The 56,459-nt window shown below is 60.0% G+C and carries 51 protein-coding genes and 1 pseudogene (1 of these 52 running past the window's edge); 25 read left to right on the forward strand and 27 right to left on the reverse strand.

Going from position 1 to position 56,459, the window contains the following annotated elements; all coding sequences use genetic code 11:
- Together fabI and ACIGDJ_RS22990 are read left to right on the forward strand one after the other, a co-directional pair.
- A pseudogene (gene fabI / locus ACIGDJ_RS22985) lies at positions 1-422 on the forward strand (enoyl-ACP reductase FabI); the annotation flags it as partial.
- Positions 423-570: 148 nt separating this feature from the next.
- Positions 571-3,693 (forward strand): hypothetical protein, encoded by a 3,123-nt coding sequence (locus ACIGDJ_RS22990; protein ID WP_397479648.1) that lies wholly within the window; start codon positions 571-573, stop codon positions 3,691-3,693.
- Positions 3,694-3,856: 163 nt separating this feature from the next.
- Here ACIGDJ_RS22990 and ACIGDJ_RS22995 read toward each other — a convergent pair whose 3' ends face one another.
- The 5 genes from ACIGDJ_RS22995 to ACIGDJ_RS23015 all read right to left on the reverse strand — a co-directional run bounded on the left by ACIGDJ_RS22995 (position 3,857) and on the right by ACIGDJ_RS23015 (position 8,914).
- Positions 3,857-4,819 carry a sensor domain-containing diguanylate cyclase gene (locus ACIGDJ_RS22995; RefSeq protein ID WP_101159061.1) on the reverse strand — a complete coding sequence of 321 codons (963 nt, stop codon included), beginning with the start codon at positions 4,817-4,819 and terminating at the stop codon, positions 3,857-3,859.
- A 54-nt stretch (positions 4,820-4,873) separates the two neighbouring features.
- A complete protein-coding gene (locus ACIGDJ_RS23000) occupies positions 4,874-5,452 on the reverse strand; it encodes a hypothetical protein (RefSeq protein ID WP_397479647.1) in 579 nt (192 codons plus the stop codon).
- A 1-nt stretch (position 5,453) separates the two neighbouring features.
- The gene (locus tag ACIGDJ_RS23005; RefSeq protein ID WP_397479646.1) at positions 5,454-7,616 is read right to left on the reverse strand and encodes a molybdopterin cofactor-binding domain-containing protein; all 2,163 of its coding nucleotides are present in this window, start codon (positions 7,614-7,616) and stop codon (positions 5,454-5,456) included.
- Between the two features lie 21 nt (positions 7,617-7,637).
- On the reverse strand, positions 7,638-8,093 hold the full coding sequence (locus tag ACIGDJ_RS23010; RefSeq protein ID WP_101159063.1) for a (2Fe-2S)-binding protein: 456 nt from the start codon (positions 8,091-8,093) through the stop codon (positions 7,638-7,640).
- 428 nt (positions 8,094-8,521) lie between these two features.
- Positions 8,522-8,914: a GFA family protein gene (locus tag ACIGDJ_RS23015; RefSeq protein ID WP_313002618.1), complete on the reverse strand. Its 393-nt coding sequence runs from the start codon at positions 8,912-8,914 to the stop codon at positions 8,522-8,524.
- A 199-nt stretch (positions 8,915-9,113) separates the two neighbouring features.
- On the opposite strand from ACIGDJ_RS23015, the gene ACIGDJ_RS23020 reads away from it, so the two are divergent.
- Positions 9,114-9,617, forward strand: coding sequence for a VOC family protein (locus ACIGDJ_RS23020; RefSeq protein ID WP_397479645.1), 504 nt, complete (start codon positions 9,114-9,116; stop codon positions 9,615-9,617).
- Between the two features lie 34 nt (positions 9,618-9,651).
- A complete protein-coding gene (locus ACIGDJ_RS23025) occupies positions 9,652-10,485 on the forward strand; it encodes a helix-turn-helix domain-containing protein (RefSeq protein WP_397479644.1) in 834 nt (277 codons plus the stop codon).
- A gap of 127 nt (positions 10,486-10,612) precedes the next feature.
- Here the strand turns inward: ACIGDJ_RS23025 and ACIGDJ_RS23030 are convergent, their stop codons facing one another.
- From ACIGDJ_RS23030 to ACIGDJ_RS23050, 5 genes are all read right to left on the reverse strand, one after another.
- Positions 10,613-11,200: a LysE family translocator gene (locus tag ACIGDJ_RS23030; RefSeq protein ID WP_101159066.1), complete on the reverse strand. Its 588-nt coding sequence runs from the start codon at positions 11,198-11,200 to the stop codon at positions 10,613-10,615.
- Between the two features lie 191 nt (positions 11,201-11,391).
- Entirely contained in the window at positions 11,392-13,629 is a 2,238-nt protein-coding gene (locus tag ACIGDJ_RS23035) for an ATP-binding protein (protein WP_101159067.1), read from the reverse strand.
- Positions 13,626-14,231, reverse strand: coding sequence for a biliverdin-producing heme oxygenase (locus ACIGDJ_RS23040; protein WP_101159068.1), 606 nt, complete (start codon positions 14,229-14,231; stop codon positions 13,626-13,628). Before ACIGDJ_RS23040 ends, ACIGDJ_RS23035 begins: the two co-directional genes overlap by 4 nt.
- 184 nt (positions 14,232-14,415) lie before the next feature.
- On the reverse strand, positions 14,416-16,065 hold the full coding sequence (gene mqo / locus ACIGDJ_RS23045; RefSeq protein WP_397479643.1) for a malate dehydrogenase (quinone): 1,650 nt from the start codon (positions 16,063-16,065) through the stop codon (positions 14,416-14,418).
- A gap of 37 nt (positions 16,066-16,102) precedes the next feature.
- A complete protein-coding gene (locus ACIGDJ_RS23050; RefSeq protein ID WP_101159070.1) occupies positions 16,103-16,378 on the reverse strand; it encodes a hypothetical protein in 276 nt (91 codons plus the stop codon).
- A gap of 159 nt (positions 16,379-16,537) precedes the next feature.
- Here ACIGDJ_RS23050 and ACIGDJ_RS23055 point away from each other — a divergent pair, with 159 nt between their 5' ends.
- A complete protein-coding gene (locus ACIGDJ_RS23055; protein WP_101159212.1) occupies positions 16,538-17,656 on the forward strand; it encodes a carboxylate-amine ligase in 1,119 nt (372 codons plus the stop codon).
- On the opposite strand, the gene ACIGDJ_RS23060 is transcribed toward ACIGDJ_RS23055, so the two are convergent.
- Complete coding sequence (locus tag ACIGDJ_RS23060) at positions 17,653-18,069, reverse strand: VOC family protein (RefSeq protein WP_101159071.1); 417 nt, start codon at positions 18,067-18,069, stop codon at positions 17,653-17,655. The genes ACIGDJ_RS23055 and ACIGDJ_RS23060 overlap by 4 nt on opposite strands.
- 109 nt (positions 18,070-18,178) lie before the next feature.
- Here ACIGDJ_RS23060 and ACIGDJ_RS23065 point away from each other — a divergent pair, with 109 nt between their 5' ends.
- From ACIGDJ_RS23065 to ACIGDJ_RS23075, 3 genes are all read left to right on the forward strand, one after another.
- On the forward strand, positions 18,179-19,261 hold the full coding sequence (locus tag ACIGDJ_RS23065) for a trifunctional transcriptional activator/DNA repair protein Ada/methylated-DNA--[protein]-cysteine S-methyltransferase (RefSeq protein WP_313002561.1): 1,083 nt from the start codon (positions 18,179-18,181) through the stop codon (positions 19,259-19,261).
- A gap of 57 nt (positions 19,262-19,318) precedes the next feature.
- Complete coding sequence (locus tag ACIGDJ_RS23070) at positions 19,319-19,936, forward strand: DNA-3-methyladenine glycosylase family protein (RefSeq protein WP_397479642.1); 618 nt, start codon at positions 19,319-19,321, stop codon at positions 19,934-19,936.
- A gap of 673 nt (positions 19,937-20,609) precedes the next feature.
- Positions 20,610-21,074 (forward strand): REP-associated tyrosine transposase, encoded by a 465-nt coding sequence (locus ACIGDJ_RS23075; protein ID WP_101159074.1) that lies wholly within the window; start codon positions 20,610-20,612, stop codon positions 21,072-21,074.
- Between the two features lie 458 nt (positions 21,075-21,532).
- On the opposite strand, the gene ACIGDJ_RS23080 is transcribed toward ACIGDJ_RS23075, so the two are convergent.
- Positions 21,533-23,149 carry a murein L,D-transpeptidase gene (locus ACIGDJ_RS23080; protein WP_397479641.1) on the reverse strand — a complete coding sequence of 539 codons (1,617 nt, stop codon included), beginning with the start codon at positions 23,147-23,149 and terminating at the stop codon, positions 21,533-21,535.
- A 151-nt stretch (positions 23,150-23,300) separates the two neighbouring features.
- Here ACIGDJ_RS23080 and ACIGDJ_RS23085 point away from each other — a divergent pair, with 151 nt between their 5' ends.
- Entirely contained in the window at positions 23,301-24,014 is a 714-nt protein-coding gene (locus tag ACIGDJ_RS23085) for a murein L,D-transpeptidase catalytic domain family protein (RefSeq protein WP_397479640.1), read from the forward strand.
- Here the strand turns inward: ACIGDJ_RS23085 and ACIGDJ_RS23090 are convergent.
- On the reverse strand, positions 24,011-24,631 hold the full coding sequence (locus ACIGDJ_RS23090) for a cell wall hydrolase (RefSeq protein WP_101159078.1): 621 nt from the start codon (positions 24,629-24,631) through the stop codon (positions 24,011-24,013). The two genes, ACIGDJ_RS23085 and ACIGDJ_RS23090, sit on opposite strands and share 4 nt — an antisense overlap.
- A gap of 198 nt (positions 24,632-24,829) precedes the next feature.
- On the opposite strand from ACIGDJ_RS23090, the gene ACIGDJ_RS23095 reads away from it, so the two are divergent.
- From ACIGDJ_RS23095 to ACIGDJ_RS23115, 5 genes are all read left to right on the forward strand, one after another.
- Positions 24,830-25,681, forward strand: a complete 852-nt coding sequence (locus tag ACIGDJ_RS23095) for a CAP domain-containing protein (RefSeq protein WP_397479639.1) — start codon at positions 24,830-24,832, stop codon at positions 25,679-25,681.
- A gap of 118 nt (positions 25,682-25,799) precedes the next feature.
- Positions 25,800-26,798 (forward strand): GTP 3',8-cyclase MoaA, encoded by a 999-nt coding sequence (gene moaA / locus ACIGDJ_RS23100; protein ID WP_101159080.1) that lies wholly within the window; start codon positions 25,800-25,802, stop codon positions 26,796-26,798.
- A 25-nt stretch (positions 26,799-26,823) separates the two neighbouring features.
- On the forward strand, positions 26,824-27,723 hold the full coding sequence (locus ACIGDJ_RS23105) for a bestrophin family protein (RefSeq protein ID WP_313002520.1): 900 nt from the start codon (positions 26,824-26,826) through the stop codon (positions 27,721-27,723).
- Between the two features lie 424 nt (positions 27,724-28,147).
- Positions 28,148-29,512 (forward strand): glutamine synthetase family protein, encoded by a 1,365-nt coding sequence (locus tag ACIGDJ_RS23110; protein WP_397479638.1) that lies wholly within the window; start codon positions 28,148-28,150, stop codon positions 29,510-29,512.
- A gap of 152 nt (positions 29,513-29,664) precedes the next feature.
- The gene (locus ACIGDJ_RS23115; RefSeq protein WP_397479651.1) at positions 29,665-30,948 is read left to right on the forward strand and encodes an NAD(P)/FAD-dependent oxidoreductase; all 1,284 of its coding nucleotides are present in this window, start codon (positions 29,665-29,667) and stop codon (positions 30,946-30,948) included.
- A 164-nt stretch (positions 30,949-31,112) separates the two neighbouring features.
- Here the strand turns inward: ACIGDJ_RS23115 and ACIGDJ_RS23120 are convergent, their stop codons facing one another.
- On the reverse strand, positions 31,113-31,898 hold the full coding sequence (locus ACIGDJ_RS23120; protein ID WP_101159083.1) for a DeoR/GlpR family DNA-binding transcription regulator: 786 nt from the start codon (positions 31,896-31,898) through the stop codon (positions 31,113-31,115).
- An 83-nt stretch (positions 31,899-31,981) separates the two neighbouring features.
- Between ACIGDJ_RS23120 and ACIGDJ_RS23125 the strand changes: the two genes are divergently transcribed.
- Positions 31,982-32,146, forward strand: coding sequence for a hypothetical protein (locus ACIGDJ_RS23125; RefSeq protein WP_178081192.1), 165 nt, complete (start codon positions 31,982-31,984; stop codon positions 32,144-32,146).
- A 278-nt stretch (positions 32,147-32,424) separates the two neighbouring features.
- Here ACIGDJ_RS23125 and ACIGDJ_RS23130 read toward each other — a convergent pair whose 3' ends face one another.
- A complete protein-coding gene (locus ACIGDJ_RS23130; protein ID WP_101159085.1) occupies positions 32,425-32,847 on the reverse strand; it encodes an HD domain-containing protein in 423 nt (140 codons plus the stop codon).
- A gap of 159 nt (positions 32,848-33,006) precedes the next feature.
- On the opposite strand from ACIGDJ_RS23130, the gene ACIGDJ_RS23135 reads away from it, so the two are divergent.
- Entirely contained in the window at positions 33,007-33,438 is a 432-nt protein-coding gene (locus ACIGDJ_RS23135; RefSeq protein ID WP_101159086.1) for a hypothetical protein, read from the forward strand.
- A 68-nt stretch (positions 33,439-33,506) separates the two neighbouring features.
- Here ACIGDJ_RS23135 and ACIGDJ_RS23140 read toward each other — a convergent pair whose 3' ends face one another.
- Entirely contained in the window at positions 33,507-33,791 is a 285-nt protein-coding gene (locus ACIGDJ_RS23140; protein ID WP_397479637.1) for a hypothetical protein, read from the reverse strand.
- Between the two features lie 346 nt (positions 33,792-34,137).
- Here ACIGDJ_RS23140 and ACIGDJ_RS23145 point away from each other — a divergent pair, with 346 nt between their 5' ends.
- Positions 34,138-34,638, forward strand: a complete 501-nt coding sequence (locus ACIGDJ_RS23145; RefSeq protein ID WP_397479636.1) for an Hcp family type VI secretion system effector — start codon at positions 34,138-34,140, stop codon at positions 34,636-34,638.
- A complete protein-coding gene (locus ACIGDJ_RS23150) occupies positions 34,625-35,389 on the forward strand; it encodes a DUF4225 domain-containing protein (protein ID WP_397479635.1) in 765 nt (254 codons plus the stop codon). Before ACIGDJ_RS23145 ends, ACIGDJ_RS23150 begins: the two co-directional genes overlap by 14 nt.
- A gap of 638 nt (positions 35,390-36,027) precedes the next feature.
- Here the strand turns inward: ACIGDJ_RS23150 and ACIGDJ_RS23155 are convergent.
- From ACIGDJ_RS23155 to ACIGDJ_RS23170, 4 genes are all read right to left on the reverse strand, one after another.
- Positions 36,028-36,576 carry a cupin domain-containing protein gene (locus ACIGDJ_RS23155; RefSeq protein WP_042558757.1) on the reverse strand — a complete coding sequence of 183 codons (549 nt, stop codon included), beginning with the start codon at positions 36,574-36,576 and terminating at the stop codon, positions 36,028-36,030.
- 527 nt (positions 36,577-37,103) lie between these two features.
- Complete coding sequence (locus ACIGDJ_RS23160; protein WP_397479634.1) at positions 37,104-38,387, reverse strand: NAD(P)/FAD-dependent oxidoreductase; 1,284 nt, start codon at positions 38,385-38,387, stop codon at positions 37,104-37,106.
- A gap of 49 nt (positions 38,388-38,436) precedes the next feature.
- Positions 38,437-39,927 (reverse strand): aldehyde dehydrogenase, encoded by a 1,491-nt coding sequence (locus ACIGDJ_RS23165; protein ID WP_313002449.1) that lies wholly within the window; start codon positions 39,925-39,927, stop codon positions 38,437-38,439.
- 175 nt (positions 39,928-40,102) lie between these two features.
- On the reverse strand, positions 40,103-41,479 hold the full coding sequence (locus ACIGDJ_RS23170) for a glutamine synthetase family protein (protein ID WP_007918694.1): 1,377 nt from the start codon (positions 41,477-41,479) through the stop codon (positions 40,103-40,105).
- Positions 41,480-41,761: 282 nt separating this feature from the next.
- Between ACIGDJ_RS23170 and ACIGDJ_RS23175 the strand changes: the two genes are divergently transcribed.
- From ACIGDJ_RS23175 to ACIGDJ_RS23195, 5 genes are all read left to right on the forward strand, one after another.
- Entirely contained in the window at positions 41,762-42,523 is a 762-nt protein-coding gene (locus ACIGDJ_RS23175; protein ID WP_397479633.1) for a gamma-glutamyl-gamma-aminobutyrate hydrolase family protein, read from the forward strand.
- A 366-nt stretch (positions 42,524-42,889) separates the two neighbouring features.
- The gene (locus ACIGDJ_RS23180; RefSeq protein WP_039763289.1) at positions 42,890-44,032 is read left to right on the forward strand and encodes an ABC transporter ATP-binding protein; all 1,143 of its coding nucleotides are present in this window, start codon (positions 42,890-42,892) and stop codon (positions 44,030-44,032) included.
- Positions 44,029-44,943, forward strand: a complete 915-nt coding sequence (locus ACIGDJ_RS23185) for an ABC transporter permease subunit (protein ID WP_101159094.1) — start codon at positions 44,029-44,031, stop codon at positions 44,941-44,943. Before ACIGDJ_RS23180 ends, ACIGDJ_RS23185 begins: the two co-directional genes overlap by 4 nt.
- Positions 44,940-45,815, forward strand: a complete 876-nt coding sequence (locus ACIGDJ_RS23190; RefSeq protein ID WP_101159095.1) for an ABC transporter permease subunit — start codon at positions 44,940-44,942, stop codon at positions 45,813-45,815. Before ACIGDJ_RS23185 ends, ACIGDJ_RS23190 begins: the two co-directional genes overlap by 4 nt.
- Before the next feature lie 136 nt (positions 45,816-45,951).
- Positions 45,952-47,049 (forward strand): polyamine ABC transporter substrate-binding protein, encoded by a 1,098-nt coding sequence (locus tag ACIGDJ_RS23195; protein WP_313002416.1) that lies wholly within the window; start codon positions 45,952-45,954, stop codon positions 47,047-47,049.
- A 238-nt stretch (positions 47,050-47,287) separates the two neighbouring features.
- On the opposite strand, the gene thpR is transcribed toward ACIGDJ_RS23195, so the two are convergent.
- Positions 47,288-47,827 carry an RNA 2',3'-cyclic phosphodiesterase gene (gene thpR, locus ACIGDJ_RS23200; protein WP_397479650.1) on the reverse strand — a complete coding sequence of 180 codons (540 nt, stop codon included), beginning with the start codon at positions 47,825-47,827 and terminating at the stop codon, positions 47,288-47,290.
- Positions 47,828-47,936: 109 nt separating this feature from the next.
- Between thpR and ACIGDJ_RS23205 the strand changes: the two genes are divergently transcribed.
- Positions 47,937-48,131 carry a hypothetical protein gene (locus tag ACIGDJ_RS23205; RefSeq protein WP_039763294.1) on the forward strand — a complete coding sequence of 65 codons (195 nt, stop codon included), beginning with the start codon at positions 47,937-47,939 and terminating at the stop codon, positions 48,129-48,131.
- Positions 48,132-48,174: 43 nt separating this feature from the next.
- On the opposite strand, the gene cysG is transcribed toward ACIGDJ_RS23205, so the two are convergent.
- The 6 genes from cysG to ftsK all read right to left on the reverse strand — a co-directional run bounded on the left by cysG (position 48,175) and on the right by ftsK (position 55,811).
- Positions 48,175-49,569: a siroheme synthase CysG gene (cysG, locus tag ACIGDJ_RS23210; RefSeq protein ID WP_101159097.1), complete on the reverse strand. Its 1,395-nt coding sequence runs from the start codon at positions 49,567-49,569 to the stop codon at positions 48,175-48,177.
- Positions 49,570-50,850, reverse strand: a complete 1,281-nt coding sequence (gene serS / locus ACIGDJ_RS23215) for a serine--tRNA ligase (RefSeq protein WP_065616030.1) — start codon at positions 50,848-50,850, stop codon at positions 49,570-49,572.
- Positions 50,851-50,865: 15 nt separating this feature from the next.
- A complete protein-coding gene (gene crcB / locus ACIGDJ_RS23220) occupies positions 50,866-51,240 on the reverse strand; it encodes a fluoride efflux transporter CrcB (RefSeq protein WP_016775261.1) in 375 nt (124 codons plus the stop codon).
- Positions 51,240-52,562 (reverse strand): replication-associated recombination protein A, encoded by a 1,323-nt coding sequence (locus ACIGDJ_RS23225; RefSeq protein WP_042609225.1) that lies wholly within the window; start codon positions 52,560-52,562, stop codon positions 51,240-51,242. Before ACIGDJ_RS23225 ends, crcB begins: the two co-directional genes overlap by 1 nt.
- Before the next feature lie 152 nt (positions 52,563-52,714).
- Positions 52,715-53,335 (reverse strand): outer membrane lipoprotein chaperone LolA, encoded by a 621-nt coding sequence (gene lolA, locus ACIGDJ_RS23230; RefSeq protein WP_056788905.1) that lies wholly within the window; start codon positions 53,333-53,335, stop codon positions 52,715-52,717.
- 67 nt (positions 53,336-53,402) lie between these two features.
- Complete coding sequence (ftsK, locus tag ACIGDJ_RS23235) at positions 53,403-55,811, reverse strand: DNA translocase FtsK (protein ID WP_313002386.1); 2,409 nt, start codon at positions 55,809-55,811, stop codon at positions 53,403-53,405.
- A 522-nt stretch (positions 55,812-56,333) separates the two neighbouring features.
- Here ftsK and aat point away from each other — a divergent pair.
- Positions 56,334-56,459, forward strand: the 5' end (the start) of a protein-coding gene (gene aat, locus ACIGDJ_RS23240) for a leucyl/phenylalanyl-tRNA--protein transferase (RefSeq protein ID WP_101159099.1). It continues 555 nt past the right edge of the window; only the first 126 of its 681 coding nucleotides appear in the window; the start codon lies at positions 56,334-56,336; its stop codon lies beyond the right edge, outside the window.

Below are 56,459 nucleotides of genomic sequence, written 5' to 3' on the forward strand. Positions count from 1 at the left end.
GCTTCGTGGCCCTGGCCAAAGCCGGTCGCGAAATGATGAAAGGCCGCAACGGCAGCCTGCTGACCCTGTCGTACCTGGGCGCCGAGCGCACCATGCCGAACTACAACGTAATGGGCATGGCCAAGGCTTCGCTGGAAGCTGGCGTGCGTTACCTGGCCGGTTCCCTGGGCCCGGACGGCACCCGCGTCAACTGCGTATCGGCCGGCCCGATCCGCACCCTGGCAGCCTCGGGCATCAAGAACTTCCGCAAGATGCTGGCCGCCAACGAAGCGCAAACCCCGCTGCGCCGCAACGTCACCATCGACGAAGTCGGCAACGCCGGCGCCTTCCTGTGCTCCGACCTGGCATCGGGCATCAGCGGTGAAATCATGTACGTGGACGGCGGCTTCAACACCACCGCCATGGGCAACATCGAAGAGTAATCTTCGCTGGCCAGAAAAAACCCGTCGAATGACGGGTTTTTTTGTGTCCGCAGGAATGGCCCCGCGCATTACATAACTACCGCCCGCCCCGCCCTCCACCGCTCGACAATCGGCGCTTGATGCCTGTCAGCCGCCATGGAGAGCGCAAATGAACGACACAGTGCAACCCGCGTCACCGCAACAGACCTTGCTGCAAAACCTGATCGATGAGTTGATCGCCGTCCCGGTCGTCAAGCCCGAGGACGCCGAACGTACACTGGAGGTTCCGCGCGGTTGTTTGCTGCGCGAATGGATGGAGTTGTACTGGGCGGCCCTCGAACGCCCGGAATTTCTCGATTGGGCCAGTCGCTTTCATATCGATCTGGATACGTTGCGCATCAAGGGCGCCACGCTGGAGGCGCGAGCCCAGACGAATGGCACCGCGAATGTACGCACCTTCGCTCTGAACGATGATTCCGGCTGGTGGCAGGTCGCACCGGCGCTGTTGTGGATTGCCCAGCGTATTGACCCCGGCGAAATGGGCCTGCCATATATTGGTGGCAAATCGGCCAACCCGTTGTACCGCTTTCCACGTCAGATCGCGCTGGCTTTCTATGGTTATCCCGAGCCGCAGAACGAAGCTCAGACGAAAGTGATTGTCGCTGAATTGAAGGCCAGCGGCCTCGCTGCGATTGATGAAAATGGTCACACCACCTCGGCCGTGATTAAGGAACGCAATGCCCAACTGGAGGACTTCCAGGTCATCGCCGACACCCTCGAAACCGTGTTGAAGACCCACGACCCCTTCGAACAACGCGGCATGGAGGACACCCCGGTGTCACTGACCTCCTCGTCGGTTTCGGCCAGTCGTGGCGGTCCGCGTTTCAAGCTTGGCCCGTTGCTTGAACGCTACGCCTTGCCAATCCCTGAGGATGCCGATCAAGCCAAAGCGCTGGTACAACGTCTGCGTAACCACCGATGGCCGGCGCTGCCGCATGTCAGCGAATACGTGCAGACTGGCAGCCCTATCCTCAGTTACCGGCATGGTTTCGCCAATGTTGAAGACGGTCGGTATATCCTGCGCCGACTGCAAGCGCTGTGCTGGAACAAGTCACCGATGGCGACAATCGACCTTGAGGAATTCAGCGAGCCCCATCCGGATTCGGCGCTGGTCGAGTGGATGGCGCTGGGTCAGCAGGAACTGCGCACATTCGGCGCCCGTCCGGCCTTTCAAGCCATTCTGAAAAAACACAGCCTGCCCGCTGATAGCCCCTTGTTGCTCAGCGCAACCGGTCACGTCGGTACGGCCAGCGACCACGGCTGGATAACCCTGACTGCGGAGGTGGAAAAACACGCCAGTCTGAAAATCTATCGCGATCGTCTCAAGGTCAAGGCTCGTGAAGCCGGGGGTGCCTTTCGTGCCAGCGGCAAGGTCACGCTTGGGCAAATGCTGCGTTTTTATAAGCTGCCTTTGCCGGGAACTGTCGAACAAGCCCTCGGCTTTGTGAAATGGGACCCGATCAACCTGCACATGCGCCCCGGCCACATGAATCATTGGTATCTGCTGGGCCAGCCCGGCAAACAAACCGAGCGTTTTACCGCTGAACAACGCCAGCAGGTCATCGACACCACTCAGGCATTTCTACCCAAGGACGCGGCGCCACTGATTGATTACCTGAGCGAAGGCGTCGATACCGATCTGCCTTTGGCCAGCCTCAGCGCCAACGCCGATTACCTGATCGGCCGCATCCTCATCACCCAACGCGCTCAGGCTTTGGGCAACCAGCTACTGGAGAAAATCGCGCGACCCGCCCAGCCCAAGGAGCTGCTGGCCACCAATCGCGATCGCTTGTTACTCGCAGCGCTGCTGCTCAGCCTTGATCCGAAAGCCGGCGAACAGTCAGAGCAAATCATCGGCCAAGCGGTAAATGACAGTTTTTACTGGGGCGAACGGTATGCCGAGGTTCGGCGTTTCCTCGACCAGCAATTCGGTCTCGCGCTGATAAAAAACAAATCGCTGGCGACCCATCTTTTGTTATCGGGCATCGCCCCTGAGTTTTTGATTCGCGATATCCCCGCTTCATTCCAGTACATGAGTTGCGTACGCTGGGTCCGGTTCAAGCAGGTGGTGCTGTATATCGAAGACCGCATACCCGGCGTCGCACGCCTGATGCCCTATGCGCAATTGATCAGCCTGACCCATGGCCCGGCCCCGGCGGACTTCTACCGTTTCTTGCGCAGTGACGTGTGTACTGCGGTCGTTCTTGATTGGGCGGTTGCCAGAGGCGTGGTCCAGCGAGACGAGGAGAATCCTGACAGCCACGCCGCGACGCTGAAGCGTGCCGAGAGTATCTTCCGCGACCATTGTCGGAGGATGCGCAGTTTCTCGCAGCGGGCTTTTCTGGCGAAATGTCCCACCCCATCGACCGTCGCACTCGCTGATCTGCGCAAGGTGTTTATCGATAATCCGCATCTGGAAGAGCAGGTTCTGTTCAACCCGGCGTCGGGTGACAAACACTTCTCGCTGAGCGAGTTGCATGTGGCCGGCAAGTTGACCGGCGATTTGCAGGGATGGCAATCGAACCATGCCGAACTGCAACTGCCGCCGGTCAAAGCGCCTCTGGCCCGGCTCAGCGTGGTGTCGAGTTTGTTTCGTGCGGCCCTGAGCGCGCGCCTGCGACAGATGAAAGACGCCCATGTCGCTTTCATCAAGGATGCTTTTTGCCGGTTGCCATTGGCGCAACGGCTGGATATCGAAGACAACGCCCTGGAGTTGTTTGCCCTGCAACTGCCAGCGCCGGCAAGCACCACCAAGACTTCGAAGCCGGACACCGAGACCGCGCCGTTTGCCATCATTGCCTTGCTGCGTGGATCGACGCCGAGGGTGTACGAAATCTTTACCCGCCGATCCGCTGTCTTCTTGCGGCGCGATATCGATATTGCGCGGCTCGCGCCCTCCACCCCCGATGCAAAGGCGCAATCGCTGCCCTTCGATGCCGAAGCCTATCGGCGCGGAACCCTGCCAGTCGCCAACAGCAAATGCGAAGCGCTGCTCACCCGCCTCGACATCGAAGGCGCGCCGCTGGCAGTGCAGTCGCGCAGCGACGTCCCCGATACATTTGCCTCCAACAAGGTCAACGCCATCGCCAGTACGGCTGTGCGACACCTGTTTGGCGCTCACGAACGCAAAGCGCTGCAAGAAGCACTGATCGCGCCTGCGCTAAAGGATATACAAGCCAATCAGGAGAAATGGCTGAATTTTTACGCGACGTTGAGCCCACCGAAAAGTTGATGCCTGCCGCATTGAGGACGCAGTGGGTCAGTTGATTCACAGGTTGACTGGCCACGGCGCTAGCGCCAGCAGGCTGGTTCGCACAGGGTTTTGGGGTAAGCCTTGGTTGGATGTCAAACGATAAACAGTGTGGGAGCCCAGCCTGCTGGCGATCAGGCCTTGATCAACAGCGCTTCAACGCCTGTTTGTGCGCATACATCGCCCCATCTGCATCGGCCAGCAACCGGTCTACGGTGTCGTGGCGCCTGGGATCGTATTCGATCTGGCCGACACTGAAGCGAATCGCATAACCGCGGTGCAGCGTTGCATTGCGCTCCTCAAGGATTTCCTTGAGCCGTGCCATGATTCGCGTGGTTTCGACGTGGCTGGAGCCGGTCAGCAACGCGACGAACTCATCGCCGCCCAGGCGCCCGACCACGTCGCTCTCGCGAAAGGCAATGCGCAACACATCGGCGAAAGTCTTGAGCGCGCTGTCACCCTCGGCATGCCCGTACAAATCGTTGATCTGCTTGAAGTCATTGAGGTCGAAAAACAGCAGCGTCGCCGGCCGGTTCAAACGTGCGCAGGCGTCCAGTGCATGCTGAGCCAGTTGCTTGAAACCGCGTCGATTGGACAGCAGCGTCAGTTCGTCCATGCTCGCCATCTGCACCGCCATCAGCTCTTGCTCAGCCATCTCTGCCAGGTCGCGCAACAAGGCGCGCTCTTCGTCATCAAGGTTGCGGGGTTGGGTGTCGATCAGGCACAACGTGCCCATTTTGTTACCGTCAGGCACGGTCAGCGGGTAACCGGCGTAAAAACGGATGTTCGGCGCGCCGGTGACCAGCGGGTTGTCATGAAAGCGCAGATCTTTCAGCGCGTCAGGCACCAGCATCAGCTCGTTCTGCAAAATTGCATGGCCGCAGAATGAGACATCGCGCGACGTCTCGGTAGCATCCAGCCCCACACAGGATTTGAACCACTGGCGATCCTTGTCGACCAGCGTGACCAGGGCGATCGGCACGTTGAACAAGCGCTTGGCCAAGCGTGTCAGACGATCGAAACGCTCTTCGGGGGCCGAGTCGAGATTGAGGCCGTGCAGCGCATCAATACGGGCAGCTTCGTTGGCAGGTTTTCCGGGCACCAGCATGCACACACTCCGTAGGCAGTCATGTGTTCAGCGTAGCGCTAAATCGATGAAGCTTCACATTTGCGCCACCGGACACGGCCCACCGGCATCGATCCACAGCTTGAACTGCGCGACGAAAATATCGTGCGGCACCGGTACCGGCGCGCGCCCCGCCCCGGGATTCCAGCCCCAGAGCACCAGCTTGTCTTCGCTGACATGTTTTAACAGCGCGGCAAAATCGCGATCGCCGTTGCTCGCGCGGTCCTTGATCATTGCGCACAGCTTGTCCGAGGGCAGGCCGATCCAGGCCATTTTGTGCGCCGCTGGCGGCAGGCTCCAGTGCGGCGCGCCCGGCGGCGCATGGGGGCCGTAACTGGCCGGCGGATTGCTTTCAGCGTGGCAGGTCGCGCAGGGCAAACCGGCAGCGCCCTTGCCGTCCATGCCGCGCACCACATTCATCGCGTGGGGGATGCCGGCGTCGAACTGCAGCGGCGAATCGCCGGGAATGTGGCAGTTTTGGCAGCGCGGGCTCTGAAAGACTTTCTGCACCGTGCCAAAGGCTTTCAGAGCTTCCTGATCTTCGGCAAACAGGTCCGAGGCATAGCCACCGAGACCGAGCAAAACGACGGTACCCAACACAAGATGTCGTTTCATCTCACACCCCTGCCAGTTGCAGTGGCAGTTCACGCAGGCGTTGCCCGGTCAGGGCGAACACCGCATTGGCCACGGCCGGCGCGGTTGGCGGTACGCCGGGCTCGCCGATGCCTCCGGGCTTTTCTGTGCTGGGGACGATATGCACTTCCACCGCCGGCATTTCGTTGAGCCGCAACACCTGATAATCGTGATAGTTGGACTGCATCACGCCGCCGTCCTTCACGGTGAGCTTGCTGTGCAGCGCCATGCCGAGGCCGAAGGTGATGCATGATTCCATCTGCGCGGTAATGCTCTGCGGGTTGACTGCAATGCCGCAGTCCACGGCGCAGACCACCCGATGCACACGGATCACCAGATTGTCCTGCGACACCTCGGCAACCTGAGCCACGTAGCTGCCGAACGACTCGTGCACCGCCACACCGAGGGCATGTCCGTCGGGTAGCGGTGCGCCCCAATTGGCCTTCTCCACCGCCAGATTGAGCACGCCGAGATGGCGCGGGTGCGCCTTGAGCAACGTTCGCCGGTACTCCACCGGATCCTTGCCCGCCGCCGTCGCCAGTTCATCGATCAGCGATTCCATGACGAAACCCGTGTGGGTGTGGCCGACCGAACGCAGCCACAACACATTGATGCCGGTCTGCGGCGAATGCAGGTCGACTTGATGATGAGGCAGATCCTTGATGTAGGGGCTGTCGGCCACGCCTTCGACCGAGGTGGCATCGATGCCGTTCTTGACCATCGCTGCCTCGAGCATCGTCCCGGCCATGATCGACTGCCCCACCAGCACATGCTGCCAGCTCATCGGCAAGCCGTCAGCGCCCAGCCCGACCTGGGCCTTGTGCAAGTACATCGAGCGGTAATAACCGCCGCGAATGTCATCTTCACGTGCCCACACGGTTTTTACCGGCAGGCCCGCTGCTTTTGCGACTTGCACGGCTTCGGCGACGAAGTCCGATGTCGGATTGGCACGGCGACCGAAGCCACCACCAAGGAATTCGGTGTGAATCTCGACCTGCTCGGGCTTGAGCCCGGTGATCTTGCTGGCGACCATTTGGTCCAGCGTCTGAAACTGCGTGCCGGTCCAGATCTCGCATTTGCCGGCACTGATCTTCACCGTGCAATTGAGCGGTTCCATCGGCGCGTGGGCCAGATACGGCACGCTGTACTCGACGTCGATCTTCTTCGTAGCCTTGGCGAAATTGGCTTTGGCGTCCCCAGCCTGAGTGGCAGAGGTGCCCGGCGTCGCCGCCAGTTTGCGGAAACTCTCCAGCAGTTTTTCACTGCTCATGTCGGCCAGCGGCCCGAGATCCCAATCGACCTTCAGAGCATCAAGCCCCAGTTTCGCTGCCCAGAAATGCTCGGCCACCACCGCTACTCCGCTGGGCACCTGCAGCACTTTGTGCACGCCGGGAATGGCCAGCGCTGCGGCGCCTTCAAAGGATTTGACCGTGGCGCCAAACACCGGCGCACGGGCGACCATGGCGGTCATCAAGCCTTCGAATTGCACATCCATGCCGAACTTGGCACGACCGGTGATTTTTTCCGGGGTGTCGAGGCGTTTGGTTGGTTTTCCGATGACTTTCCAATCCTTGGCTTCCTTGAAGGTGATGGTTTTTGGGTCTGGTACCGGCAGCTGCCCGGCGGCATCGGCCAGTTCGCCGTAAGTCGCGCGCTGGTCCCCGGCGATCACCACGCCGGATTCGGTGCGAATCGTCGACGGCGCGACGTCGAAGCGTTTCGCGGCAGCTTCCACCAGCATCTGCCGCGCCGTCGCCCCGGCCAGTCGATAACGGTCGAACTCCATCCAGGTCGACGTCGAGCCGCCGGTGATCTGCATGCCGCCAAACGCCGGCAAGCCGTAGTCGGCCGCCGAGGCTGGCGAGTGCTCGACGCGGATGTTCGACCAGTCGGCGTCCAGCTCTTCGGCAATGAGCATGGTCAGGCCGGTCCAGATGCCCTGGCCCATTTCCGAATGGCCGAGCAGCACGGTGACGCTGTTGTCCGCCGCGATGCGCAGGAACGCGTTGGGTGCGAACGTCTTGTTTTCGTTCTCTGCCGCTCTGGCAAAGCGATTGGCCCCAGGGACCACAAACGCCACCATCAGACCGCCGCCCACCACGGCGCTGCCTTTGAGAAAACCCCGACGCGTTAGCGGACTGTTCATCGCCTATCTCCCCCAGAAAAATCAGCCGATGTCGGCGGCGCGTTTGACCGCTGCGCGAATGCGCGGATAGGTGCCGCAGCGGCAAATGTTGCCGGAGAGCGCCTGATCGATATCGCTGTCGGTGGGGTTGGGGATTTTCGCCAGCAACGCGGCGGCGGACATGATCTGCCCGGACTGGCAGTAACCGCACTGCACCACATCGAGTTCGGCCCAGGCTTGCTGTACCGGGTGCGAGCCATCGGTGGACAAGCCTTCGATGGTAAGAATTTTCTGCCCGTGGGCGACGGCCGTGGCCGGGGTGATGCAGGAACGTAATGGCGCCCCGTCAATGTGCACGGTACAGGCGCCACACTGGGCCATGCCGCAGCCGAACTTCGTCCCGGTCAGGTGCGCTACATCGCGCAGAACCCAGAGCAGCGGCATGTCCGCGGGGACATCGAGCTCCTGATCCTTGCCATTGATATTCAGGGTCAGCATCGGGTGATTTCCTCAGACTCACGGTGTTGCGAAGGGGTGTCGCTGTGGTCACAAAACCTACGGACGCCCGCGCTTATCCCTTTCAGCAAAGCCTAAATTGCGCAGCAAGCGAGACGTTGTGACCAGCGGTCATGCAAAGGCCTCGCGTTGTCTGAAACGACGCCTTCGCGAGCAAGCCCGCTCCCACATGGTCCAGAGGTGGATGCAAGGACTGTGAACATCGGTGAAACCTGTGGGAGCGAGCAGAATTACTCCCACAAGAACTGACGGTCGACGCATGGATCGTGAACATCGGTGAAACCTGTGGGAGCGGGCTTGCTCGCGAAGGCGTCTGTTCAGTCAGCTCAGCTGTGACTGATACACCGCTTTCGCGAGCAGGATTACTCCTACCGGGACGCGTCGGGATGTTCAGGACCGCGATGAGTTTGCTAATCCTCTTGCCGCCCCTTACCTTCACGATCCCCCCGGTAATGCCCAGCCAGCGGAAAATCCGGCAGCCACGATTCGCGGCGTACCGTCCAACTCTCATAAGTCGGCTTCAACTGATCGGCCGCATCCAGCGCGCCGAGGTTCACCTCGACCTCGTCGCCACTACGGTTGAATACCGATGAGCCACAGCGTGGGCAAAAGTGCCGCCCTTGGTACTCATGGGTTTCGCCGCTGATTGTCAGCGCATCTTCAGGAAAAATCGCCGAGGCATGAAACAGCGCCCCATGGACTTTGCGGCAGTCGAGGCAATGGCAGACGCCGACTCGGTAAGGCTCGCCACTCGCTTGAAAACGGACATCGCCGCATAAACATCCGCCGGTAAATGTCGTCACGGTTTATCTCCTTTGCGATTTTGATAAACACAATCGCCAGATCGCGTTTAAAAACACCCTCAGTGCTACGCCACGCAGCCTACTGCAGCTTGCGATATTTCTTCGAGCAGACCTGTTCGGGCCGATCTACGGCACCGCAATCCATTCGCGGACTGACTACGCTGATCATCCAGCCTGCAACCTGCAGAGGATGATTGCCATGCAACGCATTCAGAAACTCACGCCGTGCCTGTGGTTCGATGATCAGGCCGAGGCCGCTGCGGCATTTTATTGTTCGATCTTCGACCATGCGAAAATCACCGCCCTGACCCACTACAGCAAGGTCGGGCAGGAATTTCACGGGCAGCCGGAGGGTACGGTGATGACCGTCAGTTTCGAGCTCGACGGCCAGTCGTTTACCGCCCTTAACGGAGGGCCGGTGTTCACCTTCAACGAGGCGATTTCGTTCCAGGTCAATTGCCAGAATCAGGAGGAAATCGACCACTTCTGGGGCAATCTGTCGGCCGGCGGCCCGGTCGAAGCGCAGCAATGCGGCTGGCTCAAGGACAAGTTCGGCGTGTCGTGGCAGATCGTCCATGTCGGCTTTCTGCAAATGCTGCAAGACCCGGACCCGCGCAAGTCGCAGCGGGCAATGCAGGCGATGTTTCAGATGAAAAAGCTCGATGTCGCTGCACTGCAACGGGCATTCGACGGCCAGAGCTAATACACTCGGGCGCTGACCTGCCGGGATGATCACGATGAAACACGCCGCTGCGAAAAACCCCGAGAAAGCCCCGCGCTTCTGGCGCGACGACGGCCTGCCCTTCATCGAAGCGCGGGCCATCGCTGACGGTCGCGAGGTCTGTTATGCGCGGCACTCCCACGCGCACTTTTCCATCGGTGCGATCACCGCCGGGCGCAGCACTTATGTGCATGAGCAAGCGCAGTATCAAGTGGCGTCCGGCACCGTGGTGCTGATGAATCCCGGCGATGTACATGCCTGCAACCCGATCGATGATCAGCCGTGGTCGTACGTGATGTTGTATGTCGAAACGCCGTGGCTGACAGATTTGCAGCATCAATTGGGGTTTGCGGCGGAGCTGGAATTTCGACGTTTTTCCGACACGCATCTGACCGATGCCGAGTTGTTCGCCAGGTTGATAGGGTTGTATGAGGTTCTGGTTGACGATCAGTTCGAGGTGCTGGCGAAACAGAGCGCGGCGGTGGAGTGTTTCAGTGATTTGCAGCTGCGTCTGAATCCCGCTGATCAGCCAATACGTGAACCGAATTTCAAGCTGCAACGCGCCGCTGATTTCATCCGTGAACATTGCACCGAGGTGCTGAGCCTCGAGGCAATCTGTGCGGCGGCGCAGCTGTCGCCGTCGTACCTGATTCGCGCATTCAAGCAGCGTTACGGGATGACGCCACATGCCTTCGTGGTCAACCAGCGCATCCAGTTCGCTCGCGAGCGCTTGCGCAACGGGCGGTTGATTGCCGATGTGGCGTTGGAGGCCGGGTTTGCCGATCAGGCGCATTTCCAGCGGGCATTCAAACAACATCTGGCGGCGACGCCGGGGCAGTATCGCGGCTGAGTTTTATCTCCCGTACATGCAACCCCCTGTAGGAGCTGACGAGTGCAACGAGGCTGCGATCTTTTGATCGTAAAAAGCAAAGTCAAAAGATCGCAGCCTCGTTGCACTCGTCAGCTCCTACAGAAAATCAGGTGATCAGCAGATAACCCGCACTCACCGCCAGCAGCAACGCCATTACCCGATTGAACCAGCGCATCCCCGCCGCGTTGCTCAGATAGCCGCGCAAAAACGTTCCGGCATAGGCCCAGCAGCCCACCGACAGATAGCAGATCACCAGATACACCGCCGCAAATTGCCAGACCAGCCGCGCCTCGCCGTCGGCGACAAACGCGCCCATGCCGGCTACGCACGCCAGCCAGGCCTTGGGATTGAGCCATTGCATCACCGCGCCGTAGAGCATCGACGGCGCGCGGCCGGACTCGCTGGCATGCAACTGGCCGTCATCGCTGGCCAGTTTCCAGGCCATGAACAGCAGGAACGCCACCCCGGCCCATTGCACCACGCGCGTCATGAACGGCCACAGTTGCAGCACTTCATGCAGGCCCAGGCCCATGAGCACCAGCAACAGCACAAACCCCAGCGTCGCCCCGGCCACGTGCCGTTGGCTGGCGCGAAAACCGTACTGCGCGCCGGAACTCAACGCGACGATATTGACCGGACCGGGGGTGATGGATGCGGCCAGGGCAAACGCCGCCATGGAAAGAATCAGACTCATTGCACACCTGCTTCAAACGAGGAACAAGGTGGCTACGGTAGCGAGCGGCGGGGTTGCGGTATTGAAGAAAATGCCCCTGAGGATGCGAATCCTCTGGCGAGAGCGAGCTTGCTCGCGAAAGCGGTGTGTCAATCAACCCGGTGTTGGCCGGGCTGACGTCTTCGCGAGCAAGCCCGCTCCCACAGAAGCACTCAGGCCAGACGCGGCACGGTGAAGCGGAATTCGCTGCCCTGCCCCGGCTCGCTCTCGGCGACGATCTGTCCGCCGTGAGCTTCGACGATACCTTGGGTGATGTACAAACCCAGGCCCGTACCGGTCGGGTTGCCTTCCTTCACGGTCCAGTAGCGATCGAACACATGCGGCAAGTGCTCTTTGGGAATGCCTTCGCCGCTGTCACGCACGATAAAGACAATTTCGTCGCCCACCGATTTGGCGTGCACGCCCACCGTGCCCATGCGCGGGGTGAATTTGATCGCGTTGCCGACCAGGTTCGACAGCACTTGAAACAGCCGCTCTGGGTCGGCGTGGATGCGCAAATCAGGATCAGCCTGGAATGAAATGCTGATGTCCTTGTCATGGGCCAGCGGCGACAGCAGCGACTGCGCCTCTTCGAAGATAAGCCCGACGTCCAGCGCTTGCGGGGTGATCGAATAGCGCCCGGCGTCGATTTTCGAGGTATCGAGCAGGTCTTCCAGCAGCGTGTTCATCCGCGTCGTGGCCTGTTGCATGGTGTCGATCGCCGTCGAAATGCGCCGCGAGGTGTGCGCGCCTTCGGAACTGAAGGCCTTCTGCATCATGCCGCAGAGCATCGAAATCACCGTCATCGGGTTGCGCAGATCATGGGAAACCACCGCCACCAGTTCGTCGCGCGCACGCACGGCCTCCTGCTCACGGCGCACCTGGCGGGCCAGGTCGTTTTCCAGCGCCGAACGACGCAGGTCGTTGGCGGCGAACAGATCACCGTGGCTCCACTTGGTGGAAATCCCGGCCATCTCGACTTTCCAGATCTCGAACGAGGTGCGCGGACGCAGGCGCAGGCCCGCGTCGGAGTTTTCCAGATCCAGCGGTTTGCGCGGGTCGCCGCTCCAGTTGATGTTTTCCTTCGCTTCCGGACGGAACCACAACACGCCGTTGTCCACCGGTTTGGGCAGGCTCATGGCGAGCACACCGCTGGCAACCGACTGGTAATGCGCGGCTGGCGGGTAGACGCTGGACAGGTGATGACTGGCAAACACCGGCTCGCCGCGCGCCTGCAGCCATTTGTGCAATGCACGGATCGCTTCCGGCTCGGGGCAGTTGCCGTAACGGTGCAATTGCTTGTCTTCGATGATCGCGATGCCGCCGGCATTGACCAGCGCCATCAGCGTCGCCGGCTGCTGAGCGAGGCCGTCGAACACGTTCTGCGGCGAATCGATCATCGCCTGATTGAGCAATGCCAGCGCCTCGACCTTTTCTTCGCGCTGACGGGTCAGCTCAAGGGTTTCCATCGCACTGATCTGCAGCGACAGCACCTGGCCGATGGTCTGGCAGGCCATGCGCAATTCATGCGGCACGTGCAGCGGCTGGCGGTTACCGCAGCTGATCAAGCCCCAGAGCTTGTCGCCCTTGAGCAGGGAAATGCTCATCGACGACAGCACGCCCATGTTCTTCATGTACTGGCAGTGAATCGGCGAGACGCTGCGCAGCGTGGCGAAACTCAAGTCCAGCGGAGTCTGCGTGTCGGGGCGCAATTTCGGCACCAGCGGCACCGGCTGATAGTCGGCGTTGGGGATGATCCGCAGCCAGTTGGTGCGATACAGCTCGCGCGCCTGCTCGGGGATGTCCGAGGCCGGAAAGAACAGGCCGTTGAACACTTCCATCGACGGATCGGACGCTTCGGCGATGACCTGACCGTGGCCCTCCTCCTCGAAGCGATAAATCAGCACCCGGTCGTAACCGGTCATTGCCTGGATTTCCTTGACACTGATGTCGTACAGGGCCTGCAGCGTGGTCGCCGCTTGCAGGCGCTGGAGCATGCGCCCCAGGTGGGTCTTGACCCCGGCGACATTGCGCGGCTCGAAATTTTTTACGTGGATCTCAAGCTCAAGAATCAGCACACCCTGATGCCGGTGGAGCAAACCTTCAAACGCGGTGCCGTTGAGTTCGAAACGCAGCGGCGCCGCCTCGGAGAACGTCGCCTGCTGCAGGGCTTCGAGCACTTGCGCGGTGTGTTCAACACCGATCAGGCTGTGCAGCGGCTGGCCGATCAGCGATTCGGGCGCGCGGGCCAGCAGGGTTTCGACATTGGCGCTGACCTGGATGATCTGCAACGCAGGCTCGGTCAGGGTCAGCAGCAAGCCATGTGGTTGAATCGCGCCGGGAAAGCGGATCGGCTCGTCGGCACAATTGGCCAGCAGTTCTTCAAAGGCTTGTTGGTCTTGCAGGTTCATGCCAGTACCTCCTGGCGTTCGAGCCACTGCTCGAAACAGCTGAATGTGGTTTGTGCAGCGCTGACCACGGCCGCGCGCTCGCTGACATCCATGGCCCGGTTGCTCAGGTATTCGATGAACTCGCGCCAGCGCCGCCCGGTGGCCGCGCCGTAGACATCAAGGAACGCGGCGCCGTTTTCGGCATCCAGATTCAGCCGCGCGGCGATCTCTCGGCGCAGAATCTGCCCGCCGAGGGTCGCGCCTTCAAGCACGTACAAGACCCCAAGGCTGGCGGCGCTGGAGTCGATTACCGGCAAGTCCTCGCACAGCGGCAAATCATTGGCGGTCGCGCCCAGCGCGCGCAGGTCGGCGTGCAAGGTTTCAGCCTTCAAGCGAGGCGTCAGATTGAAATCGTCCGGGACTACGCCGCTGGCCAGCAACGCCCGTTCCAGCGGCTGATAAAAACCATAATAGGCCGCCATCAAGCGCTCAAAAGCGAGGGTATCAAGGGTGTCGGAGAAAAAAGGAAGGCGTTTTTCCAGTGCGATGTGCAGTTCGGCTGTGCCGGCCCGCAGATCCTGCAGCACCGGTGGCACATAAACCTCACGGGCCTTTGCTTGCATGTAGATCGCTCTTGGTGGGACCCGGCAGGGGCCATTCTGGGTGGGCTCGACGTGGGGAGGAATTTATCACGACAGACAGCGTTTCTGCCTGCCGGGACGATTATTTCTGCCGAACCGCGACCCTATGACACGTTGAGAGTGGCGCCGGATCAAAAAAGTTCGACCCGCGCCACGTCTGCCAATCTCAGGGCTTGAGATCGGGATCGCTGTCCAGATTCTTCTGCTGCACGGCGTCGATATTGCCCGGCGGGTTTTGCGCCGGGGCCTGATTGATGCCCGGTGGCGGCGTGAGTTGCAGCACTTTGCTGGTGTAGCGCCACTCCTCCATGACCTTGTCCGGATGCTCGTTCAGGCGCGTGCCATAACTGGGCACGATCTGGCGCAGCTTGTCCTGCCACGGCGCCGAGGCCAGTTTGTCCTTGAACACCTTGCCCATCAGATCAAGCATGATCGGCGCGGCGGTCGAGGCCCCCGGCGAGGCGCCGAGCAGCCCGGCAATGCTGCCATCCCTGGATGCGACCACTTCGGTACCGAGCTTGAGCACTCCACCCTGCTGCTCATCCTTCTTGATGATCTGCACGCGCTGGCCGGCCTGCCACAGCCGCCACTCTTCTTTCTTCGCGTGCGGGAAGTAGGTGCGCAGCGCCTCGAAACGGTCGTCATCGGACTGCATCAACTGGCCGGCGAGGTATTGCACCAGATCGAACTCGCGCACACCGACCCGAACCATCGGCCAAAGGTTGTGCAATGTCGTACTGGCCGGCAGATCGAAATAGGAGCCTTCCTTGAGAAACTTGGTTGAGAACGTCGCGAACGGCCCAAACAGAATCACCCGTTTGCCATCGAGCACCCGCGTATCGAGGTGCGGCACCGACATCGGCGGCGCGCCGGTCGATGCGATGCCATACGCCTTGGCCATGTGCCGCTGCGCGACCTCGGGGTTGTCGGTGACCAGAAACGAACCGCCCACCGGGAACCCGGCGTAGTCTTTCGCTTCCTCGATACCGGACTTCTGCAGCAGCGGCAACGCCGCCCCGCCCGCGCCGATAAACAGGAATCTGGCGTCGGTGGCGGCCGTGGTGCCGTCCTTGAGGTTCTTGTACTCAACGTGCCACGAACCATCATCGTTGCGCGTAATGTCGCGCACTTCCGTGGACAGCTTGAGGTTGAAGTTATCGCGGCTTTGCAGATGGCTGACGAACTGCCGGGTGATCTCGCCGAAATTCACGTCGGTGCCGATCGGCGTCCAGGTGGCGGCGATTTTCTGCGCCGGGTCGCGCCCTTCCATCATCAGCGGCACCCATTGCCTGATCTGTTCCGGGTCTTCGGAATACTGCATCGGCCTGAACAACGGGCTGGCCTGCAGCGCCTCGTAGCGTTTCTTCAGGAAACGGATGTTGTCGTCACCCCAGACGAAACTCATGTGCGGCGTGGAGTTGATGAACGAGCGCGGATTCTTCAGCACCCCGGTTTTGACCTGCCAGGCGAGGAACTGCCGGGTGATCTGGAACGCCTCGTTGATCTCGACAGCCTTGGTGATGTCGACCTTACCGTCCTTTTCCGGTGTGTAGTTGAGTTCGGCGAGCGCCGAATGACCGGTGCCGGCGTTGTTCCAGCCGTTGGAGCTTTCCTCGGCGACCTGGTCAAGGCGTTCGACCATTTCCATCGACCAACCCGGCTCCAGCTCACTGAGCCACACCGCCAGTGTCGAACTCATGATGCCGCCGCCAACCAGCATCACGTCGACCCTTTGGGTTTGTTCGGTGTACGCCTGGCCAATGCCGACCGAGAGGGTCAAGGCGACCAGTGCGCATTTGCGCATCGGATGATTCATGAAGGCCTCCTTGGGCTCTGTCGGCGATGAAGCCATTTTAGTCGGCGCTGTCGTTCTGCACGGAAGGATCACCGTTGGCCGGCACGCTACTGTCGGGTACGGCTGGCGACGGGTTGCTTTTTTCGGCGCCGGGATATCCGGGCAGACCGCGGGTATCGTCGGGGGTCATGACATCTTCGTTGTCACGGCTGACGTCCCAATCGGTGGTGGCGTTCGGGTCTTCATCGCGCCCGGCAGTCCCGATGACGAAGCCGTCGTCGTTGGGATTGACGGTTTCGTTGAGCGACTTGTCGTTGCTGGACGGGTTGTTCATGTCTGCCTCCAGATCACGTTGTTGGGACTTTTTTGGAAAACCGCTGGCCTTTCAAGTGCGATGGAAAAGACCAACGGTGCATTCGCGACATTGGTCGCCTGGCGTGAACCACCGCTGCCCCGCGTGGTTCCCATGAGAAACAGTCGCTCGAGCAGCGCCATGACCAGCCCGCGATTTGGCATCGAGGAAGAGTTTTTCCTGACCGACCTGCAGACCCTGCGCATGGTCGGCAGCCCTTCGCTGCGGGCCATCGAGGCATGTCGAGCGGCGTTGGGCGCCTGGTTTGCTACGGAAATGTTTCAGGGACAGATCGAGGTGGCTTCGCCGGTGTTCAGTGACTTCGAGCATGCTAGCGATTTCTTGCGCGGCAGCCGTCAGGCCTTGCGCGCAACGCTTGAGCCATTTGGTCTGGGCGTGCTCAGCGCCGGTAGTCATCCATTGGCTGACTGGCGAGAACAGACTCCGACCGAGGAGGAACATTTCCAGCATTTATTCGAACGCTACGGCCACGTCGCGCGGCGCAGCGTACTGTCAGGTCTGCACGTGCATGTCGAAGTGGGCGAGCCGCTGGATCGCATAGCGGTGATGAATGAAGTGCTGCCGTGGACGCCGCTGCTGTTGGCGCTGAGCTGTTCGTCACCCCTCTGGGATGGCGTCGCCAGTGGTTTCATGAGTTATCGGCAGACGGCGTGTGACGAGTGGCCCCGCATGGGCATCCCGCCGCTGTTTGCCGATCAGCGCCATTACGATGAGCACTTGGCATTTCTCACGCACATCGGTGCGATCACGCAGCCCGCGGAGTGCTGGTGGGGCGTGCGTCCGGCGGCGCGTTTTCCGACGCTCGAACTGCGCATGACCGACGCTTGCCCTCGGGTCGCCGACGCGCTGACTCTGGCAGCATTTTTCCGTGTACTGGTGGCACACGCCAGTGCGCAGCGGCGTCCCGGATTGCTGTACGACCAGACTGCGCGCGCCATGCTGGAAGAAAATCGCTGGCGCGCCAAACGCTTGGGGATTCATGCGCGCTTTTTGGTCGAAGGCATCGACGGCGATTGTTCGATCACGCAGTGGCTGGAGCTGGCCGAGCAGCGTTTTGCCGATACTGCGCAGGCCTTGGGCGCGGCGCAGTTGTTCGAGTGTGCGCGGGCAATCATCGCCAGCGGCACCAGCGCCGACCGGCAATTGGCGCTGCTTGACCGCGCCTCTGAACGACCGCTGGACGGCCGTTCGGCGCTGGCACAAGTCTGCGAACTGTTGCTTCAGGAAACGGCCGGCTAACCACTCTCGGAAGAACCTTTGAGTTCAACCTGATTGCCGTCAGGATCGAAACAGTACAGCGACAAGCCGTAACCTTCAGCGCCGAAGCGTCTGGCGGCTTTCTCTACGGTCAAACCGAACGATTGCAGATGAGCAATCAGCGCGGCTTCGTTGAACGGCTCGATACGCAAGCAAAAGTGATCGACGTTGCGTTTGTGCGCCTCAGCCGCGCCGCCGCCCTTGCGCCCGAGTTCGCCCGCCAGGTCGACCAGATCGATCATCGACGTGCCGGCCCGCAGATGCACCAGCCCCAACGGCTGGTTATGCCTGACCACTTCGGCGCCGAACACCCTGGCGTAGAAATCGATGCTGCGTTGCAAGTCGGCGACGCGCAGGACGATATGGTCGATGCGCTGAATGGAAAACGGATGCATGGCTAGGCTTCCTTGAAAGCGGCGACCCGCTCATTGTGCTGCACAGGCGAAAAAATTCACTGTCGATTTTTCGGTGGAGCGATCGACAAAGCGGATTTACTCTCACCCCATGAACATACCAGCCGCTGTCCTGCCGCCCCACGCCGAAATGGTTCGCGCCATGCTCGAACGCGATACTGCCTATGAAGGCGTGTTCTTCACGGCCGTGAAAACCACCGGAATCTTCTGCCGCCCCAGTTGCACGGCGCGCAAGCCGAAACCGGAAAACGTCGAATTCTTCGCCCACGCCGACGAATGCCTGTGCGCCGGTTATCGCGCCTGCCTGCGCTGCAAACCGCTGGACGCGGCGGCCATCGCCCCGGACTGGGTGCAGCGCCTGCTCAACGCAGTAGACGCCGACCCCGAACAGCGCTGGAGCGATGCGCAATTGCTCGCCGAGGGCATAGAGCCGCTGAAGCTGCGACGCTGGTTCAAGCAGCACTTGGGCATGACGTTCCACGCTTGGCTGCGCACCCGTCGCCTCGGCATGGCGTTGGGCGGAATCAGGCAAGGCACGTCGATTGATCACGCCGCGTTCGATTCCGGCTATGAATCGCTGAGCGGTTTTCGCGACGCGTTTCAGAAGTCTTTCCACATCACCCCCGGCCGTGCGGCCAACAGTGAACCGTTGCTGTTTACCCGCCTGACCACGCCGCTGGGGCCGATGATCGCCATGGCCGAGGGGCGTGGGCTGGTGCTGCTGGAGTTTCTCGATCGCCCGGCGCTGACGCGTGAAGTCGAAGCCCTGCAGAACCGTTATGGCTATGCGGTCGCGCCGGGACACAATGCCCACTTGCAGCAGATCGAAGGGGAGCTGGCGGCTTACTTTGCCGGCAAACTCAGCCAATTCAACGTGGCGTTGCACCTGCCCGGCAGCGCGTTCGCCCGCGAGGTCTGGGCGGCGCTGCTGCAAATTCCCTATGGCCACACCAGCACGTACGGCGCCATCGCGGCGGGGCTGGGAAAACCCGGCGCCAGCCGCGCGGTCGGCCTCGCCAACGGGCACAATCGCCTGTCGATCGTGGTGCCTTGCCACCGGGTGATTGGCGCGGACGGCTCGCTGACCGGCTATGGTGGCGGACAACCGCGCAAGGCGTTTCTGCTCAGGCTGGAGAACGCCGCGCTGCAAACGACTCACCCATTGGCTTTTTGAAGCATGCAACCCATCAGGCAAAAGGGATCTGGATGAGTACGACCGATTCACGGCGGCATGGCTGACGGGTATGGCGTGGCCAGCACCTTTCTGGCCGCTATAGACCCTGACTGGCAGCGCCATATCCGCGCCGTTGGACCGTGCCTGCATCAGCCGCATCCGGCGCGCGATCCGTATGAATCGCTGGTGCGCGCGATTGCCTATCAGCAACTGCACGCCAAGGCTGGCGATGCGATTCTCGGGCGTTTGGTGGGGCTGTTTGCCGGGCAGACGTTTCCGCGCCCGGCGCAGATTCTCGCCATGGATGTCGAGCAATTGCGCGCTTGCGGGTTTTCAGCCAGCAAGATCGCAACGATTCAGGGGATCGCCCAGGCGACGCTGGACGGCGTGGTGCCGGATTACCTGACTGCGCGGGCGATGGACGATGAAACGCTGATCGAACGCCTCACCAGTTTGCGCGGCGTCGGGCGCTGGACAGTGGAAATGCTGCTGATCTACAGCCTCGAACGCATGGACATCCTCCCCGCCGATGACCTTGGCGTGCGCGAGGGTTATCGACGTTTGAAAGGCCTGGACATCCAGCCCACACGCAAACAAATGATCGAGATCGGCCGAGCCTGGAGCCCGTATCGCACCGTGGCGGCGTGGTATTTATGGCGGGCGGGCAAGGGATAGGCATCAAATGGACTGATGCTCAGCGATCTGCTCTGAATCCGCCTCCCTCTTCGTGAGCAAGCCCACTCCCACATTCAACGGGTGTCAGGCGCAAAATCTGCCAACACCATCAGTTCCCCTGTGGGAGCGGGCTTGCTCGCGAAAGCGTCAGGTCAGGCAACATCATGCTGAACGTACCGCCACCTTCGTGAGCAAGCCCACTCCCACATTCAACGGGCGCCAGACGCAAAATCTGCCAACACCACCAGTTCCCCTGTGGGAGCGGGCTTGCTCGCGAAAGCGTCAGGTCAGGCAACATCATTGCTGAACGTACCACCACCTTCGTGAGCAAGCCCAGCCCCACATTCAAAGGTGTCAGGCGCAAAATCTGCCGACACCATCAGTTCCCCTGTGCGAGCGGGCTTGCTCGCGAAAGCGTCAGGTCAGGCAACATCATTGCTGAACGTACCGCCACCTTCGTGAGCAAGCCCAGCCCCAGGCGCAAAATCTGCCGACACCATCAGTTCCCCTGTGGGAGCGGGCTTGCTCGCGAAAACGTCAGGTCAGGCAACATCATTGCTGAATCCCGTCGCAGCAATCTGATGCGCAGACACATCCTGCCAACAATCATCGCATCCGGTTCTGCCCGCTCAACTAGCCTTCCACTCAAATCAATCACGAACAAGGCAAAGGAATGCCCGAGCGATCTTCGTCTCACCGTCTCAGAATCGGCCGCTTCTGCGAAAGTAACCGCATTTACCTGCTCACCGCCAACACCTTGCACCGTGTACCGGTTTTCAAGAATCACGATCTCGGCAGATTAGTAGCTAACCAGTTCCAACAAGCGCAAGCAGACGGTTTGGCCGATACCTTGGCCTGGGTGGTCATGCCGGATCATTTCCATTGGTTGGTCCAGTTGCAGAAAGGAACGTTGGGAGAACTGATGTGCCAGACGAAGTCCCTGAGCACCCGAGCCATCAATAAGACGACCGATAGAACAGGCAGCCTGTGGCAACAGGGCTCTCATGATCGTGCGCTACGGCAAGAAGAGAATCTGGTGCAAATGGCCAGATATGTGGTGGCCAACCCCCTATGCGCGGGCTTGGTGCAAAAGCTTGATGATTACCCGCTCTGGGATGCGATCTGGGCCAGCCGCTGAAACTTTCGACATCATCAACACCCTGTGCGAGCGGGCTTGCTCGCGAAAGCGTCCATTCAGTCAACATCATCGCTGAATGCACTGCCCTCTTCGTGAGCAAGCCCACTCCCACATTCGAAGGGTGTCAGACGCAAAATTTTCCAGCACCACCACTCCCATATTCAACGGGCGCCAGATGCAAAATCTTCCAACACCTCCAAGACCCTGTCCGAGCGGCTTGCTCGCGAAAGCGTCCATTCAGTCAACATCATTGCTGAATGCACTGCCCTCTTTGTGAGCAAGCCCACTCCCACATTCGACGGGTGCCAGACGCAAAATTTCCCAGCACCACCACTCCCACATTCAACGGGCGCCAGATGCAAGATCCTCCAACACCTCCAAGACCCTGTGGGAGCGGGCTTGCTCGCGAAAGCGGTCGCGCGCGCAATGTCATTGCTGATGTATTACCCCGTAAGCCCTCAATGCGCCCGATCAAGCCCCACCAGTAATGCGCTGTCGCGGCTGTAGATATCCGGCGCATAGCGGATACGCCCGGTGCTGTCGACTTGCGCTGTCCAGTAGGTCATCAGGATCGGCACCGGTGCCGACAGACGAAATTCGTGGGTAGTACCGGTCGCCAGCAACGTGTCGGTGCGGTTTTTTTCTGCCGGTGACAGCAGCAGGTCACGTAGTTGCAGCGGGTGCTCGACGCGCACGCAGCCGGAGCTGAATGCCCGTGGGCCTTTGTCGAACAGCGCCTTGCTCGGCGTGTCGTGCAGGTACACCGAGAACGGGTTGGGGAAGCGGATCACCATCTGCCCCAGCGGATTACGCGGGCCAGCATCCTGGCGCAGGAGGATGTTACCGGGGTTGTCCCAGTCGATATCCGCCGCCGCCAGGGGCTGACCGTTGGCATCGAGCACTTGCAGGTTCTGGCGGCTGAGGAAGGTCTGATCCTTGCGGATCTGCGGCAGCTTGTCTTCTTTCCAGATGGTCGGCGGCACGGTCCAGGTCGGGTTCAGAGTCAACCGCGTGACACGGGATTTGAGCAGCGGTGTCTGGCGTTCGGCGCGGCCGACCTGAGTGCGGGTCTGCCACACGGGTTGACCGCCCTGATACAGCGTCAGCTCAGCGGCCGCGACGTTGACCACCAGACCACTGGGCTCCAGGTCTTGGGACATCCAGCGGAAACGTTCAAGGTTGACCCGCAGTTGATCGCGGCGCGTCACTGGGCTGATGTTCAGCTCGGCTATGGTGCCCGGCCCGACCACGCCGTCAGCCTGCAACGAGTGGCTGGCCTGGAAATGCTTCACTGCTTCCACCAGCACGTCGTCGTAGGCATTGTCCGGCGTTACCAGCGCGTGTGCCAGATAGCCTTCGTTATACAGACGCTGCGCCAATTGCGGCACGCGCTGATCTTCCATCGCCGGGCGCAGCAACGGGCCATTGCCGACCGGCTGCCATTGCGGCAAAGCCTGCAAGCGCTGCGCGGCATAGAGCTGACGCAGACTTTGGTACTGCGGCAGGTGCGGACGGGCCAGATCAAACGCTGCGGGAATGTTATTCATGCCGGGCACGGCGATGCTGAGCAATCGCGCCTGACGGTCGGTCGGCGGGCCGTCGACACGCCACAGCGGCTCGAAATGCGACTGCAACAGGCGACCGTAATGCAGATCCTGCAACGCCTGCAGGTAGTTGCGGCTGATATCGATGTCGGCACACAACTCGCCATCCTGCGGCGGCGTTGCTGCCACGGCATAACGATCCGGATTCAAACCATCATCGGCCAACAGCTGCAATTGTGCGTGCAATGTCGGCAAGCGTGCCGAATCACTCGCCCACACCGGCATCCAGTCCTGCTGTTCATAGAACGCCTGCAATTGGCTCAGCGCCGGGGCGTTGAGACGCGGGGCAATCGCCGGACATGACTGCGCCAGACTGATCAACACCGCTTGCAGCGGGCTGCGCGGCTCGACCGGCAATTGTGTTGCCGGCGTCGGCAGAGTCTCGAGCGGAGGCAGCGCTTCATCGGCGCAAGCGACAAACGGCGCAGCGAGCAAACAAATGCTCAAGTAGCATGCGTACTTTTTGAACAACTGCTTTACTCCAATCCATGGCCGTCCAGATGACGGTCAACCTTACATCAGGTGCGCTGAACAGTCAGGCTCGAACCGCGAGCCTGCGGGTATTGACTGGGAGTCAGGAGCCAAAGTGCCGTTTATGTAGCAAGTGAGGACACTTTATAAAATGTTGACGTTTTTGCGCCGACTTCTGTTGAGCACCGCGACCCTTGTCGCCGTGACCAGCCCAGTATTTGCCGCCGGCAAGCCATCGCCGGTTCTCTACAACAGCCTCGCCCACGCTGCGCCGGAACTCAATCCCCAAGCGCTCAAAGGTGCATTGAACGCCATGCAATGCGCGGTCAACAACGGCGCGAAAACCTCGCGGCATCTGGCGATCATCGATTATTCGCAACCGTCCACCGAGCGCCGCCTGTGGATCTTCGACCTGAATAAAAAGAAGCTGGTGTTGCGCGATCTGGTCGCCCACGGCTCCAACTCCGGGGAAAACTTCGCCACGCAGTTTTCCAATCGCGAAGGCAGTTACCAGTCCAGTCTCGGCCTGTTCCGGACTCAGGAAAGCTACGAAGGCACCCACGGCTATTCCCTGCGAATGGACGGTCTGGAGCCCGGTTTCAATGATCTGGCCCGTGATCGCGCGATCGTGATTCATGCCGCCAGTTATGTGAACCCGCTGTGGAGCAAGCGCCAGGGACGCATCGGCCGCAGTCAGGGTTGCCCCGCCGTGCGGCCGCAGGTCGCCAAACAGGTGATCGATCGCCTGAAGAACGGCCAGTTCATGTTTTCCTGGTACCCGGATCAGCGCTGGCTGCAAAAGTCACCGTACCTGAACTGCCAGCCGCAGCAGGTGGCGAGCATTCTCAACACCCACGCCAGCTAACGCGCGTCGCCGCCGGCGGGTTTGTAGAACAGGAACCTGCCGGTCTGCGCGGTGTTGCGATAGGCCTTGGCCCAGCTCGGGTGCACGCCGCGATCGTGGAAATACAAGGCGCCGCGCGTACGATCCTTGAGCTGACGGTTCAACGCCTTGCCGGCAATTTCCTTGGCCAGCGCGTATTCGGCGTCTTCCTTGACCTGATCGGGCTTGCCATCGCACCACCAGGAAAACTGGCAATTGCCGCTTTCCGAACCTTGCTTGACCACCGCGCACACCGTGTCGGGAAAGCCGTCATGGCCGAGGCGATTCATCACGACGCTGGCGACGGCTTCCATTTCCGGGGTGTCCTTGCCCTTGGCTTCCCAATAGATGCTGCGCGCCAGACAGGTCAGCGGATCGTCCAGCGGCGCGGCGCCGGCCGGATCCACCGCTTGCGCTTCGGTGGGGGTGATCGCTTCGGATTTAGGCGCCGGAGCTGCGCTGACTTTATCCGCCGCTTTCTCCTCGAGCACCTCGGCTTTCTGTTCCGCTTTGGCCTCGATCGGGGCCTGAGCGCCGGCCCATGCTGCGCCGGTCAAAAAGATCAACAACAAACCGCCCGCCAAGCCTTTCAATCCCATGTCGGTTCTTCCGTCAGCGCCCGCCGGGGGCAAGATGTTACGTCGGTGAGACGCCCGGTTTGCGGGGTCTGCGCAGAGTGTAGCGAGCAAATGTGCGGGCGCACCAGCGCAGAAAAAATCCGCCCGAAAAGAAAAAGACATTCACCCACCGGGGGCCTTTCGCGCATCATGGACGCATTCAGCTCAAGGGAGATTTCCATGCGCTTCATGCCGTCCGTTTTGCGTTGCGCCGCACTGTCGCTGGGCGTGGTGCTAGCCACCCCGGCGCTGGCCGCCGATGAACTGCAATTGATCGAGTCGATCAACAGCTATCGCAGCCAGCCGCAGCGTTGCGGCACTCAGGCGTCGAACGAATTGCCCCCGCTGTCGGCCGATCCACGGCTGCGACTGCCCGCCAGCGGCGCGGTCGATCTGCAGCAGGCCATGACCAGCGCCCACTACCCGATGGTCAATGTGCAGGCGATCACCCTCAACGGCCCGCGCGATGCAGCGGCGGCAATGCAGGCGATCAAGGAAAGCTTCTGCCAGGTGGTGCTGGATCCGCAGTTCGTCGATATCGGAGTAAACCGCGTTGACCGCGACTGGCGCATCGTCCTCGCGCGGCCGCTGCTGACAGCGAAACTGGGCGATGCACAAAGCGAAGGGCAAAAGCTGCTGGCGCAACTCAATACCGCCCGCAGTCAGGCCCGTCAGTGCGGCGGCCAGTCCTTCGCGGCGGCAGCCCCGCTGGCCTGGAACGCCACGCTGGGCACTGTCGCTCAGGATCACAGCCGCGACATGGCCAACAACAATTATCTCGACCACAAGGACCGCGATGGCCGCACGCCCGGCGACCGTGCCGAGCTGTCCGGCTACAGCGGGCAACTGGTCGGTGAAAACATCGCCGCCGGGCAAGACACCGTCGGCAAGGTCGTCGACGGCTGGCTCGCCAGCCCTGGCCATTGCGCCAATCTGATGAACCCGCAATATCAGGAACTGGGCGCCGCGTATGCGACCGATCCGAAAAGCAACGCCGGCATTTACTGGACGGCAATGTTCGGCGCACCGTAAGCCTCATCGACGCCGTCAATCACTCGGTCAGCCAGAGTGATTGGACGGCGTGGCGAGGGCAGCCTACCCTGCGCAATCTGCGCCCGCTGACGGCGTTCCACATCCACGAGGCGAGCCCATGACACAGCGTGAATTGATCGATGGTCACAACCGCCGCGTGGATTATCTGCGCCTGTCGGTCACCGACCGCTGCGATTTCCGCTGCGTCTATTGCATGGCCGAGGACATGCAGTTCCTGCCGCGCCAGCAGATCCTCACCCTCGAAGAATTATTCCAGGTGGCGCAAAGCTTCGTCGCCCTCGGCACGCGCAAGATCCGTCTGACCGGCGGCGAGCCGCTGATCCGCCCCGGCGTCGTACAACTCTGCGAGCAGATCGCCGCCCTGCCCGGCCTGCGCGAACTGTGCCTGACCACCAACGGTTCGCAACTGGGCCGACTGGCCCAGCCGCTGTTCGACGCAGGCGTCAAGCGCCTCAACATCAGCCTCGACAGCCTTGATCCGCAGCGCTTCAAAGAGCTGACCCGCACCGGCAATCTGGCGCAGGTTATCGAGGGTATCGATGCTGCTCGCGCCGCCGGGTTCGCCCGCACCAAACTCAATTGCGTGGTGATGCAGGGGCGCAACGATCACGAGATCAACGATCTGGTCCGTTTCGCCATCGAGCGTGATCTGGATATTTCCTTCATCGAAGAGATGCCACTGGGCGCGATTGCCGAACACAGCCGTGCCGAGTCGTTCTACTCCAGCGCGCAAGTGCGCGAACGCATCGCCGAACGCTTCACCCTGATCGACTCGACCGAATCGACGCAAGGGCCGTCGCGCTACTGGCGCGTAGCGGAAGCACCGAACATTCGCCTGGGCTTTATTTCGCCGCACAGTCACAATTTCTGCGGCACCTGCAATCGCGTGCGCCTGACCGTCGAAGGGCGCCTGCTGCTGTGCTTGGGCAACGAGCATTCAATGGATCTCAAAGCCGTGTTGCGCGCACATCCGGGCCACCCGGAACGCCTGGAAAACGCAATCATCGAAGCAATGAAACTCAAGCCGTATCGACACAACTTCGAAGTCAACGACGACGTGCAAGTGGTGCGTTTCATGAACATGACCGGCGGCTGATTCGCCGCGCAACCGGGACCGCGAGATGATCGTCAGACCGAGACCCAATCAGTTCGCCGTGCTGTTCACCCTCAAAGGCTCGATCGCCAAACGCATCGCCGTGCGCACCTTGATGCTGACGCTGCTGGCGGCGGGGATTGTGCTGATTGAGCTCCTGGTACCGAGCTATTTCGCCAAGATCAACGCGACGCCTTTCACCCTGCTGGGGCTGTCGCTGTCGATCTTCCTCAGCTTTCGCAACAATGCCTGTTACGACCGTTGGTACGAGGGGCGCAAGGCCTGGGGCGATGTGCTGCTGCGGGTGCGTTCGGTGATGCGTGAAACCCAAGGCATCGCTGACACCCGCCGGCGTGAGCAACTGTTGCGCAACCTGTGCGGATTCGCCCATGCATTGAACGCACGGCTGCGCTCGGAGAGCGAGGCACAGGCCAGTGCCGACTGGCTCAGCCCGCCACTCGACGAGGCTGCGCCGGATCACTGCGCACAGATCATTCATCAGGTCGGGCGCCAATGTTGCGAGCTGGAAACGGCCGGTGCGCTGTCGCCATGGCGTTATCAATTACTGGCCAGTCACCTGACCTGCCTGAGCCAGGCCCAGGCCGTATGCGACCGGATCAAGAACACGCCACTGCCCTTCCCTTACACCCTGCTGCTGCACCGCACCATCTACCTGTTCTGCCTGCTGCTGCCCTTCGCCATGGCGCAATCGCTGGGTTGGTTGACGCCGCTGTTCACGGCAATTGTCAGCTACACCTTTTTCGGCTTCGACGCGATTGCCGATGAACTCGAAGACCCGTTCGGGCGCGATGAAAACGATCTGCCGACCGACGCGCTGGTGCGTACGCTGGAGCGCGACGTGTTGCACGAACTCGGCGTTTCGCCGTTACCACCCGCGCCGCAACCGGACGATTACGTGCTGCGCTGAATAACGCGGGAAACCGCCATCGGCGAATCTCCCGTTTACATGCGCGCAAATTCCCCCTTACTATCCGGGCACACCGGTCGCCGGGCCCACCCTGCCGCCGACGCTTTCCGCCAACGGAAACACGCGTTATGAGTACGTCACCACAACAACCCCAAAGGTTGCACGTCTCTGCTGTACGCGCCCACTGCATACGGGGCCGCGTATGAACCGCATCGTCAATCTGCCCATGGCCCTGCGCCGTTCCAAGCTGCGTCACTCTGCACGCCCGCCGGATATCGCCGTTCCTGCCTGATCGCGCGAACTGACACCCGCGACAGTCAATTTCTCTTTCCCTGATATCCCTGCCGGGACACGTGCGCTTTTTTGTCGCGTCGTATCCGGCCGAATCTGCGCGCCTGTGCGGCGCCATCGTGAGTGATTTGCCATGAAATTCGCAGCCATCGAAGACGCCCGCCTGTTCCTTGAACAAAACCCCGATATCGACATGATCGAGTTGTTTATCCTCGACGCCAACAGCGTGCCGCGCGGCAAGCTGTTGCACCGTGAAGAACTGCTCGCCGTGTACGAAAGCGGCCGACCGCTGCCAAGCACCATCCTTGGCCTGACCGTACAAGGCGAAGACGTCGAGAACTCCGGTCTGGTCTGGGACGTCGGCGACATCGACTGCCGCGCCTATCCGCTGCAAGGCAGTCTGGTGCGCCTGCCGTGGCGGCAAATTCCGATGGCCGCGGTGCAGGTCAGCATGCACCCGACCGAGGGCATGCCGGCGAGCATCGCTGACCCGCGTCACCTGCTGATCAAAGTCATTGACGGGCTCAAGGCCGAGGGTTACCACCCGATCATGGCCTGCGAGCTGGAGTTCTATCTGCTCGACGCCAAACGTGATCACAACGGCCGCCCGCAACCGGCGCGGGACGCTGATGGCGGTCGACCGCGACACACGCAAGTCTACGGTTTGCGCGAGCTGGAGCAGATCGAACCGTTCCTCGCCGACCTTTACAGCGCCTGCAAGCTGCATGGCATTCCGGCGCGTACGGCAATCTCCGAATACGCGCCGGGGCAGGTGGAAATCACCCTTGAACACGGCGATGCGCTGGAAGCGATGGATCAGGCGGTGCGCTACAAGCGCCTGGTCAAAGGCGTGGCGCACCAGCACGGCATGCAGGCAACGTTCATGGCCAAGCCGTTCGATGATCTGGCCGGTACGGGCATGCACATGCACGTCAGCCTCGCCGATGCCGAGGGGCGTAATTTGTTCGCCTCTGAAGACCCGGCCGGCACACCGCTGCTGCGCACGGCGATCGGCGGCATGCTCGCATCCTTGCTCGATTCGCTGCTGCTGTTCTGCCCCAACGCCAACTCTTATCGACGCTTCCAGGCCAACAGCTACGCGCCGCTGGCGCCGACCTGGGGTGTCGACAACCGCACGGTCAGCCTGCGCGTGCCGGGCGGCCCGGCCCCTACGCGACACATCGAACATCGTATTTGCGGCGCCGACGCCAACCCTTATCTGGCGGCAGCGGCGATTCTTGCCGGGATACATCGCGGCATTCGTGAGGAGCTGGATCCGGGCGCGCCGGTCGAGGGCAATGGTTACGCTCAGGCAAAAGAATTGTTGCCGACCGATTGGCTGACGTCATTGCAGGCGCTGGAAAATTCACAGTGGGCACGGGAAGCGTTGGGGCAGGAATTTCTTGGGGTGTATCTGGCGGTCAAGCGTGCCGAGTATCGGCAGTTCATGGCTGAAGTGGGTGAGCAGGATTGGCGCTGGTACCTGACCGAGGCTTAACGATCAGACACCGAACCTGTGCGAGCGTGCTCGCTCGCTCGCGAAGCGTGGTCACATTCAACATCTTGGGTGACTGACATACCGCTTTCGCGAGCAAGCCCGCTCCCACAGGGGATTGCATTATGACTTCCGAATTTTATGTGGATCCTGACATGACCATTCGCTGCAATTCCTATTACACCGCCACCCTCAATCAGGACACCGACTACCCGCCCCTGCAGGGCCGGCACAAGGTCGATGTGGTGATCATCGGCGGCGGCTTCACCGGCGTTGCCACCGCTGTCGAGCTGGCGGAAAAAGGCCTGAAAGTCGCCATTGTCGAAAGCCACAAAATTGGCTGGGGCGCCACCGGGCGCAATGGCGGGCAAGTGACTGGCAGCCTCTCCGGCGACGGTGCAATGCGCAAACAGATGCGCGCAAAACTGGGCGATGACGTGGATGATTTCATCTGGCACCTGCGCTGGCGCGGGCATGAAATCATCCGCCAGCGCGTCGAAAAATATGCGATCCAGTGCGACCTCAAACACGGCCATTTGCACGCGGCATACAAGCCGAGCCACATGGTGGATCTGCGCAAGGATTACGACGAAGCCGTGCGCCGCGGTCTGGGTGATGAAGTAAGTCTGCTTGACCGCAACCAGGTTCGCGACTTACTGCAAAGCGAGCTCTATCACGGCGCAATCAAGAACACCCGCAACCTGCACCTGCATCCGCTCAACCTGTGCATTGGCGAAGCACGCGCAGCCGAAAGTCTGGGCGCGCTGATCTTCGAGAACAGCGAAGTGCTGGAGATCATTCACGGCGACAACCCCGGCGTGCGCACCGCCCACGGCCAGATCGACGCCAGTCAGGTGATGCTCGCCGGCGATGTCTATCACAAGCTCGAACCGGGTCAGCTCAAGGGCAAGATTTTCCCGGCCATGGGCGGCATCGTCACTACCGCGCCGCTGGGTGATCTGGCGAAACAGATCAACCCCGAAGATCTTGCGGTGTACGACTGCCGCTTCGTCCTCGATTACTACCGGCTCACTGCCGACGGCCGTTTGCTGTTCGGCGGCGGCGCCAACTACAGCGGCAAGGATTCCCGGGACATTGCTGCGGAGCTGCGACCGTGTATCGAGCGCACCTTCCCGGCGCTCAAAGGCGTGCCAATCGATTACCAATGGAGCTGCGCCATGGGCATCGTCATCAACCGCATCCCGCAACTGGGCAAGCTCTCGGACAACGTCTGGTATTGCCAGGGCTACTCGGGGCACGGCATCGCCACCACGCACATCATGGGCGAAATCATGAGCCGGGCGATCACCGGGCAGATGGAACAGTTCGACACATTCGCCGCGTGCCAGCACATTCGCGTCCCCATGGGCGACCTGCTCGCCAACCCATTACTGGCAGCGGGAATGTGGTATTACCAGATGCTTGAGCGGTTGCGCTGATCCAAACTGTAGGAGCTGCCGAAGGCTGCGATCTTTTGATCTTGTTTTAAAAAAATCAAAAGATCGCAGCCTTCGGCAGCTCCTACAGGGCCATGTTTTCACTGCAGCTTACATGTGGGAGCGGGCTTGCTCGCGACCGGGCCCTCACATCCACCCCAAATAATTCAATCCGGCAACTGCTCCACCACAATCCCCAACCGCCGATAATCCTCCACACTCCCCGACCCCGGATGCCGCTCGGTAATCAACGTATGCAGGCGCGTACACGGCGCCACTACAAATGGCTCCACCGCCCCCAACTTGTCCGCCGTGGTCACCGCAATCACCCGCGCTGCACTGTCGAGCATCGCCTGCTTGATCGGCACTTCATCGAAATGCAGCGAGGTGATGCCGACCTCGGGATGAATCGCACAGACCCCGGTAATCGCCAGATCCGCCTTGATTCCCGCCAGCAATCGCAGCGCTTCCTGACCACTCGCCGACATCGAATGCGGATTCAATTCACCGCCCGCCAGGATCACTTTCACACCCTTGTATTCGGATAAGGCAATCGCCGTCAGCGGTGAAGCGGTCACGGCGGTGATGCGGACATTGGCGGGTAAGGCGCGCGCCACCTGCAACGTGGTCGAGCCGGAATCGAACAGCACAATCTGCCCGTCCTCGACGTGCTGCGCCGCCAACTGCGCCAGGCGCACTTTGACCTCGTCGGTCTCATCCAGGCGGGTGAAGTAATCCTTGCCGGAGTCCTTCGGTCGCGGCAGCGCGCCGCCATGCACGCGCTGCACCAGGCCGGCGCTGTCCAGCTCGGCGAGGTCACGGCGGATGGTGTCTTCGGAGACTGCGAAATGCTGGCTCAGCTCGGAGGCCATGACCTTGCCGTCACGCTCAAGAAGCAAAAGGATTTTCTGCCGACGCAGGGACGGCAGTTCAGCGATGGAGTGGTCGTGCATGGTTGCGCCTGTTTGTGCTTGTAGTTGCAGGTTTCAGCGAGACTAGCCAAAGCACCGGGCAAATACAAACGCAGCGGCTATCAATGCTTTCGATCATTGGAATCAACACGGCGAATTTTTTCTTTGCGCTGCGCCTGTTCACAATGGCCCCACTCTCAAAAGCTCAGGATGACCAGCCCATGAATCTCAATTTCGCCTTCGCCTGCATGATCGTCGTCTCGTTCGCGATTGCCCTGGGCCACGCCTGAACATGCATCAAACCGAGGCGAGCAATTGCTCACGCAACCATCTTTGCGCCGGATCCCGGTGCACGCGCTCAGTCCCCCTGGGTGAGGGGGACAGCGCGCCAAAACCAGCCGCAAACAACAAGCACACAATGGATTTCATAGTTCGCCTTCCTGGCTATCCAACTGACTACAGCGTCCACATGTAGGAGCTGCCGAAGGCTGCGATCTTTGCTCTTGATCTTGCAAAAACAACATCAAAAGATCGCAGCCTTCGGCAGCTCCTACGGGGGGTTGCATTCCTAAGCGCGAAGCCGTGCAATCGCCCGCCGATATTTCTCGATCCGCTCCAGATCCTCCCAACTCGGCGAGGCAATCCGTGAGATATCGCTGTTCTCTTCCAGATCCGCCAGTTTCACCACGCGCCCGATCGGGTTCTGCGCGGCGCGGTCGACGAAATCCTCGTAAGACTCACCGGGCAATTTCGTCACAGCTGCAATCGCGGTCAGCACCTCCTCGCTGAATCCTTCGCGGCGTAAATCATCAAGACTGACGCCGCAATCCTCGACCACGTCGTGCAGCACAGCGACGATGCGCTCTTCCAGCGTATGCATGCGCAACATGACTTTCAGCGGATGAAGAATGTACGGCGCGCCGCCCTTGTCCACCTGCCCCGTGTGGGCCGTAGCGGCAATGGCGATGGCGCGTTCGAGGGATTGGGCCATGGGAATCGAATCCTGCGCTGAATGTTTCTGATTGTTGCGCAGTGTAAGCGAAGAACGCGCAGCGCAAAGCCGATTGAACCTTGCCCGCCCTCGCCGCCTCGAAACCAGACAAGCGCCAAATCATCGATCGGACGCGGCGCCATTGGAGAGGAATTGCCGATGAAAACCCGACTGCTGCTTCTGATCGCCACATTCGCCATCATCCCCACCTGCGTCATGGCCGAAGGCTGCGACGTGCACACCCGCTCCTCAAGCGCCTCGGTGCCGGCGGTGGAAACCCACAGCTGCTACGAATACGAAGGCATGCCCGTCGATTCCATCAACTGGTCATGCAGCAACGAAACCAAGGACACCCTCAACGCCACCAAGAAAAAAGTTGATCGCTGCGACGATCACTACCAGGCCACCTGCAGCGCCCGCCTGACCCAGGAATCCCTGGCCAACCCGCACTCGACCAGCAAAGACAAAAGCGCCAAACCCTTGAACATGCCTGATAACGCCAAAGTCACCACGTATTACTACGACGGTGAACATCTGGCTCAGGCGAAAATTGATTGTGAGAACAGTGGGGGCAACTGGAAGGCGAAATAGCGCCTGTTATCGGTTGATCTGTTGCAGAGCCCGGCGCGATGCCGGGCTTGCTGCATCTGCAAACAGCCTCAACCTTCACCAGCACCGCTGCTGGTGCCGCTGTCATTCGATTGCTTCGAGCCGCTGGGCTTGGAACCTGAAGGCGTTGAGCCGTCATTGTTGGTGGTGTTGCCCTGAGTGCCTTTGGGCACGGTGGCGCCGTTGGAGTGAATGTCTTCCGGCGCACTCGGGTTGGCTTGGCTATTGCCGTCGTTAGCGGTGGGTGCCGGGGTGTCGCTGGCGGCTGTTGCGTAGAGCGAGGTGGCGGATAACAGCGTGGCCAGGGTCAGTGCTGCGAGGTTGGATTGGCGCATGTTGGCGGTTCCTTTGCGAGGGTCAGGTACGCATTGGAAACAGGTGTGCAGCAAAAATGCGGGGCGGCTGACGAATGGTTATCGCCCAACAGGCTCGTGCGATTTCGAGGTCCGCAACTTCATAGGAAACCATCCATGTGGCGAGAGGGCTTGCTCCACCGGACTGTGAAGCGACCTTAAACCGACCTCACCATCGTGGGCACTCAGAACTTTCACTTCCTGACGTCCGCCGCCCTTGTAAGACTTATCTGAGATCGATGAACACCGAAACTTTGCCTCTCGGCACTGGCTTAAATTGACGGTTACTCTGCGAGCAAGACTAACCTTTAAACAAGGCAGCGCATCCATGGCCAATCACAGCTACATGAGTATCACTGGAAATCGACAAGGGCTGGTCTCCGCCGGATGCTCCGACACTAACTCCATCGGCAACAAGTGCCAACTGGGCCACCTTGACGAGATAATGGTACTGGCCTATTCCCACAACATGACCACCGGCAATAACGGCGGCGTCACCGCAGATCGTGGCCAACACTTGCCGATCATGATCACCAAGAACATCGACAAATCCTCACCACTGCTCTTCGCCGCACTTCATGAGCGAGAAGTGCTGGACTGCACCATCGTCTTCTACCGAACCTCCCCCGCTGGCACACAGGACAAGTACTTCAAAATCCACATAACCGGCGCAAAAATTGCCCACATCAACCTCCAGGTTCCCCACGCCATTCATTTGAATGACGCACAGCCCCAAGAATTGGTGTCCTTCACCTATCGCGAAATCAGTTGGATGCACCTCCAGGCGGGCACGTGCGGTTTCAGCACTTGGGGAAATGACGGTGAATGAGGATTTGTGCGACATCAACGATGTTACCCGAGCAGCTGCCGATCTGGTCGCATTCGGCTGTCAGATTGGCGCGACTCAACTGTATGACAGTTTCAATCAGCTTCGATTTAACGAGGTCGTTTCGTCTTATGCGAATGAGATTATTCGAGCTGTTGATGAAGGCGTTATCAGCGCCAAGCAAGGGTTGCAGGAGCTTAGGGAGGAACATACTGAGTTACTGAACAAGGTATCGTTCTATGCTCAAAACGGTGTAGGTGTTGCTGCGGGGATGATGCAAATCCAAGTTGGCTCAGTACATTTCGCTTCCAGAACACCAACAAACGCAGTGGCCGGCTCAGTCTACTCGTTACACGGAGCTAACAACATATATGAAGGACTAGCAAACATTCACAACGGCCCTGAAAACCCAGCAGTAGTTGGCCCAATACGCAAACTCTATCAATTCTTAGCGGGTGACATTTCCCATGGAAATATCGCCTACTTCGGTGTTGACATAGGGCTGTCTATCTTCAGCATACTTCAACCCGTTCGAAAAACCGACTCAGTGGAGCTATTCACTCGCGACCCTGTGAATTATGAGCGAGCCTATAAGCAAATGGGGAAAATATCACTGGCTTTTGAGGCGTTGATTGACGGAATCACTATAAGAAACATCGACAACGAAATCACAACAAATCAACCACCAACACTATCGCCCACCTTTAAATCCTTTCCCGGACATAAAATATCCGTAAAAAGCGAAGAACACTAAAAAACTCAGCATCCTACACAGCACTTCTGACAATCCCCAAGTATCGCTAATAAAATAATAAACAACCTCTTCAAATATAAGTGCGCAACTGCCAGCGATGAAATACCGTACCCAGGCTGGATAGCGTCCAGTCCCGACATACCGACCTCGCAACTCAGCAATCTGAACAGGAAAGCAGTAAAAAAAATTTACATACAGATAAACCAGAAGCATCAAACCCTCAGAAAATTTCCTGATCAGTCCTCCCAGCGGTAAAATCTGACTCAAAAAATTCATTAGAACTAACGCGAAAATACAACTGAATGCGATAGTTAAAAAGAACAAAATAACAACCTGACATAGAAACCTGATACTCAACTTATGACACCCCCATATCAAGTCATTAAAAATCAACAAGTTTAGCTCGACAATACAAAGTCTTGATCAACCAAGATAGAAGCACGTCAATATCATAAGCCATGTAACCATACCACCCCCCCCTAACGTCATTAACCTTGCATCATCACGCACTCATTCAGAGCATTCCTACAAATAAAAACCGTCAAACCTACAAACTTTTCCTCGACTCAAAAAAATCCGACGCCCTTCAACAGGCGTCGGATTTACTTACAGCGCATGGTTAATGCCTGACGCATCAATCAGAAGTTAGCCGGCGTATTCGCGCTAATGATCTCAGCCTCGTCCGCCCCGATATTCCGGAACTTATGCGGTAACGTGGTCGGAAAGTAATACCCATCCCCGGCATTCAACACGCTCACCGAGCCATCCACCGTCAACTCAACAGTCCCGCGCGTTACCAACCCGCACTCCTCACCTTCCGAGTGAACAATCGGCTCTTCGCCGGAGCTGGCACCGGGGGCGTATTGTTCGCGCAGCAGGCGCATCTGGCGGCTGGGGACGGAGGCGCCGATGAGCAGCAGGCGCAGGCCGTGGCGGCCGAGGTCGGGTTGTTCATTGGCGCGGAAGACGTATTGGTGTTCGCGTGGGGGCTGGTCGAAGGTGAAGAAGTCGGCCAGGGACATAGGTATGCCTTCGAGCAGCTTTTTCAGCGAGCTGACGGAGGGGCTGACGCGGTTCTGTTCGATCAGCGAGATGGTCGCGTTGGTCACGCCGCTACGCCGGGCGAGCTCGCGCTGGGAGAGTTTGTAGCTTTCGCGTACTAGTTTGAGTCGAGAACCCGTATCCATGACAGCCTTATGTTGAGGTACTTAAGGGTAATGGGGGTGGGTGGCGGGTGACGCGCAGGTCGCGCGGATCACGTTGCTCCCGTGTCCCGGAACCGTGAAAGGCGGCTATTAAATCACGTTTGCAGGTGTTGCTCAGCAGGTTCGATGGATGGTGAGACGAAACTCCCTTCTGCCATGGCAATACAGCCAATGTGGGAGCGAGCTTGCTCGCGAAAGCGGCAGGTCGGGCAACATCATTGCTGAATGTACCTCCCTCTTCGTGAGCAAGCCCACTCCCACATTCAACTGGCGCCAGGCGCAACATCTTCCAACACCACCGATTCCCCTGTGGGAGCGGGCTTGCTCGCGAAAGCGGAGTGTCAAGCGACACCCATGTTGGCTGATATGGCCCCTTCGTGAGCAAGCCCGCTCCCACAGTTTGATCTCTGGTGTGCCAGCTGCATTGATGACAGGCCCCTCACATCTGCTGTCCTCAGGTATGTCAGAAAAACCGGCGGAGGCTTGGGGGCCGCCGCCGGGGCGGTTACTCAGACGCCGAAACGGTCGCGCAGCGAATAGTAGACGGCGCCCAGAGCGGTGAGCGGCGCGGAGAACGTGCGGCCGCCGAGCATCGGCATGTGTGGCAGTGAGGCGAAAGCGTTGAAGCGTTCGGCGTCGCCGCGAATCATTTCCGAGATCAGTTTGCCGGCCAGGTGCGAGCAGGTGACACCGTGACCACTGTAACCCTGCATGTAGTAGGCGTTCTTTTCGATGCGGCCGAATTGCGGCATGCGCGACATGGTCAGCAGAAAATTGCCGGTCCAGCGGTAGTCGATCTTCACGTCTTTGAGCTGCGGGAAGGTCTTGTGGATCTTCGGCCGGATCAGTTGCTCGATATCGTCCGGTTCCCGCGCGCCGTAGACCACACCACCACCGTAAAGCAGACGGTTGTCAGCGGTGAGACGGTAGTAATCGAGCAGGTAATTGCAGTCTTCGACGCAATAGTTGTGGGTAATCAGGCTGCGCGCCTGCTGCTCGGTCAACGGTTCGGTGACGACGATTTGCGAGCCGCACGGCATGCTTTTCGCGGTGACGCGGTTGTCGAGGCCTTGCGGCAGATAAGCGTTGCCGGCGATCAGCAGATATTTGGCGCGGACCAGACCTTTGGCGGTGCGCACGGTGATCGGCTCGCCGTAGGTGATTTCCACCGCCGCCGATTGCTCGTAGATCATGCCGCCCAAACGCACGATGGCGGCGGCTTCACCCAGGGCCAGGTTCAAGGGATGAACGTGGCCGCCCTGCATGTCCAGCAAACCGCCAACGTAAGCATCGGAACCGACTTCGCGACGGATATCCGCTGCGTCGAGCATCCGCAGATTGCGGTTGCCGTAGCGTTCCCAGTTGCGCTTCTGCTCGGCCAGACCGTTGAGTTGCTTCTTGTTCATCGCGGCGAAAATACCGCCCGGGCGGTAGTCGCATTTGATGCCGTAATCCTTGATGCGCGAACGGATGATATCGGCGCCTTCGAAGATCATGCTGCCAAGGATTTCTGCAGTCTTGTCGCCGTAGCGCTCTTCGATGACATCGACGTCGCGGCTGTAGGAGTTGACCAGTTGCCCACCGTTGCGCCCGCTGGCGCCGTAGCCGACTTTCGCCGCTTCCAGCACCGTGACTTTATAACCGGCTTCGCTGAGAAACAGCGCCGAGGACAGACCGGTATAACCGGCGCCGATGATGCAGACATCGCAGTCCACCACTTCTTCGAGAATCGGGAAGTCAATGACTTCATTGCGCGTGGCCGCGTAGTAACTGTTTACGTGTTGCTGTTTCATAGGTTTCTCCGAAGGCCGCCAACCAAGGGCGACCGCCGCTGTAAAAGAGTCAGAGCTTGATCCAGGTCGCTTTCAGCTCGGTGTACTTGTCGAATGCGTGCAGCGATTTATCGCGACCGTTGCCCGACTGCTTGAAGCCACCGAACGGCGCGGTCATGTCGCCGCCGTCGTACTGGTTGACCCAGACGCTACCGGCGCGCAGGCCCCGAGCAAAGGTGTGGGCCTTGCTCAGATTGCTCGTCCACACACCGGCAGCCAGACCGAAGATGCTGTCGTTGGCGATCTGCAGCGCTTGCTCGGCAGTGTCGAAGGTGATCAGCGACAGCACCGGGCCGAAGATTTCTTCTTGCGCGATGGTCATCGCGTTGGTTACGCCGTCGAAAATCGCTGGCTGCACGTAGAGCCCACCGGTTTCCTCGAGGGTGCGCTGGCCGCCTGCAATCAGCTCGGCGCCCTGCTCGTGGCCGATGCTGATGTAACGCAGCACATTGTCCAGTTGACGCTGGTCGACCACGGCGCCGACGGTGGTCGCCGGATCCAGTGCGTGCCCCGGTTTCCAGGCTTGCAACGCGTCCACCAGCAGCGGAATGAACTGATCGCGGATCGATCGCTCGACCAGCAGGCGCGAACCGGCCGTGCAGACTTCGCCCTGGTTGAAGGCGATGGCGCTGGCCGCCGCTTCTGCTGCCGCGCGCAGGTCCGGGGCGTCGGCAAATACCACGTTCGGGCTTTTGCCGCCGGCCTCGAGCCAGACGCGTTTCATGTTGCTCTGACCGGCGTAAATCATCAGTTGCTTGGCGATCGCCGTGGAGCCGGTGAAGGCCAGCACGTCGACGTCCATGTGCAACGCCAGCGCTTTGCCGACGGTGTGACCGTAACCCGGCAGCACGTTGAACACGCCTTTCGGAATCCCGGCCTCCAGCCCAAGCTGCGCGATGCGGATGGCGGTCAGTGGTGATTTTTCCGACGGTTTGAGAATGAACGAGTTACCCGCCGCGAGCGCCGGGGCGAACTTCCAGCTGGCCATGATCAGCGGAAAATTCCACGGCACGATCGCCGCGACCACGCCGCAGGGTTCACGAGTGACAAGGCCGAGCTGATCATGCGGGGTGGCAGCGACTTCATCGTAGATTTTGTCGATGGCCTCGGCGCTCCAGCGGATAGCGTTGGCGGTCGCGGGAATGTCGATGCTCATCGAGTCACTGATCGGTTTGCCCATGTCGAGGGTTTCCAGCAGCGCCAGCTCTTCCTGGTGTTGCAGGATCAGATCGGCGAAGCGGATCAGGATGCGCTTGCGCTCGGCCGGGGCTTTTTTCGCCCAGATACCGGAGTTGAACGATTGACGCGCGGCTTCGACGGCGAGGTTGGCGTCGGCTTCATCGGTGCTGGCGACCGCGGCGAGAAAACGGCCGTCGACCGGGCTCAGGCATTGGAAGGTGTCGCCGCTGATCGCCGGGCGGTATTCGCCATTGATGAAAGCGCGCGATTCGATGGACAGAGACTGGAAGCGTTGTTCCCAGTCGTTGCGGGTTGTGATCATTGTGTTGAGCTCGACAAAAGGATTGGGGACGGGCGAACGCACGCCAAACGGAATCTGGTAACCCGAACTCCCGGTAGGAGCTGCCGAAGGCTGCGATCTTTTGACTTTGTTTTTTCCCAGGCAAGATCAAAAGATCGCAGCCTTCGGCAGCTCCTACAGGGTCAGGTGTTGGCTTTTAGACCGTATGCAGATACCAGTTGTACTCAAGGTCAGAGATCGAGTTCTCGAACTCGGCCAGTTCGCTTTCCTTGCACGCGACAAACACGTCGATGTACATCGGGTCGATATAACGCGCCATGACTTCGCTGTCGTCGAGCTCGCGCAGGGCATCACGCAGGTTGTTCGGCAGGCTCTGTTCGTTCTGCTCGTAGCTGTTGCCTTCAACCGGGGCGCCCGGCTCGATCTGGTTGGTCAGGCCGTGGTGAATACCGGCCAGCACCGACGCCATCAGCAGGTACGGGTTGGCATCGGCACCGGCAACACGGTGCTCGATGCGCACAGCATCGGCGGAACCGGTCGGCACGCGCACGGCCACGGTGCGGTTGTCGATGCCCCAGCTTGGCGAGTTCGGCACATAGAATTGCGCGCCGAAGCGGCGGTACGAGTTGACGTTCGGGCAAAGGAACGCCATTTGCGCCGGCAGGGTCTCGAGCACACCGCCGATCGCGTGACGCAGTGCGGCGTTCTGCTCGGGATCCTCGCTGGCGAAGATGTTGTTGCCCTCTTTATCCAGAATCGAAATGTGCACGTGCAGACCGTTACCGGCCTGGCCCGGATACGGCTTGGCCATGAAGGTAGTGTCCATCTCGTGGTCGTAGGCGATGTTCTTCACCAGACGCTTGAGCAGCACCGCGTAATCGCACGCCTTGATCGGGTCGGAGACGTGATGCAGGTTGACTTCAAACTGCGCCGGGGCGCTTTCCTTGACGATCGCATCAGCGGGAATGCCCTGCTCTTTCGCGCCTTCGAGAATGTCTTGCAGGCAATCGACGTATTCGTCGAGATCGTCGATCAGGTAAACCTGAGTCGACACCGGACGCTTGCCGGAGACCGGTGAGCGCGGTGACTGCGGACGACCGTTCACGTTGTCCTGGTCGATCAGATAGAACTCCAGTTCGAACGCGGCGCAAATCGTCAGACCGAGGTCGTCGAACTTGCGCACAACGTTGGCCAGCACTTCACGCGGGTCAGCGAAGAATGGCTGGCCTTCGATCTCGTGCATGGTCATCAGCAGCTGTGCGGTCGGGCGTTTTTGCCACGGCTCGATGCTCAGGGTGCCGGGGATCGGGTAGCAGATGCGATCGGCATCGCCAATATCCAGGCCCAGACCGGTGCTTTCCACCGTCGAGCCGTTGATGTCCAGCGCGAACAGCGACGCCGGCAGGTTGATGCCTTTTTCGTACACCTTATGAAGACTGGTGCGTTCGATGCGCTTGCCGCGCACCACACCGTTCATATCCGCAATCAGAAGGTCGACGTACAAAACCTCAGGATATTTCTTAAGGAATGCGTTGGCTTCGTTGAGTTGAACGGTACGCAGAGGGACCGACATGATGCACCTATTTAGCTGTTAATTATTATGTTCACCACTGTGTTGCGCAGCCAGTCAATCCGAAAGGCAAAGTGAAGTCAATAGCGAACAGCCTGCCCTGAAGCCTTTATTTTTCGGGCTTTTCTTAACACTCTCGTGCCATATACGTCCCTAAACCCAGGTAACGCTGAGCAATTTGATGAACGGCGTTTAGAATTTTTTACATGGCAGTTGTTAATTAAAATCAACGACGCTAAGCTCCGGAAAAGCTCGTTCAAGTGACAGACTTCGAGGTGAATAAAAATGGCATTCAAGCCATTGATCGGCGTTACAGCGTGCGTCAAACAGATTGGCCTGCACCCCTATCACATCAGCGGCGACAAGTACGTACGTGCTGTCAGCGTTGGCGCCCAGGGGCTGCCGGTGGTCATTCCTTCCCTCGGTAATCTGACTGAAATCGACGACCTGCTCGGTCAGCTCGACGGTCTGCTGCTGACCGGCTCGCCCTCGAACGTGGAGCCCTTCCACTATCAAGGCCCGGCCAGCGCCCCCGGCACGGATCATGATCCGGCCCGCGACGCCACCACCCTTCCTTTATTGCGTGCAGCCATCGCCGCGGGCGTTCCGGTGCTGGGCATTTGCCGTGGCTTTCAGGAAATGAACGTGGCGTTCGGCGGCAGCCTGCATCAGAAGGTGCATGAGCTGCCGGGCATGCTCGATCACCGCGAGGCCGACAGCCCCGACGTGGCCGTGCAATACGCACCGGCCCACGCGGTGACGGTGCTCGCGGGCGGCGTGTTCGAAGCGCTCGAGCTGCCGGGTGAGTTTCAGGTCAACTCGATTCATAGCCAGGGCATCGATCGCCTCGCCCCCGGCCTGCGTGCCGAAGCCGTGGCACCGGACGGCTTGATCGAGGCGATCTCGGTAGAGCACAGCCCGACCTTCGCCCTCGGTGTGCAATGGCACCCGGAATGGCAAGTGCTGGACAACCCGAACTACCTGAAGATTTTCCAGGCATTCGGCGCAGCGTGCCGGCGACGGGCGGTGAAGCGCAGTCAGCGCTGACGCAATCGCGGAACAACTGACGATTTACTGCCCCCACGGCTGGCGGGTGCGCGTTTGCACATCCGTCAGTCGTGAACAGCGATACCCGTAATAACAACAAGTACGACCCAGGCAGCCAGGACGGCGGCGCCGAACAAGCCGGATCGGTTCGAGCGATATGCATCAGATCAATACAAAACCTGTGGGAGCGGGCTTGCTCGCGAAGGCGGTGTGTCAGACACCCACCCTATCGACTGACACGGCGCTTTCGCGAGCAAGCCCGCTCCCACAGGGGATCTGTAATGACTGACATCGCACTTACAGGCTTGCAATCCACTTAAGCCCGGCCACATTGGCCAGGCACACGACACCTGTTGGGAGTTTCACATGGCAAACGCCTCCAGCACTTACCGCAAGGCACTCGAAGGTCATCAGCAACCGAAAAAGGTGTTGGTGAAAGTCGATCGTGTCACCAAGAAGTTCGACGAAACCGTGGCCGTGGACGATGTGTCCCTGGAGATCCATCAGGGCGAAATCTTCGCGCTGCTGGGCGGTTCCGGTTCGGGCAAATCGACTCTGCTGCGCATGCTCGCCGGTTTCGAGCGGCCGACCGAGGGGCGGATTCTGCTTGATGGCGTGGACATCACTGACATGCCGCCGTACGAGCGGCCGATCAACATGATGTTCCAGTCCTATGCGTTGTTTCCGCACATGACGGTTGCGCAGAACATCGCTTTCGGCCTCAAACAGGACCGCTTGCCCGCCAGCGAGATCGATGCCCGCGTCGAAGAGATGCTGCGTCTTGTGCACATGACCCAATATGCCAAACGCCGCCCGCATCAGTTGTCCGGCGGCCAGCGCCAGCGCGTTGCCCTCGCCCGCTCACTGGCCAAACGGCCGAAGCTGTTGCTGCTCGACGAGCCGATGGGTGCGCTGGATAAAAAGCTGCGTTCGCAGATGCAGCTTGAGCTGGTGGAAATCATCGAGCGCGTCGGCGTGACCTGCGTCATGGTTACCCACGACCAGGAAGAAGCCATGACCATGGCTCAGCGCATCGCGATCATGCACCTGGGCTGGATCGCGCAAATCGGCAGCCCGGTCGACATTTATGAAGCGCCGGTCAGCCGCATGGTCTGCGAGTTCATTGGCAACGTGAACGCCTTCGACGGCACCGTGGTGGAGGATCTGGAAGGCCACGCGATCATTCACAGCCCGGACTTGCAGCAAAAGATCTACGTCGGCCACGGCGTCAGCACCTCGGTGCAGGACAAGTCGATCACCTACGCCATTCGCCCGGAAAAAATGCTCGTCAGCACCACCCAACCGGAGTTCCGCTACAACTGGTCTGAAGGCAAGGTCCATGACATCGCCTACCTCGGCGGTCACTCGGTGTTCTACGTCGAGTTGCCCGGCGGCAAGATCGTCCAGTCATTCATGGCCAACGCCGAACGCCGTGGCGCGCGGCCGACCTGGGACGACAAGGTCTACGTCTGGTGGGAAGACGACAGCGGCGTGGTGCTGCGCTCATGAGAACCTTCAATCAGCAATTCCTGCGCCTGGTGCCCAGCGGGCGGAAACTGGTGATCGGCATTCCGTTCATCTGGCTGTTTCTGTTTTTCATGCTGCCGTTCTTTCTGGTGATGAAGATCAGCTTCTCGGAAGCTGCGCTGGCGATCCCGCCTTACTCGGAGATCTACACGTTCGCCGAACAGAAATTCCAGCTGCTGCTGAATATCGGCAACTACACCCTGCTTGGTGAAGATGAGCTGTACCTGTCGGCGTACCTGGGCTCGCTGAAAGTCGCGGCACTGAGCACGCTGATGTGCCTGGCGATCGGCTTTCCGATGGCCTACGCGATCTCCAAGACCGGCAAGGAAACGCAAAACGTCCTGCTATTGCTGATCATGATGCCGACCTGGACGGCGATTCTGATCCGCGTGTACGCGTGGATGGGCATCCTCAGCAACAACGGTCTGCTGAACGCGTTTCTGATGTGGACCGGGCTCACCGATCACCCGATCGAGATCCTCAACACCAACACTGCCGTGTACATCGGCGTGGTCTACGCCTATCTGCCGTTCATGGTTCTGCCGCTCTACGCGAACCTCGTCAAGCACGACAACAGCCTGCTGGAAGCCGCGCAGGATCTGGGCTCGAGTAACTTCAACAATTTCTGGAAGATCACTGTGCCACTGGCGAAAAACGGCATCATCGCAGGCTGCATGCTGGTGTTCATTCCGGTGGTCGGCGAGTTCGTGATTCCAGAATTGCTCGGTGGCCCGGAGACGTTGATGATCGGCCGCGTGCTGTGGCAAGAGTTCTTCAATAACCGCGACTGGCCGGTAGCGTCCGCGCTGGCGGTGGTGATGCTGTTGATCCTGATTGTGCCGATTCTGCTGTTCAACCGCAGCCAGGCCAAAGAGATGGAGGCACGGGGATGAAACGCTTCAATTTTTCCAAGTTCATGCTGATCTTCGGTCTGATGTTCATTTATCTGCCGATGCTGATTCTGGTGATCTACTCGTTCAACGCCTCGAAGCTGGTGACAGTGTGGGGCGGCTGGTCGATCAAGTGGTACGCCGGCCTGCTCGACAACACGCAACTGATGGGCTCGGTGGTGCGCTCGCTGGAAATCGCCTGCTACACCGCGATTGCTGCGGTGGCACTGGGCACCCTCGCCGCTTTCGTCCTGACTCGCGTTACGCGCTTCAAGGGCCGCACGCTGTTTGGCGGTCTGGTCACCGCGCCGTTGGTGATGCCGGAAGTGATCACTGGCCTGTCGCTGTTGCTGCTGTTCGTGGCGATGGCGCAGCTGATTGGTTGGCCGCAGGAGCGTGGCATCGTGACGATCTGGATCGCCCACACCACGTTTTGTGCAGCCTATGTCGCAGTGGTAGTCTCCGCGCGCCTTCGCGAGCTGGATCTGTCGATCGAAGAAGCAGCAATGGATCTGGGTGCGAAGCCGTTCAAGGTGTTTTTCCTGATCACCATTCCAATGATTGCGCCGTCGCTGGCTGCGGGCGGGATGATGTCGTTTGCCTTGTCGCTGGATGATCTGGTGCTGGCGAGTTTCGTTTCCGGGCCCGGCTCCACGACCTTGCCGATGGAAGTCTTTTCGGCGGTGCGTCTGGGTGTGAAACCCGAGATCAACGCCGTGGCCAGCCTGATTCTGCTGGCGGTGTCGTTGGTGACTTTCCTCGTCTGGTATTTCGGTCGCAAGGCGGAAGCCAATCGCAAACGGGCGATTCAGGAAGCGATGGATCAGACCGCAAATGAGTCGTGGCAGCCGCAACGTGCGGCGACCGCCTTGTAGAAGCTGCGGCACGCTGCGATCTTTTTGCTCTTCAAAAGCAAGATCAAAAGATCGCAGCCTCGTTGCACTCGTCAGCTCCTACCGAGGGCTCGTCGATCAAGTTGTGTTTTTGAATAAAAAGAAGGGAGTTGTACCGATGAAAACGTTTGGCAGGACTCTGCTGACACTGTCCTTGATGGGCGCAATGGTCATGGGCGCCCAGGCCAACGACAAGGTGCTGCGTGTGTACAACTGGTCCGATTACATCGCGCCGGACACTGTGAAAAAGTTCGAAGACGAGACCGGCATTCGCGTGACCTATGACGTCTTCGACAGCAACGAAACCCTTGAAGCGCGCCTGCTGGCAGGCAAATCCGGTTACGACATCGTCGTGCCGTCGAACAGTTTTCTGGCCAAGCAGATCAAGGCCGGCGTCTATCAGCCGCTCGACAAGTCGAAGCTGCCGAACTGGAAGAATCTCAACCCGGTGCTGTTGAAAAACGCCTCGGCCAGTGATCCGGACAACGCGCACGCGTTCCCGTACATGTGGGGCTCGATCGGCATTGGCTTCAATCCGGCGAAGGTCAAGGAAATGCTCGGCGCCAACGCCCCGACCAACTCCTGGGACTTGCTCTTCAAGCCGGAGAACGCTGAAAAACTCAAAGCCTGTGGCATCAGTTTCCTCGATTCGCCGACCGAAATGCTCCCGGCCGCGCTGCACTACCTCGGCTATCCGGTGAACGACAAGGACAAGGCGCACATCGCCGAAGCCGAAGCGCTGTTCATGAAAATTCGCCCGTATGTGGCGTATTTCCATTCATCGAAGTACATCTCCGATCTGGCCAACGGCAATATCTGCGTAGCGGTCGGTTACTCCGGCGACGTCCTGCAGGCCAAGGCGCGTGCAGTGGAATCGGGCAACAGCGTGGTGATCGACTACAGCATTCCCAAGGAAGGCGCCGGCAGTTTCTACGACATGGTCGCGATCCCGCGCGACGCTGCGAACGTCGACAACGCCTATCTGTTCATGGATTTCCTCATGCGTCCGGACATCATCGCCGAGGTCACCAACAGCATCGGTTACAGCAATGCCAACGCAGCGGCCACGCCGTTGGTGGACGAAGCGATTCGCAACGAACCGGGCTCTTATCCGTCGCAAGCGGTGATGGCGACGCTGTATGCAGTGCCGGATCAGCCGATTGCCACACAGCGGATCATGACTCGCGGCTGGACGCGGGTGAAGCTCGGCAAGTAAAGACGCCGATATTCCAGCGGGTTTGCGCGCGAAAGCGTCGTGTCAGTCAATGAATGTGCAAGATATGCCGACGCATTCGCGAGCAAGCCCGCTCCCACAATGAATTCGGTGTTGTGTCAGAAAACGTTTTCCCGTTCACGCAGCGTCTTACCACCGCTGCCCCTGCTCTGAACGGCCTCACCCGGCTCCCTCGGCTCGGGTGAATTTGCAGGCGCCTTCGGGCGCCTTTTTTGTCCGCTCAGATCAGTGACCAGTCCTGCACAACCCGATAACGGCCCTTATGTGATTCGAACAAAGCGAAGCGTTCAGCGCGCAGGAAAAACTCTGGCGGCGTACTTGCTTCCGGTTCCGGCGCACGGTATTCGCGGGCCAGGGTCAGGTGCGGGCGGAACTCGTGGGTCGGTTCTTCAAAACCGAACGGCAGCATCGCCTGTTCCAGCGCGTAGACCAGACGCAACAACGCCGGCGGTGCTTGCTCCGGTGCCAGAGACAACACCCCTGCGCGATGCCAGACCTGCAAACGATCCAGCGCAACCCGCAACGCTTCGCCCGGAATACGGACACAGGCCGCGGCTTCGCAAACACCGTGGATCTGCGCCAGCGGCACCGCACCGAGAAACAGCAAGGTCAGGTGAAAGTTATCCGCCGGAACCGGTTTGCCGCTGCGCAGGCCCAGTTCCGCACGCCACTGGGCGATGGCCTTGCGCTGCGCCGGCGGGCAATCCAAAGCAAAAAACAGCCGCTTCGACGGTTCGTCGTTGCGCACCCCATCAATCATCGCCATGCCCCCCCTTTATCGTCATGATCGGGCCGAATCAGCTCAGCCTGTACTGACGACTCGCGACAGGAAGCTATAGTTCAAGGATTGCCAACAACCGGAGGCTGCCATGCGCGAGATCCTCAGCAAAGAACCCTGGTGGGCCCGGCCACCGCATCCCGGACAGGACGAAAGCGAACTGGAATGGGGCTGGCTGGTGCACTACAACGAAGGCGAACCGCGCTTCGAATTCGTCCGCGAACGGCCGACCGACGAGCAGATCCGCAACCGCAAGGGCTGTCGCATCACGCCGTCTGCCGAGTGACGCAAACCCGAGGCCGCCTGTCCGCAAAACAGGCGACCCGGTTTCAGACCTGCGCCTGAGCCCCTTCGAACCACGCCAGTTTTTCGCGCAGTTGCACCACCTCACCGACGATCACCAGCGTCGGCGCATGAACTTCATGCTCCGCCACCAGTCGCGGCAAGTCGGCCAGGGTACCGGTGAATACCCGCTGATTGACCGTGGTGCCCTGCTGGATCAGTGCCGCCGGGGTGTCGGCCGCACGACCATGCCTGATCAACTGCTCGCAGATGATCGGCAGGCCGACCAGGCCCATGTAGAACACCAGCGTCTGCGCCGGGGCGACAAGGTCGGCCCAAGGCAGATCGGTGGAGCCGTCCTTCAGGTGGCCAGTGACAAACCGAACGGATTGCGCGTGGTCACGATGGGTCAGCGGAATCCCGGCATACGCCGCGCAACCGCTGGCCGCCGTGATGCCCGGCACAACCTGGAATGGAATACCGTGAGCTGCGAGCTCTTCGATCTCTTCGCCACCGCGACCGAAGATGAACGGATCGCCTCCCTTCAACCGCACCACGCGCTTGCCGGCCTTGGCCAGATCGACCAGTTGCTGGTTGATCTGATCCTGCGGTACCGCATGTTCGGAACGGCGCTTGCCGACGTACACACGCTCGGCATCGCGACGGCACAACTCCAGAATTGCCGGCGCCACCAATCGGTCATAGAGCACCACATCGGCTTGCTGCATCAGCCGCAGCGCACGGAAGGTCAACAGATCCGGATCGCCCGGACCGGCACCGACCAGATAAACCTCGCCCGTGGTGACCATGGGCTCGCCATCCACCTTGGCTTGCAGCAGGCGTTCGGCTTCAGCGCCCTGCCCGGCCAACTGGCGATCGGCGATCGGGCCCTGGAAAACGTCTTCCCAGAAGCCGCGACGCTGCTGCACATCGGGAAACAGGTTTTTCACCTGATGGCGGAAACGCGCAGCGAGACCGGCGAGTTGGCCGTAGGTGGACGGAATCCAGGTTTCGATCTTTGCCCGAATCAGACGCGCCAATACCGGCGCGTCGCCGCCGCTGGAGACGGCAATGATCAGTGGCGAGCGGTCGACGATCGCTGGGAAGATCACGCTGCACAAGGCCGGAGCATCGACCACGTTGACCGGCACGCAACGCCGATGCGCATCGGTCGAAACCTGGGCATTGAGCGTTTCGTCATCGGTCGCGGCAATGATCAGTCCGCAACCGTCAAGATCCGTTTCGACGTAACCGCGCAGCAGGCATTCGCCGCCGCTGGCAGCGACCAGTTCGGCCAGTTGCGATTCAATTTCAGGTGCGACCACCCGCAGCAGCGCACCGGCATCGGCCAGCAGGCGGGATTTGCGCAAGGCAATTTCCCCCCCACCGACAACCAACACACGACTGCCGCGCAGGTTGTGAAACAGCGGCAGATATTTCATTTAGCCGATGACCTCAAGACCACCCATGTACGGCTTGAGCACGTCCGGCACACGGATCGAACCGTCGGCCTGCTGGTAGTTTTCCAGCACCGCCACCAGCGTACGACCGACCGCCAGGCCGGAACCGTTCAAGGTGTGCACCAGCTCAGGCTTGCCGGTTTCCGGGTTGCGGAAACGCGCTTGCATACGACGGGCCTGGAAGTCGCCGCAGTTGGAGCACGAAGAGATTTCGCGGTATTTGTCCTGGCTCGGAATCCACACTTCGAGGTCGTAGGTCTTGACCGCGCTGAAGCCCATGTCACCGGTGCAAAGTGCCAGAGTGCGGTAAGGCAGACCGAGCAATTGCAGAACCTTTTCAGCGTTGGCGGTCAGGCCTTCCAGCGCTTCCATCGATTGCGACGGCTCGACGATCTGGACCATTTCGACTTTGTCGAACTGGTGCTGGCGGATCATCCCGCGAGTGTCGCGGCCCGACGCACCGGCTTCACTACGGAAGCACGGGGTATGCGCGACGAACTTGATCGGCAGCGATTTCGAATCGACGATTTCGCCGGCAACGATGTTGGTCAGCGACACTTCAGCAGTCGGGATCAGATACAGGTCGGCTTCGCCTTCGCGGGCGATCTTGAACAGGTCTTCTTCGAACTTCGGCAGTTGCCCAGTGCCTTGCAGCGCCGGGGCCTGAACCAGATAAGGCGTGTATGCCTCTTCGTAGCCATGTTCATTGACGTGCAGATTGATCATGAACTGTGCCAGCGCGCGATGCAGACGCGCGATCGGGCCACGCAACAGCGCGAAACGTGCGCCAGACAGCTTGGCAGCGGTTTCGAAGTCCAGCCAGCCGAACTTCTCGCCGAGGGCGACGTGGTCTTTGACTTCGAAATCGAACTGGGTCGGGGTGCCCCAGCGGCGCACTTCGACGTTGTCGTCTTCGTCCTTGCCGACCGGAACCGACTCGTGCGGCAAATTCGGGATACCGAGCAGGATCGAATCCAGTTCGGTCTGGATCGCATCCAGCTCGACCTTGCCAGCGCTCAGTTCGCCCGCCATGCGCTCGACATCCGCCATCAACGGCGCAATGTCTTCACCGCGCTGCTTGGCCTGCCCGATGGATTTGGAACGCGCGTTACGCTCAGCCTGCAGTGCTTCGGTGCGGGTCTGGACGGTCTTGCGCTGTTCTTCTAGCGCTTCGATGCGCGCGGTGTCCAGGGCAAAGCCACGGGAAGCCAGGCGGTCCGCTACGTCCTGAAGGTTGCTACGTAACAGTTTGGAATCGAGCATGTCGGTTTCTCGTTATCAAAGTTTGGTCAGGGACAGGCCGGCCCACGTGGCGAGCAGCCCGCCGAATACGCTGAGTGCCGCGTAGCCCAGGGCCAGCAACACTTGCCCGCTTTCCAGCAGGCGCACCGTATCCAGTGAAAAGGATGAAAAAGTCGTCAGCCCCCCAAGGAAGCCGACCATCAACCCGGCACGCACCTCGATCGGCACCTCCGGACGTATCAAAAACAGGCCGTACAACACGCCAATCAGCAGGCAGCCCACGATATTAACGGCCAGCGTCGCGGTATAGAAGTGCCGCGGCCAATTGGCGCTGACCCAATTACCGGTGGCGAAGCGCAACAAGGTGCCGGCAACGCCGCCAACCGACACTGCGAGGATCAAGGGAACCACTATTTTCTCCGCTGCCGAGGGCTCAACCGGTCGAGTTGGGCAAGGTGATTGAGCTTCTCACCGATCTTCAACTCCAGGCCACGGGGCACTGGCTGATAGAACGGAATCGGCTCGAGTTCTTCCGGAAAATAGTCTTCACCGGCGGCGTAAGCGTCCGGCTCGTCGTGGGCGTAACGGTACTCGTCGCCGTAACCCAGTTGCTTCATCAGTTTGGTCGGTGCATTGCGCAGGTGCAGCGGCACTTCCAGCGAGCCGTTTTCGGCAGCCGCACGCAGTGCGGTTTTGAAGCCCATGTACACCGCATTGCTTTTCGGCGCGCAGGCCAGATAAGTGATGGCCTGGGCCACCGCCAATTCGCCTTCCGGGCTGCCGAGACGCTCCTGCACCTCCCACGCGGCGAGACACAGGCTCAGCGCACGCGGGTCGGCGTTGCCGATGTCTTCGCTGGCCATGCGCACCACGCGCCGGGCCAGATAAAGCGGATCGCAGCCACCGTCGATCATCCGTGCAAACCAGTACAGCGCGCCGTCGGGGTTGGAGCCGCGCACCGATTTGTGCAGCGCCGAGATCTGGTCGTAGAACGCTTCACCGCCTTTGTCGAAACGCCGGCGTGTATCACCGAGCAGGCTTTGCAGCAGCTCGGTGCCGATTTCGCTGTTGTCTTCAGCCAGGTCGGAGGCGTTCTCCAGCAGATTGAGCAGACGCCGCCCATCGCCATCCGCGGCCGACAGCAGCATCTGAAAACCTTCATCGCTCAGCGTCAGGTTGCGCTTGCCCAGCCCGCGCTCTTCGGTGAGTGCGCGGTGCACCAGTTTGCGCAGCGCCGCTTCGTCGAGGCTTTTCAGCACATAGACGCGAGCACGCGACAACAGGGCGTTATTGAGTTCGAAAGAGGGGTTTTCAGTGGTGGCACCGATAAAGATCAGCGTGCCGTCTTCAACGTAGGGCAGAAAGGCATCCTGCTGCGACTTGTTGAAGCGGTGCACTTCATCGACAAAGAGGATTGTGCGTTTGCCGTACTGGCCGGCCTGCTGCTTGGCGATTTCAACGGCCTGACGGATTTCCTTGACCCCGGCGAGCACCGCCGAAACCGTTTCGAAGTGCGCATCGGAGACTTCCGCGAGCAAGCGTGCAAGGGTGGTTTTGCCCACGCCCGGCGGCCCCCAGAAGATCATCGAATGCAGCGCGCCCTGCTCCAGCGCCTCACGCAGAGGCTTACCGCGAGCGAGCACGTGTTCCTGACCGACGTACTCATCCAGATTGGCCGCACGCAGACGCGCGGCCAGAGGTTGGGCAATCGGTGCACTGCGAAACAGATCCATCACGTAGCGTTGAAACCTCTATTTGAATACCAGGACCAACATTACACCCTGTGGGAGCGGGCTTGCTCGCGAATGCGGTGTGTCAGTTGGCATGTGAATAAACTGATACACCGCATTCGCAAGCAAGCCCGCTCCCACATTTGGAATGGTGGTTACTCCTGGATAACGTCGGCACCCTTGGGAATGTCGAACTTGAATTTGGACGCCGGCACAGCTTCGTTGGCCTTGACCCCGGTAAACAGGATATTGGTGCGCTGGCCGACGCTGTCAATCAGTTGCATGTCATTGAGCAAGCCGTTGCGGAACGACAGGCGCAGGTTGTCGAACAGGGTATCTTTGGTCTTCGGCTTGAGGGTGAAATCGATCACACCGCCCGCCTCTTTCGCGCTGATATCGAAGCTCTGGCTGATCTTCGACACGTCACCGGACAGCAGCAGCGCCGGCGTCTGGGTCAGACGCTCGTCGAGCTTCTTGATAGTCGCCTGTTCCAGGTCCGGGTCCCACAGGGTGACCTTCTTGCCGTCGGAAACCATGGTCTGCTCGGCCGGTGCGTTGGTGTGCCAGTAAAACAGGCCTGGACGCTGCAGGGTCATGTTGCCGGTCGTCTCCTGCAATTGGGTGCCGCTGCCGTCGAGGGTCAACTGCGAAAAGTTCGCCGACAGGGTTTTCGATGTTTCGAGCAATTGGGTCAGACGCGCCACGTCCTTTTCATCGGCGTGCGCCGTGAGTGTGGTCAGCGCCAGTACTGGCAACAGCATGCGGATAAGGCGCATGAGAGTCCTCTTGAATATTCGTGGAAGAGCAGGTGGCGCGTCATTGCGCCACCCGAGTCGTAGCGTTTCAGTCGCGTACCGGGCCCGGGGCCAGGACTTCACGCGAACCGTTGGTGTTCATTGAGGTAACGACGCCGGCCATTTCCATCGCCTCGATCATCCGCGCGGCACGGTTGTAGCCGATCTTCAGCTTGCGCTGAACGGCGGAAATCGACGCACGACGGCTTTCGAGGACGAACTGCACCGCTTCGTCATACAGCGCGTCGGCTTCCGGATCATCACCGTCGCCACCACCGCTACTGCCTTCAAAGCCGCTGCCCGCCTCTTCGACACCGTTGAGGATGTCGTCGTTGTATTCCGGCGCGCCGCGCAGTTTCCACGCCTCGACCACGCGGTGAACCTCATCGTCGGAGACGAACGCACCGTGGACCCGGATCGGCAGGCTGGTGCCCGGCGGCATGTAGAGCATGTCACCGTGACCCAGCAGTTGCTCGGCGCCACCCTGATCGATGATGGTTCGCGAGTCGATCTTGCTCGAAACCTGGAACGCCATGCGAGTCGGGATGTTGGCCTTGATCAGACCAGTGATCACGTCGACCGAAGGACGCTGGGTCGCAAGAATCAAGTGAATCCCCGCCGCACGCGCCTTTTGCGCAATACGGGCGATCAGTTCTTCAACCTTCTTGCCGACGATCATCATCATGTCGGCGAATTCGTCGACCACCACGACGATGGTTGGCAGCTTTTGCAGCAGCGGCGCTTCATCGTGAATGCTTTCGCGCTTGTACAGCGGATCGCTCAACGGTTCTCCGGCATCCTGGGCCTCCTTGACCTTGGCGTTGAAGCCGGACAGGTTACGCACGCCCATCTTCGCCATCAGCTTGTAGCGACGCTCCATTTCGGCAACGCTCCAGCGCAGGGCATTGGCAGCGTCTTTCATATCGGTCACAACCGGGCACAGCAGGTGCGGAATGCCTTCGTAGATCGACAGTTCGAGCATCTTCGGGTCGATCATGATCAGCTTGGCGTCTTCCGGGCCGGACTTGAACAGGATCGACAGGATCATTGCGTTCACGCCCACGGATTTACCGGAACCGGTGGTACCGGCCACCAGCAAGTGCGGCATCTTCGCCAGGTCGGTGATGACCGGCTTGCCGCCGATGTCATGACCGAGCGCCAGGGTGACAGGCGATTTGAAGTTGTCGTACTCGGGGGTCGACAGCACCTCGGAGAAACGCACGATCTGGCGGTCTTCGTTGGGGATTTCGATACCGACGGTAGTCTTGCCCGGAATCACCTCGACCACCCGCACACTGGTCACCGCCAGCGAACGTGCGAGGTCCTTGGCCAGGTTGGCAATGCGGCTGACTTTCACGCCTGCAGCCGGCTGGATTTCGTAACGGGTAATCACCGGGCCCGGATGGATCGAATCCACCGTGACCTCGACACCGAACTCCTTGAGCTTGATTTCCAGCAAGTGACCGACCGCTGCCAGCGACTCGGGCGAATAGTTGAGCTGTTTCTTTTCCGCAGGATCAAGAATCGAGATCGGCGGCAACGTGCCTTCCACCGCGCTGTCGACGAACAATGGCGCCTGCTTCTCTTTCTGCACGCGCTTGCTCGGCTCTGGCGCCTTGGCCGGTGCCGGCGCAATGACCGGTGGCACCTGCTTCTCGCGGTCGGACATGTGCTTGCTCAGCGCTTGCTCGCGCTCGATGAGGCGTTCCTTGACCTTGGCCTGCTCGCGCTTGTCGGTGACAGTCGGTGCAACCACATCGTGGACGCGGTCATCGACCTCACGCAATTGCGCGACCAGTTGTTTGCGCTCGGTGCGCGCCGACCACCAGCGGTTGAGCGCCCCCTGGAACAGTTCGAACAGGTCGAGGGTGATCTTGCCGGTGACGTCCATCACCTTGAACCACGACAGATCGGTGAATACGGTCAGACCGAACAGGAACAAAGCGATAAACAGCAGCGTACTGCCCTGAATGTTCAGCGCATTCTTCGCCAGATCGCCAAGGCTTTCGCCCAGGGCCCCGCCAGCGCCGGCCGGCAAACCGGTCGCGGCGTGGAAATGAATGTGCGCCAGCGCAGCACCGGAGAGCACGAGGAATACCAGACCGATCAGGCGCCAGGAAAACAGCCAGCCGCTCCACTGCCACGGTTCATGGCGTTGACGGAAGATCTGATACGCCTTGACCGCCAGCAGCAACGGGAAGATATAGGCGAAGTAGCCGAGCACCATGAACAGGATATCGGCGCTGTACGAGCCGGCCGGGCCGCCGAAGTTCTGCACATCGTCGATCTTGCTGTTATGGCTCCAGCCCGGATCGTCCTTGCCGTAGGTCAGCAAGGCCATCATCAGGAACAGGCACAAGGCGCCAATGGCAATCAATGCACCTTCCTTGAGCCGGTAGTGCAGTTGCTGGCGCCAGAGCGGAACGACTGTTTTGGGTGCTTCGGTGGTCTTCTTCAAAACGCTTCTTTTCCTGCGCCCGAGGCGCGTCCATCTATTGAATGACGATAAAAAACTGCCCAGTCCAGGCAGATAGAAAAGGTGAAAAGCTCAACTGAGACTACTTTTAACACTGTGCCACTGGTTTTATAAACACAGCCATAAACACGGTGCGCAACATAAAGTGCGTCACAACCCGGCATTGTACGGGTTTGCGCGTCCGATGCCATGCTTGCGGCCTCGACCTTGAGCATCGCCAAATGCACACGCACTGGGTTGCAATTGGAGCATGCATTGTCTTTTGTGACAAAGGCTTATGAGCTGTAATTGATGAACGTAGCGAAGCTTGCCAGCGCCACCGCACGTAAATGCCCAAAAGGCATCGATACGGTCACGCTTACGACCACGGACGACACATCAAGTTGCAGCTCAATGCGCAACCGCACCAGACATCTGTGCAGGACATCGGCGCCGTTTCGCGGCAAACTCTTTCACGGGCGTGCGCGCCCCTGACCGCCCTCCCCTTCTGCAAGCCTGGATGCCATGCTGACTTGGTTACAACGTACCTCCCTGACCTTTCCGCCACTGGAAAAAGCCATGCGCGAGCCGAACGGATTGCTCGCCGCCGGTGGTGATCTGTCCGCTGATCGCCTGATCCAGGCCTATCGC

Source organism: Pseudomonas sp. NPDC079367 (assembly GCF_044542195.1).
Lineage (GTDB): Bacteria > Pseudomonadota > Gammaproteobacteria > Pseudomonadales > Pseudomonadaceae > Aquipseudomonas.

Coding starts and splice junctions, on each gene's coding strand:
- ACIGDJ_RS22990 (WP_397479648.1), top strand. CDS start 571: ATGAACGACACAGTGCAACCCGCGTCACCGCAACAGACCTTGCTGCAA.
- ACIGDJ_RS22995 (WP_101159061.1), bottom strand. CDS start 4,819: ATGCTGGTGCCCGGAAAACCTGCCAACGAAGCTGCCCGTATTGATGCG.
- ACIGDJ_RS23000 (WP_397479647.1), bottom strand. CDS start 5,452: ATGAAACGACATCTTGTGTTGGGTACCGTCGTTTTGCTCGGTCTCGGT.
- ACIGDJ_RS23005 (WP_397479646.1), bottom strand. CDS start 7,616: ATGAACAGTCCGCTAACGCGTCGGGGTTTTCTCAAAGGCAGCGCCGTG.
- ACIGDJ_RS23010 (WP_101159063.1), bottom strand. CDS start 8,093: ATGCTGACCCTGAATATCAATGGCAAGGATCAGGAGCTCGATGTCCCC.
- ACIGDJ_RS23020 (WP_397479645.1), top strand. CDS start 9,114: ATGCAACGCATTCAGAAACTCACGCCGTGCCTGTGGTTCGATGATCAG.
- ACIGDJ_RS23025 (WP_397479644.1), top strand. CDS start 9,652: ATGAAACACGCCGCTGCGAAAAACCCCGAGAAAGCCCCGCGCTTCTGG.
- ACIGDJ_RS23030 (WP_101159066.1), bottom strand. CDS start 11,200: ATGAGTCTGATTCTTTCCATGGCGGCGTTTGCCCTGGCCGCATCCATC.
- ACIGDJ_RS23035 (WP_101159067.1), bottom strand. CDS start 13,629: ATGAACCTGCAAGACCAACAAGCCTTTGAAGAACTGCTGGCCAATTGT.
- ACIGDJ_RS23040 (WP_101159068.1), bottom strand. CDS start 14,231: ATGCAAGCAAAGGCCCGTGAGGTTTATGTGCCACCGGTGCTGCAGGAT.
- mqo (WP_397479643.1), bottom strand. CDS start 16,065: ATGAATCATCCGATGCGCAAATGCGCACTGGTCGCCTTGACCCTCTCG.
- ACIGDJ_RS23050 (WP_101159070.1), bottom strand. CDS start 16,378: ATGAACAACCCGTCCAGCAACGACAAGTCGCTCAACGAAACCGTCAAT.
- ACIGDJ_RS23055 (WP_101159212.1), top strand. CDS start 16,538: ATGACCAGCCCGCGATTTGGCATCGAGGAAGAGTTTTTCCTGACCGAC.
- ACIGDJ_RS23060 (WP_101159071.1), bottom strand. CDS start 18,069: ATGCATCCGTTTTCCATTCAGCGCATCGACCATATCGTCCTGCGCGTC.
- ACIGDJ_RS23065 (WP_313002561.1), top strand. CDS start 18,179: ATGAACATACCAGCCGCTGTCCTGCCGCCCCACGCCGAAATGGTTCGC.
- ACIGDJ_RS23070 (WP_397479642.1), top strand. CDS start 19,319: ATGGCTGACGGGTATGGCGTGGCCAGCACCTTTCTGGCCGCTATAGAC.
- ACIGDJ_RS23075 (WP_101159074.1), top strand. CDS start 20,610: ATGCCCGAGCGATCTTCGTCTCACCGTCTCAGAATCGGCCGCTTCTGC.
- ACIGDJ_RS23085 (WP_397479640.1), top strand. CDS start 23,301: ATGTTGACGTTTTTGCGCCGACTTCTGTTGAGCACCGCGACCCTTGTC.
- ACIGDJ_RS23090 (WP_101159078.1), bottom strand. CDS start 24,631: ATGGGATTGAAAGGCTTGGCGGGCGGTTTGTTGTTGATCTTTTTGACC.
- ACIGDJ_RS23095 (WP_397479639.1), top strand. CDS start 24,830: ATGCGCTTCATGCCGTCCGTTTTGCGTTGCGCCGCACTGTCGCTGGGC.
- moaA (WP_101159080.1), top strand. CDS start 25,800: ATGACACAGCGTGAATTGATCGATGGTCACAACCGCCGCGTGGATTAT.
- ACIGDJ_RS23105 (WP_313002520.1), top strand. CDS start 26,824: ATGATCGTCAGACCGAGACCCAATCAGTTCGCCGTGCTGTTCACCCTC.
- ACIGDJ_RS23110 (WP_397479638.1), top strand. CDS start 28,148: ATGAAATTCGCAGCCATCGAAGACGCCCGCCTGTTCCTTGAACAAAAC.
- ACIGDJ_RS23115 (WP_397479651.1), top strand. CDS start 29,665: ATGACCATTCGCTGCAATTCCTATTACACCGCCACCCTCAATCAGGAC.
- ACIGDJ_RS23120 (WP_101159083.1), bottom strand. CDS start 31,898: ATGCACGACCACTCCATCGCTGAACTGCCGTCCCTGCGTCGGCAGAAA.
- ACIGDJ_RS23125 (WP_178081192.1), top strand. CDS start 31,982: ATGCTTTCGATCATTGGAATCAACACGGCGAATTTTTTCTTTGCGCTG.
- ACIGDJ_RS23130 (WP_101159085.1), bottom strand. CDS start 32,847: ATGGCCCAATCCCTCGAACGCGCCATCGCCATTGCCGCTACGGCCCAC.
- ACIGDJ_RS23135 (WP_101159086.1), top strand. CDS start 33,007: ATGAAAACCCGACTGCTGCTTCTGATCGCCACATTCGCCATCATCCCC.
- ACIGDJ_RS23140 (WP_397479637.1), bottom strand. CDS start 33,791: ATGCGCCAATCCAACCTCGCAGCACTGACCCTGGCCACGCTGTTATCC.
- ACIGDJ_RS23145 (WP_397479636.1), top strand. CDS start 34,138: ATGGCCAATCACAGCTACATGAGTATCACTGGAAATCGACAAGGGCTG.
- ACIGDJ_RS23150 (WP_397479635.1), top strand. CDS start 34,625: ATGACGGTGAATGAGGATTTGTGCGACATCAACGATGTTACCCGAGCA.
- ACIGDJ_RS23155 (WP_042558757.1), bottom strand. CDS start 36,576: ATGGATACGGGTTCTCGACTCAAACTAGTACGCGAAAGCTACAAACTC.
- ACIGDJ_RS23160 (WP_397479634.1), bottom strand. CDS start 38,387: ATGAAACAGCAACACGTAAACAGTTACTACGCGGCCACGCGCAATGAA.
- ACIGDJ_RS23165 (WP_313002449.1), bottom strand. CDS start 39,927: ATGATCACAACCCGCAACGACTGGGAACAACGCTTCCAGTCTCTGTCC.
- ACIGDJ_RS23170 (WP_007918694.1), bottom strand. CDS start 41,479: ATGTCGGTCCCTCTGCGTACCGTTCAACTCAACGAAGCCAACGCATTC.
- ACIGDJ_RS23175 (WP_397479633.1), top strand. CDS start 41,762: ATGGCATTCAAGCCATTGATCGGCGTTACAGCGTGCGTCAAACAGATT.
- ACIGDJ_RS23180 (WP_039763289.1), top strand. CDS start 42,890: ATGGCAAACGCCTCCAGCACTTACCGCAAGGCACTCGAAGGTCATCAG.
- ACIGDJ_RS23185 (WP_101159094.1), top strand. CDS start 44,029: ATGAGAACCTTCAATCAGCAATTCCTGCGCCTGGTGCCCAGCGGGCGG.
- ACIGDJ_RS23190 (WP_101159095.1), top strand. CDS start 44,940: ATGAAACGCTTCAATTTTTCCAAGTTCATGCTGATCTTCGGTCTGATG.
- ACIGDJ_RS23195 (WP_313002416.1), top strand. CDS start 45,952: ATGAAAACGTTTGGCAGGACTCTGCTGACACTGTCCTTGATGGGCGCA.
- thpR (WP_397479650.1), bottom strand. CDS start 47,827: ATGATTGATGGGGTGCGCAACGACGAACCGTCGAAGCGGCTGTTTTTT.
- ACIGDJ_RS23205 (WP_039763294.1), top strand. CDS start 47,937: ATGCGCGAGATCCTCAGCAAAGAACCCTGGTGGGCCCGGCCACCGCAT.
- cysG (WP_101159097.1), bottom strand. CDS start 49,569: ATGAAATATCTGCCGCTGTTTCACAACCTGCGCGGCAGTCGTGTGTTG.
- serS (WP_065616030.1), bottom strand. CDS start 50,850: ATGCTCGATTCCAAACTGTTACGTAGCAACCTTCAGGACGTAGCGGAC.
- ACIGDJ_RS23225 (WP_042609225.1), bottom strand. CDS start 52,562: ATGGATCTGTTTCGCAGTGCACCGATTGCCCAACCTCTGGCCGCGCGT.
- lolA (WP_056788905.1), bottom strand. CDS start 53,335: ATGCGCCTTATCCGCATGCTGTTGCCAGTACTGGCGCTGACCACACTC.